The 57,671-nt window shown below is 29.7% G+C and carries 43 protein-coding genes, 1 tRNA gene and 2 pseudogenes (1 of these 46 only partly in view); 25 read left to right on the top strand and 21 right to left on the bottom strand.

Going from position 1 to position 57,671, the window contains the following annotated elements; translation table 11 throughout:
• Nucleotides 1–717: 717 nt before the first annotated feature.
• Entirely contained in the window at nucleotides 718–1,122 is a 405-nt protein-coding gene (locus ECH_RS03500; protein ID WP_226988393.1) for a protein-disulfide reductase DsbD domain-containing protein, read from the bottom strand.
• A 418-nt stretch (nucleotides 1,123–1,540) separates the two neighbouring features.
• On the opposite strand from ECH_RS03500, the gene ECH_RS03495 reads away from it, so the two are divergent.
• The 3 genes from ECH_RS03495 (at nucleotide 1,541) to recR (ending at nucleotide 3,584) form a co-directional block, all read left to right on the top strand.
• Nucleotides 1,541–2,563 (top strand): ABC transporter ATP-binding protein, encoded by a 1,023-nt coding sequence (locus ECH_RS03495; protein WP_011452848.1) that lies wholly within the window; start codon nucleotides 1,541–1,543, stop codon nucleotides 2,561–2,563.
• 25 nt (nucleotides 2,564–2,588) lie between these two features.
• The gene (tatA, locus tag ECH_RS03490; protein WP_011452847.1) at nucleotides 2,589–2,759 is read left to right on the top strand and encodes a twin-arginine translocase TatA; all 171 of its coding nucleotides are present in this window, start codon (nucleotides 2,589–2,591) and stop codon (nucleotides 2,757–2,759) included.
• Nucleotides 2,760–2,996: 237 nt separating this feature from the next.
• On the top strand, nucleotides 2,997–3,584 hold the full coding sequence (gene recR, locus ECH_RS03485; RefSeq protein ID WP_011452846.1) for a recombination mediator RecR: 588 nt from the start codon (nucleotides 2,997–2,999) through the stop codon (nucleotides 3,582–3,584).
• Nucleotides 3,585–3,837: 253 nt separating this feature from the next.
• Here recR and ECH_RS03480 read toward each other — a convergent pair whose 3' ends face one another.
• Entirely contained in the window at nucleotides 3,838–4,707 is an 870-nt protein-coding gene (locus tag ECH_RS03480; RefSeq protein ID WP_044147728.1) for a zinc ABC transporter substrate-binding protein, read from the bottom strand.
• Between ECH_RS03480 and ECH_RS03475 the strand changes: the two genes are divergently transcribed.
• The 3 genes from ECH_RS03475 (at nucleotide 4,699) to ECH_RS03465 (ending at nucleotide 8,373) form a co-directional block, all read left to right on the top strand.
• A complete protein-coding gene (locus ECH_RS03475; protein ID WP_011452844.1) occupies nucleotides 4,699–5,427 on the top strand; it encodes a metal ABC transporter ATP-binding protein in 729 nt (242 codons plus the stop codon). The two genes, ECH_RS03480 and ECH_RS03475, sit on opposite strands and share 9 nt — an antisense overlap.
• Nucleotides 5,420–6,862: a 2-polyprenylphenol 6-hydroxylase gene (ubiB, locus tag ECH_RS03470; protein ID WP_011452843.1), complete on the top strand. Its 1,443-nt coding sequence runs from the start codon at nucleotides 5,420–5,422 to the stop codon at nucleotides 6,860–6,862. The genes ECH_RS03475 and ubiB overlap by 8 nt, the downstream gene beginning before the upstream one ends.
• Before the next feature lie 293 nt (nucleotides 6,863–7,155).
• On the top strand, nucleotides 7,156–8,373 hold the full coding sequence (locus tag ECH_RS03465; protein ID WP_006009746.1) for an MFS transporter: 1,218 nt from the start codon (nucleotides 7,156–7,158) through the stop codon (nucleotides 8,371–8,373).
• 559 nt (nucleotides 8,374–8,932) lie between these two features.
• On the opposite strand, the gene miaB is transcribed toward ECH_RS03465, so the two are convergent.
• From miaB to ECH_RS03450, 3 genes are all read right to left on the bottom strand, one after another.
• Nucleotides 8,933–10,261: a tRNA (N6-isopentenyl adenosine(37)-C2)-methylthiotransferase MiaB gene (gene miaB / locus ECH_RS03460; protein ID WP_011452841.1), complete on the bottom strand. Its 1,329-nt coding sequence runs from the start codon at nucleotides 10,259–10,261 to the stop codon at nucleotides 8,933–8,935.
• A gap of 432 nt (nucleotides 10,262–10,693) precedes the next feature.
• The gene (locus ECH_RS03455; RefSeq protein WP_011452840.1) at nucleotides 10,694–14,299 is read right to left on the bottom strand and encodes a baseplate megatron protein TIM-barrel domain-containing protein; all 3,606 of its coding nucleotides are present in this window, start codon (nucleotides 14,297–14,299) and stop codon (nucleotides 10,694–10,696) included.
• A gap of 295 nt (nucleotides 14,300–14,594) precedes the next feature.
• Nucleotides 14,595–15,410: a DUF2163 domain-containing protein gene (locus tag ECH_RS03450; RefSeq protein ID WP_006009759.1), complete on the bottom strand. Its 816-nt coding sequence runs from the start codon at nucleotides 15,408–15,410 to the stop codon at nucleotides 14,595–14,597.
• Between the two features lie 470 nt (nucleotides 15,411–15,880).
• Here ECH_RS03450 and ECH_RS04965 point away from each other — a divergent pair, with 470 nt between their 5' ends.
• Both ECH_RS04965 and ECH_RS03445 read left to right on the top strand, forming a co-directional pair.
• Nucleotides 15,881–16,030: a hypothetical protein gene (locus tag ECH_RS04965; RefSeq protein ID WP_011452839.1), complete on the top strand. Its 150-nt coding sequence runs from the start codon at nucleotides 15,881–15,883 to the stop codon at nucleotides 16,028–16,030.
• A 165-nt stretch (nucleotides 16,031–16,195) separates the two neighbouring features.
• Nucleotides 16,196–18,934, top strand: coding sequence for a 2-oxoglutarate dehydrogenase E1 component (locus tag ECH_RS03445; protein ID WP_011452837.1), 2,739 nt, complete (start codon nucleotides 16,196–16,198; stop codon nucleotides 18,932–18,934).
• A 589-nt stretch (nucleotides 18,935–19,523) separates the two neighbouring features.
• On the opposite strand, the gene ECH_RS03440 is transcribed toward ECH_RS03445, so the two are convergent.
• The 4 genes from ECH_RS03440 to ECH_RS03425 all read right to left on the bottom strand — a co-directional run bounded on the left by ECH_RS03440 (nucleotide 19,524) and on the right by ECH_RS03425 (nucleotide 23,662).
• The gene (locus ECH_RS03440; protein WP_011452835.1) at nucleotides 19,524–20,675 is read right to left on the bottom strand and encodes a phage major capsid protein; all 1,152 of its coding nucleotides are present in this window, start codon (nucleotides 20,673–20,675) and stop codon (nucleotides 19,524–19,526) included.
• A 208-nt stretch (nucleotides 20,676–20,883) separates the two neighbouring features.
• A complete protein-coding gene (gene dapA / locus ECH_RS03435) occupies nucleotides 20,884–21,777 on the bottom strand; it encodes a 4-hydroxy-tetrahydrodipicolinate synthase (protein WP_011452833.1) in 894 nt (297 codons plus the stop codon).
• A 402-nt stretch (nucleotides 21,778–22,179) separates the two neighbouring features.
• Nucleotides 22,180–22,530 (bottom strand): histidine triad nucleotide-binding protein, encoded by a 351-nt coding sequence (locus tag ECH_RS03430; protein WP_006009764.1) that lies wholly within the window; start codon nucleotides 22,528–22,530, stop codon nucleotides 22,180–22,182.
• Nucleotides 22,520–23,662 (bottom strand): hypothetical protein, encoded by a 1,143-nt coding sequence (locus ECH_RS03425; RefSeq protein WP_011452831.1) that lies wholly within the window; start codon nucleotides 23,660–23,662, stop codon nucleotides 22,520–22,522. Before ECH_RS03425 ends, ECH_RS03430 begins: the two co-directional genes overlap by 11 nt.
• Nucleotides 23,663–23,845: 183 nt before the next feature.
• On the opposite strand from ECH_RS03425, the gene mutS reads away from it, so the two are divergent.
• The gene (gene mutS, locus ECH_RS03420) at nucleotides 23,846–26,260 is read left to right on the top strand and encodes a DNA mismatch repair protein MutS (protein ID WP_011452830.1); all 2,415 of its coding nucleotides are present in this window, start codon (nucleotides 23,846–23,848) and stop codon (nucleotides 26,258–26,260) included.
• A 409-nt stretch (nucleotides 26,261–26,669) separates the two neighbouring features.
• Here mutS and nadE read toward each other — a convergent pair whose 3' ends face one another.
• Together nadE and hemB are read right to left on the bottom strand one after the other, a co-directional pair.
• Nucleotides 26,670–28,187 (bottom strand): NAD(+) synthase, encoded by a 1,518-nt coding sequence (nadE, locus tag ECH_RS03415; protein ID WP_006009767.1) that lies wholly within the window; start codon nucleotides 28,185–28,187, stop codon nucleotides 26,670–26,672.
• 142 nt (nucleotides 28,188–28,329) lie between these two features.
• Complete coding sequence (gene hemB / locus ECH_RS03410; RefSeq protein WP_006009768.1) at nucleotides 28,330–29,325, bottom strand: porphobilinogen synthase; 996 nt, start codon at nucleotides 29,323–29,325, stop codon at nucleotides 28,330–28,332.
• A 201-nt stretch (nucleotides 29,326–29,526) separates the two neighbouring features.
• Here hemB and ECH_RS03405 point away from each other — a divergent pair, with 201 nt between their 5' ends.
• The 3 genes from ECH_RS03405 to ECH_RS03395 all read left to right on the top strand — a co-directional run bounded on the left by ECH_RS03405 (nucleotide 29,527) and on the right by ECH_RS03395 (nucleotide 35,762).
• Nucleotides 29,527–32,271 carry a PD-(D/E)XK nuclease family protein gene (locus ECH_RS03405; RefSeq protein WP_011452828.1) on the top strand — a complete coding sequence of 915 codons (2,745 nt, stop codon included), beginning with the start codon at nucleotides 29,527–29,529 and terminating at the stop codon, nucleotides 32,269–32,271.
• A 673-nt stretch (nucleotides 32,272–32,944) separates the two neighbouring features.
• Nucleotides 32,945–34,186, top strand: coding sequence for an MFS transporter (locus ECH_RS03400; protein ID WP_006009771.1), 1,242 nt, complete (start codon nucleotides 32,945–32,947; stop codon nucleotides 34,184–34,186).
• A gap of 340 nt (nucleotides 34,187–34,526) precedes the next feature.
• A complete protein-coding gene (locus ECH_RS03395) occupies nucleotides 34,527–35,762 on the top strand; it encodes an MFS transporter (protein ID WP_006009772.1) in 1,236 nt (411 codons plus the stop codon).
• A gap of 210 nt (nucleotides 35,763–35,972) precedes the next feature.
• On the opposite strand, the gene ssb is transcribed toward ECH_RS03395, so the two are convergent.
• Nucleotides 35,973–36,446 carry a single-stranded DNA-binding protein gene (gene ssb, locus ECH_RS03390; protein ID WP_011452824.1) on the bottom strand — a complete coding sequence of 158 codons (474 nt, stop codon included), beginning with the start codon at nucleotides 36,444–36,446 and terminating at the stop codon, nucleotides 35,973–35,975.
• Nucleotides 36,447–36,591: 145 nt separating this feature from the next.
• On the opposite strand from ssb, the gene ECH_RS03385 reads away from it, so the two are divergent.
• From ECH_RS03385 to ECH_RS03360, 6 genes and pseudogenes are all read left to right on the top strand, one after another.
• Entirely contained in the window at nucleotides 36,592–37,965 is a 1,374-nt protein-coding gene (locus ECH_RS03385; protein WP_006009777.1) for a malonyl-CoA decarboxylase, read from the top strand.
• A gap of 33 nt (nucleotides 37,966–37,998) precedes the next feature.
• Nucleotides 37,999–39,444, top strand: coding sequence for an Asp-tRNA(Asn)/Glu-tRNA(Gln) amidotransferase subunit GatB (gene gatB / locus ECH_RS03380; protein WP_006009779.1), 1,446 nt, complete (start codon nucleotides 37,999–38,001; stop codon nucleotides 39,442–39,444).
• A 482-nt stretch (nucleotides 39,445–39,926) separates the two neighbouring features.
• Nucleotides 39,927–40,000: transfer RNA gene (locus ECH_RS03375), tRNA-Asp, on the top strand.
• 101 nt (nucleotides 40,001–40,101) lie between these two features.
• Nucleotides 40,102–40,902, top strand: coding sequence for an enoyl-ACP reductase FabI (locus ECH_RS03370; RefSeq protein WP_006009781.1), 801 nt, complete (start codon nucleotides 40,102–40,104; stop codon nucleotides 40,900–40,902).
• Between the two features lie 291 nt (nucleotides 40,903–41,193).
• Entirely contained in the window at nucleotides 41,194–42,588 is a 1,395-nt protein-coding gene (gene dnaA, locus ECH_RS03365) for a chromosomal replication initiator protein DnaA (RefSeq protein ID WP_006009784.1), read from the top strand.
• 32 nt (nucleotides 42,589–42,620) lie between these two features.
• A pseudogene (locus ECH_RS03360) lies at nucleotides 42,621–42,896 on the top strand (helix-turn-helix domain-containing protein); the annotation flags it as partial.
• A gap of 263 nt (nucleotides 42,897–43,159) precedes the next feature.
• Here ECH_RS03360 and ECH_RS03355 read toward each other — a convergent pair.
• On the bottom strand, nucleotides 43,160–44,164 hold the full coding sequence (locus ECH_RS03355) for a hypothetical protein (RefSeq protein WP_011452822.1): 1,005 nt from the start codon (nucleotides 44,162–44,164) through the stop codon (nucleotides 43,160–43,162).
• A gap of 269 nt (nucleotides 44,165–44,433) precedes the next feature.
• Here ECH_RS03355 and ECH_RS03350 point away from each other — a divergent pair, with 269 nt between their 5' ends.
• Complete coding sequence (locus tag ECH_RS03350; protein ID WP_011452821.1) at nucleotides 44,434–44,997, top strand: adenylyltransferase/cytidyltransferase family protein; 564 nt, start codon at nucleotides 44,434–44,436, stop codon at nucleotides 44,995–44,997.
• 65 nt (nucleotides 44,998–45,062) lie between these two features.
• On the top strand, nucleotides 45,063–45,782 hold the full coding sequence (locus ECH_RS03345) for a pyridoxine 5'-phosphate synthase (RefSeq protein ID WP_006009796.1): 720 nt from the start codon (nucleotides 45,063–45,065) through the stop codon (nucleotides 45,780–45,782).
• On the opposite strand, the gene ECH_RS03340 is transcribed toward ECH_RS03345, so the two are convergent.
• The 3 genes from ECH_RS03340 to ECH_RS03330 all read right to left on the bottom strand — a co-directional run bounded on the left by ECH_RS03340 (nucleotide 45,779) and on the right by ECH_RS03330 (nucleotide 48,129).
• Nucleotides 45,779–46,063: an HU family DNA-binding protein gene (locus ECH_RS03340; protein WP_006009793.1), complete on the bottom strand. Its 285-nt coding sequence runs from the start codon at nucleotides 46,061–46,063 to the stop codon at nucleotides 45,779–45,781. The genes ECH_RS03345 and ECH_RS03340 overlap by 4 nt on opposite strands.
• A gap of 321 nt (nucleotides 46,064–46,384) precedes the next feature.
• A complete protein-coding gene (locus tag ECH_RS03335) occupies nucleotides 46,385–47,272 on the bottom strand; it encodes an AAA family ATPase (RefSeq protein WP_006009802.1) in 888 nt (295 codons plus the stop codon).
• 272 nt (nucleotides 47,273–47,544) lie between these two features.
• Nucleotides 47,545–48,129: an L-threonylcarbamoyladenylate synthase gene (locus ECH_RS03330; RefSeq protein ID WP_006009804.1), complete on the bottom strand. Its 585-nt coding sequence runs from the start codon at nucleotides 48,127–48,129 to the stop codon at nucleotides 47,545–47,547.
• A gap of 161 nt (nucleotides 48,130–48,290) precedes the next feature.
• Here ECH_RS03330 and coaE point away from each other — a divergent pair, with 161 nt between their 5' ends.
• Nucleotides 48,291–48,899 carry a dephospho-CoA kinase gene (coaE, locus tag ECH_RS03325; RefSeq protein ID WP_006009807.1) on the top strand — a complete coding sequence of 203 codons (609 nt, stop codon included), beginning with the start codon at nucleotides 48,291–48,293 and terminating at the stop codon, nucleotides 48,897–48,899.
• Nucleotides 48,900–49,053: 154 nt separating this feature from the next.
• Complete coding sequence (locus ECH_RS05080) at nucleotides 49,054–49,182, top strand: hypothetical protein (protein WP_011452820.1); 129 nt, start codon at nucleotides 49,054–49,056, stop codon at nucleotides 49,180–49,182.
• 147 nt (nucleotides 49,183–49,329) lie between these two features.
• Here ECH_RS05080 and ECH_RS04780 read toward each other — a convergent pair.
• The 5 genes and pseudogenes from ECH_RS04780 to ECH_RS03305 form a co-directional block, all read right to left on the bottom strand.
• Nucleotides 49,330–49,509: pseudogene (locus tag ECH_RS04780) on the bottom strand (dephospho-CoA kinase); the annotation flags it as partial.
• Nucleotides 49,510–49,517: 8 nt separating this feature from the next.
• Entirely contained in the window at nucleotides 49,518–51,182 is a 1,665-nt protein-coding gene (thiC, locus tag ECH_RS03320; protein ID WP_011452818.1) for a phosphomethylpyrimidine synthase ThiC, read from the bottom strand.
• Nucleotides 51,183–51,303: 121 nt separating this feature from the next.
• Nucleotides 51,304–51,873 (bottom strand): Smr/MutS family protein, encoded by a 570-nt coding sequence (locus tag ECH_RS03315; protein WP_011452817.1) that lies wholly within the window; start codon nucleotides 51,871–51,873, stop codon nucleotides 51,304–51,306.
• A 94-nt stretch (nucleotides 51,874–51,967) separates the two neighbouring features.
• Nucleotides 51,968–52,384 carry a DNA-directed RNA polymerase subunit omega gene (gene rpoZ, locus ECH_RS03310; RefSeq protein WP_006011279.1) on the bottom strand — a complete coding sequence of 139 codons (417 nt, stop codon included), beginning with the start codon at nucleotides 52,382–52,384 and terminating at the stop codon, nucleotides 51,968–51,970.
• 79 nt (nucleotides 52,385–52,463) lie between these two features.
• Nucleotides 52,464–52,790 (bottom strand): helix-turn-helix domain-containing protein, encoded by a 327-nt coding sequence (locus tag ECH_RS03305; RefSeq protein WP_006011281.1) that lies wholly within the window; start codon nucleotides 52,788–52,790, stop codon nucleotides 52,464–52,466.
• Nucleotides 52,791–53,288: 498 nt separating this feature from the next.
• On the opposite strand from ECH_RS03305, the gene leuS reads away from it, so the two are divergent.
• The 3 genes from leuS to pyrF form a co-directional block, all read left to right on the top strand.
• Nucleotides 53,289–55,778, top strand: a complete 2,490-nt coding sequence (gene leuS / locus ECH_RS03300; RefSeq protein ID WP_006011277.1) for a leucine--tRNA ligase — start codon at nucleotides 53,289–53,291, stop codon at nucleotides 55,776–55,778.
• 289 nt (nucleotides 55,779–56,067) lie between these two features.
• Nucleotides 56,068–56,850: a TatD family hydrolase gene (locus ECH_RS03295; protein WP_006011275.1), complete on the top strand. Its 783-nt coding sequence runs from the start codon at nucleotides 56,068–56,070 to the stop codon at nucleotides 56,848–56,850.
• 270 nt (nucleotides 56,851–57,120) lie between these two features.
• On the top strand, nucleotides 57,121–57,671 hold the 5' portion of the coding sequence (gene pyrF, locus ECH_RS03290) for an orotidine-5'-phosphate decarboxylase (RefSeq protein ID WP_011452816.1). The gene runs 145 nt beyond the window's last position; only the first 551 of its 696 coding nucleotides appear in the window; its start codon is at nucleotides 57,121–57,123; the stop codon falls past the right edge of the window.

The raw sequence follows: 57,671 nt of genomic DNA, 5'->3' as shown, positions 1-57,671 counted from the left end.
GTTCAGACAAGTAAAGACTATCAGTCTATGATCAAGTGCTTTATTTTTCAAATAGGTAGTTAAATAGTAATAGCCTAGAAACTCGAGCACGTGCGTTCTTGGTCATTAAAAACTAAATTTTATAGTTTTTATATTACATTCCTGATTAGGGTTTAGATAACTAAGGACTATCAATCTATGATCGGGTGTTTTATTTTTTTAAATAGGTAGTTAAATAGTAATAACCTGGAAACTCGAGCACGTGCGTTCTTGGTCATTAAAAACTAAATTTTATAGTTTTTATATTACATTCCTGATTAGGGTTTAGATAACTAAGGACTATCAATCTATGATCGGGTGTTTTATTTTTTTAATAGGTAGTTAAATAGTAATAACCTGGAAACTCGAGCACGTGCGTTCTTGGTCATTAAAAACTAAATTTTATAGTTTTTATATTACATTCCTGATTAGGGTTTAGATAACTAAGGACTATCAATCTATGATCGGGTGTTTTATTTTTTTAAATAGGTAGTTAAATAGTAATAACCTGGAAACTCGAGCACGTGTGTTCTTGGTCATTAAAAACTGAGTCTTTATAGTTTTTGTATTACATTTCTAATTAGAGTTTAGATAACTAAGGACTATAAACCTGTGATCGGGTGTTTTATTTTTTTAAATAGGTAGTTAAATAGTAATAACCTAGAAACTCAAGCACGTGTGTTCTTAGTAATTAAAAACTTATTTAGTTTTCCAGAAGTTAATTAACTGCATAGTTTGTTGGTTTTGATAATCCTGTAAAAGTTGGTTCAATATAATTACCTTTTCTCTAGGTATACATACGTCTTTGCATACAGCATATCTAATGCGTAAAGTGGTATTTAATTCTTTTTGTTTGTTATCTTTGAGTACTAATGATATGGGAAATATTACAATATCTTTATAGATATTACTATGAAATGTGTTGTCACCTACAGTATCTGTATGTTCTAATGGTTTGGGCCAATGTACATGTATGCTCTTAAATGTGTTGTCTTGCCATTGAAAAGCTGTTGGTAAACCAAGATCTCCAGGTGTTTTGTAATAAATATGCCAACCATTTTGTATTGTCACTTGAAGAGCTGCTTCAATTTTTTTGGTTTTCATGTCTAATGATCCTATAGATAGTTTCATGTTAACTCGATTTGAAAGATTTGCAGAGTAGCACTTTGTATTGATAAATAATGTTAGTAAAATTGTGACTATGAATCTAAACATGACGTTCCTCAAATGTTGTATGGATAATAACTAATCTTACTGTTTTTTTCAGTATACACTTATATGGTATAAAATCATTAATTTTATTGGCTAATAATTTTTTAATAGTAATTAATTATAAGTACTAAAGAGATTTTAGTAAAATATGTTGCAATATAGTACTTTTGTATTACTTGCATCGAAAGTAAAAAAAGATTAACATCTAAATGAAGTATTGACGTTTATTTTATGAAATGTACTCATATCTATGTGAGTTACAGCTGAATAATTCATTCTATATGGCATTAAGCTTGTTAAAGGTCTATTAATGGTAGGTTTACAGTTAAACAATGTCTGTTATAAATATAAAAAAGGTCAATTTTTATTGCATAATATTAGTATGAGTTGTAAACAAGGAGAAGTTATTTGTCTTCTTGGCCCTTCTGGGTGTGGTAAGTCTACAATACTAAAGTTAATTGCTGGGTTGGAGAATTTACATTGTGGTTCCATATATATAAATAATAAAATTTTAGCTAGCAGTAACTTTTGTATGCCAACTGAAGAACGTAATGTTGGCTTAATATTTCAGCATCCTTCTTTATTTCCACATCAGACTGTTATTGAAAATGTAATGTTTGCTGTTAGAAATTTGCCTAAAATACAGAAGTTTAATGTTGCACTAGATATATTAAAATCTATTAATATGGTAGCATATAAAGATATGTATCCTGATATGCTTTCTGGAGGACAACAACAGTTAATTACAATTGCTAGAGCAATTGCTCAGAAACCAGAAGTGATATTGTTAGATGAACCATTTTCTAGTCTTGATACAGCATTACGGATTAATATTAGAAGGCATGTGTTATCATTATTAAAAGCTAAGGGAATTACTGTATTACTTGTTACTCATGATCCGGAGGAAGCATTAGAAGTTGCAGATATAATATATGTTATGCGTGATGGATATATAGTTCAGCATGGTACCCCATATGAGATATATTATAGTCCCAAAGATCATATGTTAGCACAGTTTTTCGGTGAGATTAATCGTTTTGTTTGTACAGTGAAGGATTCTTGTATAGAATTACCGATAGGGAAAATACCAGCACAATCTTTTACTAATGGAGAAAAAGTAGTAGTTTGTATAAGACCTGAGGCAATAATTTCTGATTCAGATAAAGGAGTAAAAGCTGTAGTAAAACAGATAAAATTTTTTAATAATATGATCTGTGTTTGTGTAGGTGATTGTTTGTGTTGGATGAGGTTTGCTAATGTAGTTTTACCACAAGTTGGTGATACTATATTTATCTTGCTTGACTTAAATAAAATTTTATTATTTAAGGTATAGTTTTATATTTTATAGGAGTTCTATTATGACTTTAGGTCCATGGCAAATTTTTTTAATTTTAATAATAATTTTAGTATTGTTTGGTGCAGGCAGATTACCAGAGGTTATGAGTGACTTAGGCAAAGGTATTCGTAATCTAAAACAAGAATTGAAAGATAATAAGTTTGCATCAACGGAAGACGAACCAAACCGTTAGCTAGGTGTATAAAGTTTTTTTGTGATGTTGTATGTTAGGTTTTTCTAATATAGTTTGTCACATAAATTTTGATATTCTTTAACTTTTTGTATAGATGATAGCTTGTTTATTATTTTATAATAAAAAGTACATTGTTACATTGTAGGTTTTTTTGAGTTAGATAGTTGATTGTAAATACCATATGGGCATTTTGTGTTATATGATGTTGTTTAGCTTATCAATTGTTAAGGAGGTGGTGTGGATATTAATAAGTTAATTGCTATGTTTGCAAAACTTCCTAGTTTTGGGCCATCTTCTTCTAGAAGAATTGTACTTCATTTACTTCGTAACAAAGAAGAAATTATGTTGCCTTTAGCATCAGGAATTCAGGATTTAGCGTTTCAGGCTAAGGAGTGTCCTGTATGTTTTAATATAGATGTTAAGTCACCATGTAGCATTTGTTCTGATACTAAACGTGATCATCAGTTGTTATGTATAGTAGAAGAACTAGGAGATTTATGGGCATTTGAAAAAGGAAAAATATATCAAGGTGTGTACCATGTATTAGGAGGGACTTTGTCTGCAATTTATGGGATAGGACCTGATCAATTGAATTTGGATAGTATTGTAGAAAGAATAAAAAAATTTAATGTACAAGAAGTGATTATAGGGATAGGAAATACTATGGATGGACAGGTTACTACTCATTATATAACTCAAATGGTTAAGGAACTAGGGATTAAGGTAACTAGATTAGCTTGTGGTATACCTATGGGAGGAGAAATAGATTATTTAGACGAAGGGACTTTAAGTGCAGCTTTATCATCTCGATATATTATATCTTAATAATTTATTATATTATGTAATAAGATACTTATGGACTTTTTAGTCATCACTGGAAGTGTTTTATATAACTGATATTTATTTCTGGTAGATAATTGAAGGAGGACTATAAGAGTTTTACCATGGAGAGAATATGGACTTAACATAGTGGTTTGAGTCTGTAAATATACCCTTTTTATATATATTATACAATATGTTCTTATGTGTATCTTCAGTAGTCTATAGAAGCTTATTATATTAGATGCGTTATGTGGTGTTATTCCTCTGATAGACACTGTAGAAAGTTATTGGCAATATTTTGCATAATGTCAAAATATGCATTATCTTTTGCTGCTAGGGTGTTGCCTATGGGGTCAAGTATTTGAAATTTTACTTGGTATTTTAGAAATAAATTCTTGACTTTATCATTTGAAGATTCAGAAAAAATACATTTTATTTTGTGTTGAGTAATAATTTTTTTGATATGCATTAGCCTTTTTACGCTGATATTTGTATCATGGCTTGAAGAAAGAGCTGCTATAAAATTTAATCCGAAGTATTTTTCAAAATATTGATATGCATCATGTGTAACTATGTAAGGCTTTGTCTTGACAGAGCTTAGGGTACTTTTTATCTTTTCTGTTTGTTTTGTAATTTGTGTCAATGCTAAGTTTGCATTATTGGAATACTTTTCTGCATTTTCTGGATCTGCATTACATAAAACCGTTTTTATTTGATTGACTATATTTTTTGCATTTTCTGGGCTTAACCAAATGTGTAGATCATTTGATGTTGTGTGAATTTTATAAGAAAAGTTAGAATCGTATCTTGATGGTAATAATTCTATTACCTCTGAGAGTTTGACTAACGTTTTGTTTTGTATTTTGTTTATAAAAGTTTCAAGGTGATCATCTACGTAAAATATTATATCACTATCCTTTAATTTCCTTTTGTCAGATGGTTTTAACATGTAATCATGTATTGATACTGGTTCATTGATTAAAAGAACTGGCTTTGTTATACCATTAGTGACTGCATTAACTAGTGAATATATTGGGTTTATAGTTGCTATAATTCTTGGTACAGAATATCCTATAGTAGGATGTAATAATATATAAAAGAGCAAGAGAAGGATTGTATGTTTCATAAGTTATTAAATAAAAGTGAAATTCTTGCATATGATAAAAAGTACGTCAATAACTATATTATAAATGTTGAAAATCTTTCATTTTTTTATTCTAAAGAAAAAGTTATAGATGATATTAGCTTCCAAGTAAAATTTGGTGAAATTGTTACAATTTTAGGTCCAAACGGAGGAGGAAAGACAACATTAATTCGTATTCTGGTTGGGATATACAGAAATTATATAGGAGTTATAAAATATGCAAAAAATTTTATTATAGGATATTTGCCACAACATTTTAGTGTGAATTCTCTTATTCCAATGACAGTAAAATATTTTTTAAATTCTAGTTATACAAAGAGCAAAAGAAAATTGAAGTTAAGTGATGTATTAAAAGACATTAATATTGAAAAAATATTAGATCGGCAAATGTCGGAGATATCTCATGGGGAATTACAATTAGTTTTACTTGCAAGATGTTTGATGTTAAATCCTGATATAATTATTCTAGATGAACCAGTGAGTTGTATGGATGTTAATGCAAAAGATAGCTTTTACAAATTGATCAACAAATTGATTTCTATATATAATTTAAGTGTAATTATGACTTCTCATGATTTACATTTTGTAATGTCAAATTCTTATCGTGTTATATGTATTAATAGGAGTATTTATTGTGAAGGATCTCCAAGTGAGATTGTAAAAAATGAAAAGTTCTTAAAAATGTTTTCATCTTATGCTTAGTACCTTCTCTAATATAATTTCTTTACTGAATATATTAAGTGTTTTAGTAAGGTATAACATATTACCTTATACCTATCTTTTTGCTAAAAGATCAATTAGGAAAAAATCTCGAGGAGAGAAGATTGCAATGGCTATGCAAAAACTTGGCCCAATTTTTATTAAATTTGGTCAATCTATATCTTCTAGGACTGATATTATTGGGGAAGAAATTGCAAGTCATCTGCTCTGTTTATGTGATAAATTACCAGCTTTTCCTTATGTAGATGTTGTAAAAATTGTAGAGGAGGATTTTAAGTGTAAGATAAATGAAGTGTTTTGTGAATTTGAGCAGAACCCTATTGCTGCTGCATCTATTGCACAGGTACATAAGGCTAAAGATATTAATGGCAATGTAAGGGCTGTGAAGGTTTTGAGACCACGCATTGAAAAAATTTTTGAACGGGATATTAAATTAATGTTTTGGCTTGCAAGGGTAGCACAAAACTTTCAAAGTCTGCAACGATTTCAATTATTACAGCTTGTACAAACATTTCATGAGATATGTAAAATGGAAATAGATTTGCGTTTTGAAGCAGCAAATGCTGAGGAGTTGAGATCTAATATTCAGAGTGATAAGGGATGTTATGTACCAGAAGTAGATTGGACTAGGACTACAAGACGTGTATTGACATTAGAATGGATAGATGCTGTACCAATATATAATGTTTACAAGTCAGAGAATTGTAAAGCACTAGTGGAAAATTTAATCTTTTGTTTTTGTAATCAAGTGTATAGAGATAGATTTTTTCATGCAGATATGCATCCAGGAAATCTTATGGTAGATGCAAAGGGAAGAGTTGTAATTATAGATTTTGGAATTGTGGGGAGGTTAGATAAAGCTACATGTATGTATGTTACAGAGATACTTGTAGGTTTCTTAAAAAGAGATTATCAATATGTTGCTGATATCCATTATAGAGCTGGATATGTTGATGCAAAATATAGTAATTTTGTTACAGCTTGTTGTGCTATAGGTGAACCTATAGTTGGTAAAAATACGGAAAATATATCTATTTCAGCATTATTAACTCAATTATTTAAAGTTACTGCTGATTTTAATATGAAATTGCAACCCCAACTTTTTCTATTACAAAAAACTACAGTATTGATAGAAGGTGTATGTAGGCAATTGTGTCCTGAAGTTAATATGTGGAAAATAGCGGAATTATGGATGGAAAAGTATGCTATTGAAAAAAATAAATATATTCAAAAATTAAAAAGATCTTACTTGTGTCAAGCTATACATGATGTTCCTTTATTTATGAAAAAAGTTGATAAAAGTTTAGATTTAATAAATAACTATCAAGAGCTAAGTAAAGCAAAAACAAGTATTAGTAGAGATGTTATATGGGCATTAATAGTACTTGGTTTAATTATCAAGCTAATTATAGGATAGTTGTTGTTATTAGGTATAAATTAATATAGGGTTTATAGATCTAAAATGATTATAAATTGTATGTTCAATAATATAAATTGATTAAGTATTTTGTATCAGGTTAAAGTAATCTTAAAACTTATTAGATACTGAATCTTGTAAAATTGATATTAAGTAGTGAGCATTAGTTGGCGTATCGTAATTTTATAATGTGTTTAACTTGGTTAATATTATAATTACTACGCTAAAAGTTATGTTTGGATTTATAAGTAGTTCTAGAAAATTTTTGTTAATAATTTATGAAGATAATGTAAATGTGTTTTTATCCTATTTTAAATTGGATTATAGGGGTATTAGTACTTATTTGTGGGAGTAATTTTCAAATAGCTTATGCTATAGTAAATTCATATGTAGGTGAAGATTTAAATTTAAATGTTGCACAAACTGCATTAGCGGCATCAATTCATATGTGGTGTTTTTCCATTTTTCAGCTATTTACTGGTTCAATATTAGATTGTTATAATGAAAAAAAAGTACTATCAATATCTGTTATATTAACATCTATAGGAACTTTTTTATTTGCTCATGCTGATTATACTATTTGTTTTTTTGTATCGCAGATTTTTTTAGCATTAGGGGCATCTTTTGGCTTTGTAGGTGCAGGTTATATTAGTTATAAGTTTTTTTCCCCTTTAAAGTCAGGGATTATGTTTGGACTAGTTCAAACAGTGTATAGTTTATCTTCTTTATTAATGGAATATATCTATACATATTTGACTTTGTCAGGGTTATCTTGGAGAGATATCATTAGGTATATAGAATATGCTGAAATTATTATACTCATTTTTACGTTGTTTCTAAAAAATAGTACGAAGTCAACATATCTAGTAAAAAGTGGGAATACAAATATCATAAAATTATTATTACAAGTGTTTAAACATATTGTTGAAATACTACAGGTAAGAAACATATGGTTATTTACGGTAGTTGGTAGTTCTATGTTTGGAGTTTTCTTATCAATAGCTATATTGTGGGGACAAAAATTATTAATGGCTATGAATTTGAGTGGCTATTATGCTGGTGTTATACATTCTGTTATATGGATAGGTTTTGCTATAGGTTGTCCTTTAGTAAATGCAATTTCTAATATATTGGAAAATAGAAAACATGTGCTTATGGGTTTTTGTTTGTTACAATGTATTAGTCTTAGTTTGTTATTATATAGTAGTAATTTATACTTTTTGTGTTTTTTAGTATTTATATTTGGATGTGCATCTGGTGGACATATGTTGAATTTTTCTATTGGTACAGATGTTGTGGATAAAGATAAAGTAGGGACTGTTTGTTCACTTATTAATGGACTGATGTGTATTGTAGGTGGTGTCATTATGTTTTTAATTGGACTTGCTTTGGAATATCAAAATAAATATGATATAATACACATAAGCTTTTTTATGCCAGTGCTTATTTTTCTATCGTTTATTTTGTTATTTTTTTGTCGTGATACTTTCTGTAGGATTAGGGTTTTGTAATTTTTCTGAGGTATTTTTTTAGTATATAATGCGTTAGAATATTGATAAACTATTTGTATATGTTGATATAAATGCATATATAACTTTCCAGATTTGTCCTTTCTCGTTTGTTGTCCAATGTGGAAACTTTATGATATGTTGGTTAGTATAATGTATTTCAAAATTTAATAGTATGTGTTATAGGGTATGAGAAGCTACTTTGATTCTTGGTAAATTTTGTATTATGTAATGGGGAATTTTTAGTACGGTTAGTATGCAAAATCCATGTTGTCTTCACAATTAGTAAATCTAAATGTTAGATGGATATCTGTTTTTTATAATATACTGTTGTAGTTTATGTATATCTTAAGAATGTTATTGCATGTACCTGATATTATAGAATTTTGGTGTATCTTAAGGAATTTTTTTGTGTATGAAATCTATATTGGTAATGTGAATATCTCATTTATTTGTTGATGTTATTACTTAATAGATAAGCATTGTTGAGAAACTATTATGAATGTATCTTAGAAAGTTTTAGATGTTAAAATTATATTTACGGCAAAAGCATTGCATTTTATCAATTAACAACTATGCCGGTTACGCTATTTTGATAAGCGTCTATTATTTTAATAGGTAATATACTATTATAAAATTGATTGGTATTATCTGTGTTAATGTAGCAGGATTGCATATATTCAGTTTTACCTATTATTTGATTATCAAATTTTCCTTTCTTATTATTAAACAATACAGAACAAGTTTGACCAATCATGTTTCTATTAAAAGCAAGCTGCTGTTCTCTTAATAATTCTTGTAATCTAAAAATACGCTGAGATTTTATTTCTTCTGGTATTTGATTTGGGTATTCTGCACTAGGTGTCCCTGGTCTTGGACTATATTTAAAACTATATGCCTGTGAAAAGTTTACTTCTTGTACTAATTTCATTGTATGTTCAAAATCTTCTTCTGTTTCTCCTGGAAATCCAACTATGAAATCAGATGAAAAAGCAATGTCAGGGCGTTGTTTTCTTAAATTATTGATAATATCTATATATTCTTCAGCAGTATGTTTTCTATTCATTTTTTTTAGTATTCTATCTGAGCCTGATTGTATTGGTAGGTGAACGAATGGCATTAGTTTTGTCTCAGATCTATGTGCTTCATATAGAGATTGGTGCATGTCACGTGGATGTGATGTGGTATATCTTATACGTTCTATATTTGGTATTTTTGCAAGATACTGAATTAATTTTCCTAAATCCCATTCACATCCTTTATATGTTCCGTGGTATGCATTTACATTCTGTCCAATTAGGGTTATTTCCTTTACTCCAGAATCTGATAAAACAAGTGCTTCGTTAAATATTGCTTCTACAGTTCTTGAGTATTCTTCACCACGTGTATAAGGTACTACACAGAATGTACAAAACTTATTACATCCTTCTTGTACTGAAATAAAAGCAGAAACTTCTTGATTTTTTGTGTACTCTTCTACTGGTATTGCATCAAATTTTGAAATTATAGGGAAATCAATATTGATAACTTGTTTTTTCATCCTACGAGCTTTTATAATAAGTTCGGGAAGTGTATGTATACTTTGAGGACCTACCACTATATCAACAAATGGAGCTCTTGCAAATATTTGTTCTCCTTCAGCTTGTGCTACACATCCAGCAACTACTATAGTTAAGTCTTTTGTTTCTTGTATTTTTCTCATTTTACCTAGCTCTGAATATAGCTTTTCAGAAGCTTTCTCTCTAATATGACACGTATTTAATATTACAATATTTGCTTCAGATGGCTCATTCACTACAGTGAATCCAAGGGGTTTTATTATATTTTCCATGATTAGAGAGTCATAAACGTTCATTTGACAGCCATATGACTTGATGTATAAACCTTGCATTAACTCTAAATAACTGCTTTTACTCTGTTAAGAATATAATGATTAATGAACTAATACAATAATTTTTATTATGTTAAGTTATTGAATATTTATAAAAAGTGAGTACAGTTATGTATTCAATGTTTATATTGATCGCAGTTATAATTGTAAGACAGGTTATATTAAGAGTTTAATCTAATAAATAATTTCCCTTATTAATGCTTTAAGTTATTGAAAATATTAGTTTTGTATATGAGTAGATATTGTTGTAGATTAAGACTTATTACTTGAAATGTATAAAGTTTTTACGTAGTACTTAGAATCATGATATTATAATAGAATTTCAGAATGAATGTTGGTAAGTTTGATAAACTATAGGTATTTTTAGCACTTTTTATTTTGTTTAAAAACATGGGATTTGTATAAGTTATCTACACTATAATTTTTTTGCATTTACAAAGTAGTTTTATAAGCTATCCCTCTTCCTATGATGTAAGAGTTTTGGTATATTGTCACATTTATTTTCTCTTGTATTGAATTAAAATCTATTTTCTGTTGTTGGGCAGAATATACAAATGTTGTACTGTCTTTGACTGTAATTGTACGTTTTACTATATTCTGGTTGTCTGAAATCTCAATATCATAGCTTTCGAATTTTTCGTCTATAGGTGTGTCAGTATTATCGTTCCATTCTCCATTAATGCGTGCTCTTCTTACCCAGTTGACTGTTAGATTGTTGTATATATCACGATTGCCTTTGACATGTGTAACAGGTAATGGTTTTAAGTTATTTGCGTAATATGTGTATGTTGATTGTTTAGCATAAGATGTAGATTTTTTAAGTACTACCTTATATATTAAGGATTTATTTATTAGTGATTGGTTAATTTTGAGATAAGGAAGATTATCTAGTAATGTAAAAAGTTCTTTTTTGTGATGTTGATCAATGTGTCTTTCTGTACCAAATCTTCCCCTAAGCATATAACTTAGTTGGTATATATTTTCTCTGATTTGTTTAACGTTTTGAAATTGAATTATTTCATCTCCGATTAATGCTAGGTTGCTACTGTTATCCATAAATAAGGATTTGATTGAATGTAATTGTCCTGTCTTGAGGAAAATTGTTATTTTATTTGTTTGATCCGGTATAGCAATTGGACCAATGCCTAAATTACTAATAGTAATTCCAGTAGTTGCTTCTGTATCTATAGATAAAACGTTTTTGTAGTGTTCATCTTGATCTTCATATGAGTATAGAATACTTCCTTCCCAGACTGATTTAATTCTGGTGATTGCGAAGTATAGAATATTGTCTATGTTGTGAATACATGGAAAGTCAAATATATGTATTGGGTTTTCTATAATATATTTATCAGAGTAACTGTTAAAATCATTGTCAGGAATAAGATGTTGAGTAGTTAATGAACTATTGTAAAGTACTCCTTCTATACTGATTGAGATATTTTCTAAGTAGATATTTATAATTTTTATTTTGTATAAAACATGATTATATTCTACTTGAATTATATCATTAGTATTAAGCCAAACATATTTTATTGGTAATGTAAGATAAAAATTATACTTATTGTTTGATTTTTTATTTAGAATATTTTCAGCTATAGTCTTTGCTTGATTATCGCTTAAAACGATTGGTACTTGAATGTCTTGTATTGTTGAATTTTCAAAGTTAGGGATTCTGACACGTTGTGAACTTACATTATATTCATGATTTTTGTTAATATACATGAAGTTAATGCTATGAACTAAATTTGATGCTTTTGTTTTGATAATCTTCTGACTATTGTTTTTATCGTTGGATAGAATATCATTTGATGAAATATTGTATAGAAGCAGTTGATTTTCTTGAATAACAGCTAACGTATTATCTTGCTCGACTATTTCAAAGTTATATAAATCTTTTAGTACATTTAATATGGATTTTGTAGATTGTCTTTCAGTAATTATATATCCATCTATTTCATTGTGTAGGTTTTGTATTTTGATTTGATTATTTTGTAGCCCTGTGCTTTTTAGTAAATCGTAGATTATGTGAGAGATTTCGAGCAAGGATAATTTTTCTTGTATCCAATAGCCGGTTTGCCAATTTTTTGCATCTTTCCAGGTATTTTTTAGTTCTGGGAAGTGAGGATAAGGCCTTATATCCCATCCCCAAAGAAACATTTGTTCTACTATATCAGAATTGTCCCATGTTTTGATGGTACCGTTTATTGCAACTTTTTGTGCATGAAAGTTTACATGTCCTTTTGAAAAGATTGGGTTTTTATTGTATTGATAATCTATGGATACGCTAGGTTGACTTGTACAGTTGTCTATACTTTGAAATCCATATTGAGTAAACCATATTTTTTTTAATTTTGGAATCCAAGTGGTGATGGTATTGTCTGGGTTAATGTGATATTGACTCCACCATTTCTTGATATTTTTCCAGGAATATTGGTGGTTATTTTCAGTATATGGAATTTTACCTTGTTTTGTTTCTGGATTAGTATAGAAGTAATCATATCCTTCTCCTGAACACCATCCATTGATTATGTCTTGTTCTGAAAATCCATCTATAGGTTGAGGAATATCTGTTAATGGAAAATATGCGTTTATACCTACTACATCAATGTCTTTTGATGACCATAGTGTGTCCATATTGTAATATCCGTTGTAAGAGTGATATTCTCTCCAGTCTGCTGCATATGTTACAATAATGTTGTTACCCATTTGATTTTTTACATAACTTGCTAGCTTTATTAATTCATCTACTGCTGGATAATGGTTGTGATGGTTTTTTATTCTAGTTAAACCGATAAAACTTGAACCAATGACAATAGCATCTATTATGTCTTTAGTTAAATTGCAATAATGCTTAATAAATGGGTTATATTGCTCATTAAAAAATGTGCTTATATATTCTGCGTCTCCAGTAAGATTGCCTATCCATGAATCTTCTTGAATATCTGCTATGATCGTAGGATATAGTAATACTTTGTAACCTCGTGTTTTGAGTTCTTTAATATATCTAATTAAAGATTTATCATTGATAGTTCCGCCTATAATGTTGTCCTGAGAAATTTGTCTTGCTGTTTCTCTATTTATTTCTGCTACATGCCAGTTGTCAGGTGTTGTAGTAGCATCAAATTTGAACTCAACGGCTGGGTAAATATGGCAATCTTTAATATTTAAACTATCTGTGTACCAATTTACAATAACAGATATCCACTGTACATTTGGAAGGCTTTCTTGTAATTGATCTAGGGAAATTAAAGCATCTGCTTTTTGATGTCTACTGTGGTTATTAATTTGTTGTGCTTTTCCATAAGGAATGTACTGTTTACCAATTTTTTGTTGAAAAATTTTCATTTGTATTTTTGTATCGTATGCAAATTCTCCAGAGCCTGGTATAATGTGTATACTTTTGATTTTTTGTGTTATATGTTCTTGATAAGAGGCATTAGTAGATTGTGCTGTTACTTCGAATGTAAAGTTAGGAATTTTTGGATCTGTTAGTAAAAAATCTTCTATTACTATATATGATAAGCCACGATATGCTGGTGCATCCCCCATTAATTTTAATATTAGTGGATCAGGTTCTTGGTCTTCTGTACCTTGGTAAAATCTATAAGTTATTGTGTCTAGATCTAATGGTTGTGAATTGACCCATATTTTTGAGATTTTTTTAACATGTCCTGTGCATATTGCTATAGCTAGACTTGTATGATATGTATATTGTATAGAACTGTGGCTTGTAGACTTTTTATTTGGATTGTTTATAACAGTTATATCTTTGTTTGTATTGATTGTGATTTTGTCCATCCATATTATGTTACCTGCAATACGCATACTTCCATATAATATAGGAATCATTTTTCCATATGAGGATGTTTGAATTTTTAAATGATTGATTTTTGGTATATGTTTAGTTTGGATGTTTGAATCTGAAAAATTATGTTGTGTATCTTGATGAATAATATTGCTGAATTCTGTTAAAAGGAATTTTTCTATGGATTCTTTAACACTATTGACAATGGTTGATAGTATAATTAATGACATAAATATAACTCCTATAGAAAGTTCAAAATTGGCTGAAGGAAGTGTTTATGAGTGCATAGTATTCTTTAATTATTATGTGCAATGTATAGGTGAATGCTCAATTAGTGTTACATATTGATTTATTGCATTGTGAGAAAGTAAGAATTGCAATAATTTAAATTTTGTTTTGTATTCTTAATGATAATATATTAAATGTTTGATTGTAGTGTGATCATACAATTTTGTTCTAAAAATTCTTGTTGTTAGTAATTGTATTACTGTCTTTATTGTGTCTTACTTTTGTATTTTTTATTACTTAAAAATGTATTTCAGGAATATGTGGTTCTCCCCGGAAATTTTTACCATTGTTAAATCTGTTACTACATGTAGTAAAACTTTTATCACAACCAGCAACTATGGAGAATCTATCATTAATTGAGATTTTATATGGAGTAGGGGTGTAAAGTTTTATATATGATTTATTGTGGACTTGGATTTCTAGTGTTAAATTACTGTTTTTTCCTGTAATGAACACAATTGATCCGTATGTATAGTAGTTATCAATGTTTATTAAGTTGATACATTCAAATTCTTGATTACTTACTACTCTAGTAATACTGTGTATATTAGTAAATGCTTCTTTGTTTAATTTGCACTTATTATCACAGAATTGTGCTCGACATGAAGATGAAAAAAGGTCGCCTATGTTTCTAGATAGAATGTTAAATGTGCTCTTAACTTCTGCTGTAAATTTATCATTGTTTAGAATTATCTTATCAATGTTTCCATGAAATAATATTGCACTGCCTTGAGTTAGGTTTGTATAATTTACAAAAAATATTTTTACTGTAGCAAAATCATATAATCCAGATAATATTTCTTCTTCTTTTATTATGTTGCTATTTATGGTTGTTTCTATTTTTGTGCTATTACCAGAAATAGCGTCATATTTTAATATGTCTATGTTTAACCCAGGTGTTGTTTCATAGGTTATGTTATCTATGATTAAGTTTTGATCAAAGTTGGTCAACCCTATTATTTTTTTGTTTTGTAGAATAATTTGTAAGCAGTATGCAATAGTCAGAACTTCAGATGATAGATGTTGTTTTAATTCAGGATCAATGTTTTTCATATGTTGTACTTAAAATAGTAGGAGGGTGCTGTTGTAAAATTCATAGTGAAATTATTTAAATAATATTGTTAGATGTTTTTATCTTTGTGATTTGCAGATTAGAAAATCAGCGAATTTGTAATGCAAAACAGAACTCGTAAATAATAGGAAATACATTCTTGTAAGGATACAGGGACTGGCCTGCTACTGAAAAATAACTCTTACTGAAAATACTAGCAGAAGTAAATTGATCCATCAAGCATATTTTGATTATTTAGAATGTCATGTAGCTAATTTATTAGATATATATTTGTACCAGTGTTTAAATTATTTTTTATGGTGTTACATATGCTAAATATCGTTAGTGCAATAGGTATTATAATAATTTTTTTAGCTTTAAATTATTCTGTATTTGAGCGATAATAGATGCTGTGAGTAAATTTTAGTAAAAATCTCATAGTTTTAGGAAATGAGAGGTATATTTTGTTGTTATGGGTTTAATATTTAATCCTGATAAGGAAGATGATAGTTCATGTTGTTATAAGGTAGTATTCAGTAGTTTGCAATTTCGAAAAAGCATTTGTAATACTAGTAAAGAGGTTAAAATTAATGATGCGGAAACTGGTGTCTGTAATGAATAAAAGTATTATTGAGTTTTTTTGAGTTTTGTGGATATAGTACTACAAAATTGTGTTTTATAATATTATGTACAGTTAATAATTTGAATTATCAGGAATATTTTGATTTGAACAATATGAATTCTTGCAATGGCTTTAAGTTTATTGAAATTTTAAAATGGTAAAAACATGAAGGGTGTAACTTGTTTATTTACTGATAATGTAGATGTTATAGAAGATATTTATAGGTGTTATCAAAAGGATAGTAATTCTGTTTCTCTAGAGTGGCGTAATTTTTTTTCTAATAACTTGCATTTATCGGAAAATATTAATGCTATCGACCAATCAAAGAGTCTGGATCTTATTGATAACTGTAATGCTAAAATTGTAGAATTATTAAACTTTTTTAGGTCTTATGGACATACTGCTGCTGATTTAGATCCTTTAAAGTTGCATGTAGCCAGTGATTTAGATTATCATGAATATATTGATTTAGGTGATATCAAGCCTTCCACCACATTTAATTCTGTATTAGGATTACATAACCCTACTTTAGATGACATAATTAATACTTTGAAATCTATTTATTGTAATAAACTTGGCTATGAGTTTATGCATATTAGAAATCATGAAGAAAGGCTATGGTTACAAAACAAGATTGAAAGTTTTTGTAACGGAATATCAAATGATGAAAAGAAGAAAATATTGCAACATTTAATGGAAGTAGAATGTTTTGAACAGTTACTTCATACTAGATATCCCGGATACAAGAGATTTTCTGTCGAAGGAGGAGATTCTTTGATTGTTGCTATTGAACAAATGATTGACTTGTCAGCTGTGTACAATTTCCGTGAGATAGTAATTGGTATGGCGCATCGTGGAAGATTGAGCGTGTTAACAAAGGTCATGAAAAAGCCATATAGGGCTATGATATATGAATTTAAAGGAGGAACTGCATATCCAAAGGATATAGATGTTTCTGGTGATGTTAAATATCATTTAGGTTATTCTTCTGATCGTCAATTATCTTCCAATAAAACTGTACATTTGTCTTTATGTCCTAATCCTTCTCATCTAGAATCTGTCAATCCAGTTGTTATGGGGAAAATTAGAGCAAAACAAGATGTATTAGAAGAATGTGATAAATCTTCTATATTTGGAGTATTAGTACATGGAGATGCTTCTGTTATTGGTCAAGGTGTTGTTGCAGAAACATTAACTTTGAGTAATTTGGCAGGATATGAGATTCGTGGTGTGGTACATATAGTAGTTAATAATCAAATAGGTTTTACGACAGATCCTAAAGATTCTAGATCTTCTTTCTATTGTTCAGATGTCGCAAAATTAATAGATGCTCCAGTTTTTCATGTAAATGGTGATTCTCCTGAAGATGTAGTAGCAGCTGTTAAGCTAGCTATAGAGTATAGGGAGAAATTTAACAAAGATGTGGTAATCGATATAGTATGCTATCGTCGTTATGGGCATAATGAAGGTGATGAGCCTTTGTTTACTCAACCTGTCATGTATGACTGTATTATGAAGCATAAAACTCCTATGACTCTTTATAAGGAGCAGCTAATTAGTGAAAGTGTCATTACAGAGGAAGAATTCAAAATCTTGAAAGCTAAATTTAATAGTATGCTTAATGAAGAGTTTGTACAGTCAGAGAACTATGTTCCTGATCAAGCTGATTGGTTAAAGGGAAATTGGACTAATTTTAGAAGACCTGTACCTGGTAATTTTGCAGATTATTTATCTGACACAAGGGTAGATGAACAAAAGTTATTAAAATTAGCCCATGCATTAGTGGATGTTCCTAAAGAGTTTAATGGGAATAAAAAAATATTAAGGGTGTTATCTACACGTTTTGATATGGTATCTTCTGGTGAAAATATTGATTGGGCAACTGGTGAAGCGTTAGCTTTTGCATCTTTGTTATCGGAAAATATTAAGGTCAGGTTATCTGGTCAAGATTGTGGTAGAGGTACATTCTCACATAGACATGCAGTGTTAGTGGATCAGGTTACAGGAAGTACTTATATTCCTTTGAATAATTTAGGAGTGCCACAAGCAAGTTTTGAAGTTCTTAATAGCCCATTATCAGAATATGCAGTTATGGGATTTGAGTATGGATATAGTACTAATTCTCCTGCAGCTTTAGTTATATGGGAAGGGCAATTTGGAGATTTTGCTAATGGTGCACAGATTATTGTTGATCAGTTTATTTCTTCTGCAGAAACTAAGTGGTTACGCTGTAGTGGATTAGTGTTATTACTTCCTCATGGATATGAAGGTCAAGGTCCTGAACATAGTTCAGCAAGAATAGAAAGGTATTTACAATTATGTGCAGAAGATAACATGCAAGTTGTAAACTGTACAACTCCTGCAAGTTATTTTCATGTATTACGTAGACAAATATGTAGAGATTTTCGTAAACCTCTTGTTGTGTTTACTCCAAAGTCTTTGTTACGTCATAAAATGGCAGTATCAAAGTTATCAGATTTTGCTGGATCTTTTATTCCTGTAATTGGTGAAGTATACCCATTATGTAGTAATGAGAAAGTTCGTAGAGTTGTAATATGTAGTGGTAAAGTATATTTTGATATAATTGAGGCTCGAGATAAACGAAAAATAGATAATATAGCAGTAATACGTTTAGAACAGTATTATCCTTTTCCAGAAGAACAACTAGCAAATGAACTAAGAAATTATCAGAATGCAGAGGTAGTTTGGTGTCAGGAAGAGCCGATGAATATGGGAGCGTGGCTATTTGTTAATAGTTATATTGAAAAGGTTTTAATGAAAATCAATGTACAATCTAAGCGACCAATATGTGTTTCCCGTCCTGCTTCTGCTGCTACTGCAGCTGGATATGCGAGTATGCATAGTAAGGAACAGGATGATGTTTTGTTGCATGTGTTAAGTTGAGATATGTGTGATGAGTAATAGCCACGGTTATATTGCAAAAAATCTATCTATATAAAATTTGAATGTATAAAATTTCTTTGGTTGTTAATGAAAGAATTTTTTGTATGTATTGGCTTTGCTAATAAATTTTATAGTGTTATGTTGAGTTATATTTAATAAATTGTAGTGAAAAATTTGTTAAATGTATAAATGCTGAACATGTATTGATTATTACTAATAATGCATAAATATGGATAGGGTATTATGTAGTAATTTTGTATTATTGGTTTTCTAGATAGGTGATATAGTGATAAGTGTAGTATTAGAATTATTATGGTAAATTGTTGTGTAGATTTTAGTATGCACTATTTTATATAATAACTCTAATACTGTAATGTGGTAGCATTGATTGTTATTAGCAACATATATTTGAAATGAATATTCAAATGCTATGGGCATGTAGGTTTGTGTTGTTTTTCTAGTTTTTACACATAATGTTTTGCATCTTTATTTGTTAAATATAAGGATTGAAAGGTATTATGTGGTCTTTGTATTTCTTAGTAAAAAATATTTAGATAATGTTTTGATGTAGAAAAAATGCTACTGTGTTTTATTTTATTGTTAAAAATTTTATAGCATTTTTATTAATGACTGCTCCTCCTACTCGTTTTGTTGTATAAAACTTGACAAAGGGTTTGCTTGTAAAAGGATCTCTTAATGTTTTAATTGAACGGTTTTCTACTATCTTATATGCATTTTTAAAGTCTGCAAGTGCTATGGTTGGTAATGTTTTATTGTCTAATTGAGGCATATCGGATGTTTGATATACTGGTAACCCCATTAATGTGTCAGGACTTCCTGATGTTAGTCCTGGATGCCATATATATTGGCCAGATGCTAACTTTAAAGATCTAATTTCTTGTAGTACACTTCTGTGCATTATGAATGCTGCCTTTCTGGAGAAATATTCATCAAGTGAATAATAAAGTTTGATAATTATATCACTATTTAGTGTTGTAGATGTTATGGTGTTATTTTCTATGTCTGAAGCATATGTTAAGATACCATATGGCTTGTTGTTTCCATCACCAGATATAAAAGCGGTATTTTCTGCTCTGCTGAAATCATCAACTAAGTGATTAATTAACCAGCTGGCTACATCTATAGTAGAATCTTCTAGTAATTTCTTTGTTATTTTTGGTTGAGTATATAATTCATGTAAATTGATAGTAATTTTATCAATTTTTGGTGATTCTGTATCTTCTACGTTATTGCTTGTTCTCCAGTTAACAGACTTTTCATTGTTGTTTCTGATAAAGCAGTCTAAACTATCTCCAGATATTTTTTCTATAGAACATAATTGACGCATTACTGAGTTCTTAGTTAGATTTGTTTCTATATAAGATGATATGTTATGTGGTATAAAGTACGATTCATCTAAGGGCTGCACAACACTACTTTGACCTTGAAGATTAGTGCCTTTACATAGGTATTGTGTGAACGTTTTATAATTATAATCTTCATTATAGTGTTTGTTATCATGGGTAACAGGGCGCTGTGATGATATTTCTAATTGATCCAATCTTTCATTTTGTATTTCTAGCATGCTTTCTGTTTTTTCTAATTTTTCTAATATGGATGGGTATGTAGAACTTTTTTTACTTATATCTGATAATTTTTTTTCATTTAGATTTTTAAACTCTTCCCATGAAGATGTAAGATTATGTAGTGATTCTTGAATTTCTAGCATTGATGTTGTCATTTTTGCTCCGTTGATGTGAATGCTGATTATGTGGAAAGTCACAGCGTAAGAAAGATATATTACAATAGGAAAATTTGAAGGGAGCTGTGAAACTTATACTGCATTATATTCCACATCAATATACCATGTCAAGCATATTAGATAATAAAAAGCATAATATACAAACTACCAACGCTTATTACCATAACCCCAGGTTATTGAATATGTCTTAAATTAACTTTAATTCTTTTAGCGTTTTTTCAACTTTTAATTTGTTTTCTTGAGTTAATTCCACTAATGGCAACCTTACTGCTGGTGAGATATTTTTAATTAAGCTCATAGCATATTTTGTTGGTGCAGGGCTTGACTGACAAAACAATGCTTTTGCTAATTTAAATACTGATAAATTTGCATTCATAGCTTCTTTCATATTATTAGCAAGGAATGCATTGTGCATATCAGCATGTATTTTAGGTATCACATTTGAAACAACAGAAATGCATCCAGTCCTACCACCACTACCACTTTGAGCATAGAACCCTAAGCATGTAGAATCATCACCTGAGAATAAAACTACTTCTTTATTTAGTAATAATTTTAAATTAAGAGGCCTACTTACATCTCCAGTTGAATCTTTAAGCCCTATTATTCTAGGCAAAGATAAAATTCGTGCAAGTAATGCATCGCTTGCATCAATAGCAGATCTATTAGGTATATTATATGCAATAATGGGAAGGTTAGTTGCATCATGTACTGCTTTAAAATGTTGATATATTCCTTCATCACTTGGTCTATTGTAATATGGTACAACTACTAAAGCTGCATCTACATTTAGAGACTGAACATATAACGTGCGTTTAATAGCTTCTTGTGTAGAATTTGAGCTTGATCCAGCTATTATGGGGACACGTTTATTTGTGATTTTAACACATAATTCGATTACTTTGCAGTACTCTTCAAAGCTTAAAGTAGGACATTCTGCAGTAGTGCCGCATGGAACTAAACCATGAATATTATTACTGATTTGTTCTTCAATTAGATGACAAAACGCGTTTTCATCTATAGAAAAATCATCCTTAAATGGTGTAATTAATGCCGTAAAAACACCCATAAGGCTGTACATACTGTACCTCACATATTTCAAACAAGGTTAGTATATCTATTGGTATTTTGTTGTCAAATGAATATTACATTAAACACAAGATACTTTAAGTGATTATTGTTACCTTATTTTTAATAACAAATTTAGCATGTTGTATTTTGAGTAAGATATTTACTTATTGTATGATTAGTTTTTAATGAAGCATATGTGTATTAGCTATTGCAGTAAGGGTTTGAAGTAAATATATAAGGTTTATTACAAGTATGCATATTATTAAATATTTGTAATATTATGCATGTTAACTAATGAACTATGTTCATTGTTGGTAAAGCTATATAATTTTTTATGATTTTATAATAAGTGTTGCATGGGTAAGTACTTGTATGATGTACACACATTACTAGTAGTAGATTAGCTGATTTATTATGGTAGCTGTTTTCCGCCTAAAATATGCACATGGAAATGTGGAACAATTTGTCCTCCTTGTTTTCCATGATTTGTAACAATTCTATATCCAGTTTTTTCTAATTGGAATTGGTGGGTAATCTTCTTTACAATAGAAAAAAAATGTCTAATGTCTGCTGAAGAATCACTGAAATCATCAAATGATATATACTCGCCTTTGGGAATAACTAGAATGTGTATAGGAGCTTGAGGATGTATGTCATGAAATGCTAATACAAACTCATCTTCATATACTACGTTACATGGAAGTTCTTTTCTTAAAATCTTTGCAAAAACGTTGTTATTGTCATAAGAAGTATTATCTTGCATGTACTTTTCCTGGATTACTAAAATGCTTTCCTATATTGTTTGAATTACCTTGTGTTGGCCCTTCATTAAGACCTTGACATAAATCTTCTGCTATTTCATCGATTTCTTGTTGCATAACAGTAGGCATAGCCTGTGAAAATATCCTTTCAGGTTTTTGTTGCATCAATATTTGATTTTGCAACTGCTGTAGCATTTGTGAACTCTGCATAGGGGTCCTAGAATAAGGCATATTTTGAGGATTTGTAAGTGAAAAATCACTGTTTGATATACCAGTACTGTTAGTTGGTGATCCAGTTTTACTACTCTGTTCTTGAGATGATGATAGTATATCATCTCCTTGCCTTTGTACTGCTGATACTGTATCACTTCCATGTCTTTTAGCTGGTGATACTATATCATGATCTTGATTATTAGAATTGTCTTTGCTATCAGTATTAGAACTAGTTTTCTCAGTGTGAATATCTGCTGAACTCATTTTTTTATCAGTAGATGATTTATATAGTCTTTTAGTAAAAGTTTTGACTAATTCTTCATCATTTATACCTAAACCTTCTAGAACAAGTCGTACATCTTTCTCTATTGCTATTCTTGATTTGTTGGAAACATCTAATTCTATAGTTAATCCTTGTTTATATCTACCTGGAGTAGAATTTACTGTAACTTTTCCTCCTATTTCTTTCAATTGCTGATCAAGTGCTTTTAATTTTTCAAAATATTTATCAGCAGTATTACTTCTAATGAACTCTTGAGTTGCTGATACAGGATTAATAAGTGATGTTAAGGTATCTTTTTTAGTTTCTTCTACCTCTCCTTCTTTATCTTGTTCTTGCCATGCTGCGAATTTTTGTAAAGTTTGATATGGTAATTTATAAGATGGTACTTTCAGAGCTACTTCTTGCTCATGACCATCTATTCTTGTTCTTGCTGGTAATTCTACCCCCAGTTTGTGGGTACGGTTGTGCATTCTTAAGTCAAAGTGTTTCTCAGCAGGATCTTTTTGACCTGGAATAATACTTTTCAGCATGCCTCCAAGGTATTTACCTACGCTTTCTTGATGGGGTAATTTACTAGTGGTGGGTGTTATAGCTGCTTTTATAACAACATTTGCACCTTTCTTTAAGAAAGTAAGCATCTGGATACCATAATTAATGTTAGATCAAGCTACATATTTACTAATTATAAAATACAATTGGTAATATGTCATTATGTATTATTAAGATTTTTATTAAAATATTTATTATTCACTTTGTGCATTATCTTTTTATCGTTACTGCGTATAATATACTGTAAGATAAAGGTTAACAATAGGTAAAAAGTGAATCATGATAGCAAGATAACCCCTATAATGCAGCAGTACATGATGCTGAAGAGTCAATATAAGGAGTATTTATTATTTTATAGATTAGGTGATTTTTATGAGTTATTTTTTGATGATGCAATAGAGACGTCTAGAATATTAAATATTGTATTAACTAAAAAGGGGAATGTACCTATGTGTGGTGTTCCCTTTCATAGTAGTGAATCTTATTTAAATAGATTGGTAAAATTAGGTTATAAGATAGCAATTTGTGAGCAGTTAGAAACGTCAGAAGAAGCTAAGAAAAGAGGATATAAGGCTTTAGTAAAACGTGATGTTGTAAGAATAGTTACTCCAGGGACTATATTAGAGGATTCTTTACTTGAAGCAAAAGAGAATAATTATTTATCTTGTATAGTTAATGTTGACCATAATTATGCTATTGCATGGTTGGAATTGTCTACTGGGTTATTTTATTATCATACAACAGAATTGCATAAGCTTGATAGTGATTTGTTCAGAATTAATCCCAAGGAAGTTTTGATTTCTGATAAGTTAGTGGAATTGGATTCTATATATTCTATTTTAAGGAAATACAAATTTTCGGTGACACAATATTCGGGTAGTTTTTTTGATGTGAGTAGATCCTATAATACTTTGTGTAATGTTTATGGAATATCTACTTTAAAAGGATTAGGTGATTTAAAAAATGAAGAGATAGCAGTATGTGGTTCTTTGTTGGAATATGTTAAAGCTACGCAAAAAGGGAATCTACCTCAGTTGGAATTTCCAAAAGCTTATTCAAAGGGTGATTTTATGTTTATAGATGCAGCAGCATTAAGGAACCTTGAGTTATTTTGTACACAATCTGGAGATTTAGAAGGATCCTTAATTTCTTCTATAGATTATACTATTACAGCATGTGGTGGAAGATTATTAAAACGATGTTTGTCAGCTCCTTTAGCATGTTCTCATGCAATAAATCGTAGGTTAGATATTGTTGAGTTTTTTGTAAATGATAGAACATTGTGTAGGGGTGTTAGGGAAACATTACGTGGTATTGCAGATATAGAGCGTATTTTAACAAGAATTAAAGTTGGTAAATGTTCACCTAAGGATTTATATGCTCTGAAGTTAACTTTGGACAAAATTTTTGTATTATTAGATTTATTGCATAAGTTTGATTCTAGTGTTGTAGGTGATTTTTGTTCAAGGTTGGGTAAATATGATGATTTGTGTAAAACGCTTGATGATGTGTTAATACCGAATAATGTTAATAATGTTAAAGATGGGGGATTTATTAATCCTGACTATGATGCACAATTGTCAGAATATATATATATTCAAAGTTATAGTAATGATTTAATTCAAGAATTACGGGATAAGTACCGTAATATTACTAATATTCAAAGTTTAAAAATATTGTATAACAATATTTTAGGTTATTATGTTGAAGTTTCATCAAGCTATTTGATTAGTGATAAAGACTTTATTCATAGGCAAACTCTAGCAAATAGTATTAGATATACGACAAGTGAATTAAAAGCATTGGAAAGTAAAATAATTTCTGCTAGGGATGCAGCGATTAATTTGGAAGTAAAAATTTTTGGTCAATTATGTACATGTATTATTGAAGTTGCAGATAAAATCACTATGACTGCACATGCTATTGCTGAAATTGATATGCTAACTTCTTTTGCTGAGTTGGCAATACAATATTCTTATACTAAACCTATAGTTGATGATAGTTATGAATTTAACATAAAAAAAGGTAGGCATCCTGTGGTTGAACGTAATGGGAAATTTGTAGCTAATGATATTGACCTTTCATTAATGCAAAGAGTACATTTAATCACTGGACCTAATATGGCTGGTAAAAGTACTTTCTTAAGACAGAATGCATTGATAGGTATTTTAGCGCATATTGGATCATTTGTTCCTGCTCAACATGCTCATATAGGAGTTATTGATAAAGTATTTAGTAGAGTAGGGGCTTCTGATAATATTGCATCTGGGCATTCTACGTTTATGGTAGAAATGACAGAAACTGCTGCAATAATCAATCAAGCCACAGATAAATCTTTTGTAATACTTGATGAAATTGGTAGGGGTACAGGAACATATGATGGATTATCAATAGCATGGTCGGTTATTGAACAAATTCATAATGTTAACAAGAGTAGAGCAATTTTTGCAACCCATTATCATGAATTGTCAAAGTTAGATAGGTATTTAGAAAATATAAAGTGTTTTTGTATGAAAGTAGAAGAATGGAATGGAAAAGTAGTGTTCTTGCATGAAATTATACCTGGATCAACTAATAAATCTTATGGAATACATGTTGCAAAATTAGCAGGATTCCCACAATCAGTCCTAGATAGGGCAGAAGATTTAATGAGTAAATTAAAAGCAAATGAGGATTTATTAACTTAGCATATTTAATTGTTTTTTACTCAACTACTCTAAGTGATGTGTGAATATTAGAGGTTAGCTATCACTGTAGTAGTAATGAATAGTGGAATTGGCTTAGAAATTTATGACTGTGCTATAAACTAAAAATTGAGTTGTTAAGAGAAAAAACTACTTGTATAGCAACTGAGATATCTTGCTTCCTATAGTTGTCGTATTGAATTGTACAGGAGTATAGTATCATGAAAATAAGAAAATGTTGACGAATTTTGGAAGGTGGCGTGTAACTTATTACTCAATGTATCAAAAGGTTATAGGTTTTGTAATATTGATTTTTTTGTAACGGTAGGTGTTTTTAATATTGCAGATATAAGTTTAATATTAAATAAGGGATATTGAATGATTTTATAACCTTCACTGTTTTCTGCCTAAATTAATTGATGAGTGGTCCAGTAGAGGCTTGCTCCCTTTTAAATTGAGATTTTTGTATTAAGTGTATAATATAATTAACATCTTGAATATTATATCCTTTTTTTATTATATCTTCTGTAGAATGGTTTTGATCGATAAGTAATGTAAGTATTGAATCTAATATTGCATAATCAGGTAGAGTATCTTGATCTTTTTGGTTGTAACGTAGTTCAGCAGATGGATGTTTTTCTATAATCTGAGAAGGAATAACGTCAATTTTTTTACATAAACTATTTACTGGTATATTTTTATTCCTCCATTTACTGAGTTCGTATACTCTAGTTTTATATATATCTTTTATTGGAGCAAATCCTCCACACATATCTCCATATAATGTTGCATAACCAACAAATAATTCTGATTTATTACCTGTTGATAATAACATAAATTTAAACTTATTGCTTAATGCCATTAATATATTACCTCTGATTCTAGCTTGTAAATTTTCTTCAGTAATATCTTCTTGAGTGTCTATGAAAGTATTTTGTAATGCTGCTAGTGAAGTTTGGAATATTTCTTCTATCGATAATATATTGTAAGAAATACCTAATCTCATAGCGCATTCTTTAGAATCAGTAATACTCATTTGAGATGTATATTTTGTTGGTAACATGAGTGAATGTACGTTATTAGGGCCAAGCGCATCTGCTGCAATTGAAGCTACAAGTGCAGAGTCTATACCTCCAGATAATCCCATGATTACACTGGTCATAGCATTTTTATATATATAGTCTCTTAATGCTAACATAAGTGCTTGGTAATCTGATTCAATGCTGTTGGATGTTATGGTATGGTTGTCCTGTTTTGCTAAATCTGCTTTGCAAACTTTACTATCTTCTTGCCACATGTTTAAGAAATTGTATTGACCATTGAAAGTAAAAAAGGATTTTCCATGAAAAACTAAATTGTTGTATCCTCCTATTTGGTTAATATAGACTGCGTATTTATTGAATGTTAACTTTGAAATTAAATCATCTCTAGAATTTGTATTTTTTGTATATTGTGTATTATCCATAATCAGTAATAACGTGTCATTATTATGAATAGGTAATTTAGGTATTTTTGAGATAGGAAGTAGCAATACATTGATGTTATTAATTGTAAACGTTGCTGAGATATCAGAAGATTGAGAATCTGTAGGGAATTCTATTAGTTCTGTAATTTCTCCATTTTTTATCAGATAAATTGTTTCAAATATGACATTGTTTTTCTTTTTTATGCTACCAATGATTATTGCTGTGTTTTTATTATTAGTTTGTAGTGCTAGTTTATTTATTATATTAGTACATTGATTGAAAAAATTTTTATGTAAAGTTGGAATTTTTTGTATGTGTCCTGATACTGCGTATCTTGAAAATATGGCTATATCTGCTGCTTGATATACTGACTCTTGATATGATTTTGTAATGCTATCATAGTTGTAATCAATATTTTCAGGATTGTAATTTAATTGGGAAATAAAGATTGATGAATTGTACATACTTATCTGACTTATTCTATACTTACCGCATTAATTCTATAATAAGTTATGATACATTTCCATTCTATAATATTTAGAGAATTACAAGTATGAACACCTAACTTTTGTGTTTTGATGTATTAAATAGTATGTTGTAGATTTCTTACATTTTGTTTTTTATGAGTATATTTGCTGCATCTATTGCAGCGTAAGTAATTATACTTTTTGCACCTGCACGCTTAAATCCTAATAGAGATTCGTAGATAACAGAATCATAATCTAGCAAGTGATTTTGTGATGCAGCTTTAATCATTGCATATTCTCCACTTACTTGGTATGCAAATACTGGTATCTGACATCTGCTACTAATGGACTTAATTACATCTAGATATGGCATCCCTGGTTTTATCATAATAATATCTGCACTTTCATCGATATCCATTTGTGCCTCAAGTATTGCTTCATTTATGTTTGCAATATCTAATTGGTATGTACTTTTATCTATTGTTTGGGATATTGAGCGAGATCCTACAGCTTCACGAAATGGTTTATAAAAACTGGAACAGTATTTTACAGAGTAAGATAGTATGCATACATCTTGGAAATTACAGTTATCTAAAGCACTTCTGATTTTTTTGACTCTTCCATCCATCATATCTGATGGTGCTACAATGTCACAACCTGCTGCTGCTAAGACTAAAGCTTGCTTATATAAAACTTCTAAGGTTGCGTCATTATCAATTTGCTTGTTGATTACAATTCCATCATGTCCTGAAATTGTATAAGGATCTAATGCAACATCGGCTATTATGCCAATAGTTGGTATGTGTTTTTTGACTTCTTTTATTGCTCTGCATATTAGATTATTAGGGTTAAATGCTTCTTCTGCATTTTCAGATTTCAAATGGGTTTCTACTACTGGAAACAACGATATAGCATTTATGCCTAAATTTGCAGCATGTTCTACCACTTTTAATAATTCAGGGATAGAGTATCTTTTGATGTCAGGTAATTGTTTTACAGGTTCTGATACCCCATCACGATCATGTACAAACAGTGGTAATATTAGGTCGTGTATAGATAAACTAGTTTCTCTTACTAAATTACGTAACCACTCATTTGAACGTTTACGTCTTAATCTAGTATTAGGAAATTGCATATTGTTAGTTTATTGTGTTACATGTGTGTACTAATTTAATCATTTGATTGATAAGTATCAACTTATTTTTTAATTAGATAATTTGTGAGCTTTTATAGTGTTTTCAGAAAAGCTGTAACTATAAATGTTGTAAAAACTAACCTAATTTGTTAAGCATACTATTAGCATTATACTTTAATAATTTTTGGTCTAGCGTGCTTCATGGGAAAAATTTTTTCAGTTTATTGTCCAGAATCATTTTTAGCTGTAGTTGCAAAATTTGCATTTGATATCTTTAATGATAATTCTGGAAATTCTTCTAGTGTAATAATTATAGTACCAAATCAAGAAGATGTTAAGTTGCTATATGGTCAATTGAAACTTTATTTTCATGCTACTGTTCTCGCTCAAGTGAAAGTTATGTCACTATCAGATATAGACCAAGATCTACTAGCTAATGAACACAGTTTTGTCAGAATTATGACTCCAATAAGGAAGCTTTTGTTGTTAATGGAGTTTATAAAGTTGTGGAATTCTGAAAATGGTGATAATTATCCACTGTCTTTAGGTTATGAATTATCTTCATTGTTGAATGAAATGCATGTACATTGTATACCAATATCTAATTTAGAATGTTTGTTTGATTATGATTTACCAGCACATTGTCAAAAGGCAGCTAGATTCCTTTCTGAATTATCTAAAAAGTGGAAAGAAGTTTTAAATAAAGATGAAGTATTAGATATATTAGAGCATAGAAGTTTATATATAGGCAACTTAATTAAGTATTTACAAGATGAAGTATTAAATTGTACTGTGATTTTTGCTGGTATGGTGTTTGACAATTTTTTTGTTAACTTTATTCAGGAATTGTATAAATTACCTAATAGTAGAATAATATTTCCATATGTAGATATAAGTATTGATGAAAAGGATTGGCAGCTATTAGAAGAATGTCATTATCAGTATTATGTGAAGAGTTTATTAGATATTTTGAAGGTTAATAGAAATGATATTGTTTTTCTAGGAGAGCCAAATCATTCTGTATTTGTAAGCAGTGTGTTTAATTTTAATTTATTTTTAGAGAAATATCATCAACATGAGATTCAGAACTATAGTGATTATAGTCGTGTTAAATTAATTACTTGTATTTCAGATGAAGAGGAAGCTCAAGTTGTATCTATGCTTATAAAAGAAAATGTCAACAGCAGCCCTATTGTGTTTACAAATAATTTGTTGTTGACTAAAAGAATAAATTCTATTGTAAATGCAGAAAGATTGTTAGATAAACCTAATGTTGGTTATCTGATATTATCCTTTATATTACATACATTAGAAGTTGTAATGAGTAAATGGAATCCTATCCCGTTATTATCATTACTTAAACATCCTTTTGTGACTTTGGGATATGTTAAAGAAGATTATGATGCTTTAATATCAAGTTTTGAACTAAAAGTTATCAGATCTTATTCTGGTTATGATTTTTTTAGCATGGAAAATAATGTAAAGGAGAAGGTGCCAGATTTGCTACCTTTTTGGGAAAAAATAACAAGTGTTATACTTCCTTTAGTTAAAGTAAAACATGATGTTATATCTTCTATAGTGAAAGCTCATATTGTATGTATACAGAATTTATTAGAAGGTAATCTTGTAATTGATTCTAATGGTTATAGTAAAATTCAAGAATTTTTTGACGACTTACAAAACTCATGTAACGGAATAAAAGTATATGGCATGGATGTATATTATGAAATTTTAACATCAGTTTTGTATAGTAGCTTTTCTTTAGAAAATTATAAATTATCCACTGTTAACTTGTTTAAGAGAGGAATAGTAATCTTTGCTGGGTTTAATGAAATAAATTATGGTGTTAATTCATGTGGAACATTGTTAAACAGGTGGATACGTACAAAATTAGGATTGCCTTCCATTCAAAGAGAAAAGGGTTATTTTGCATATTTGTTACATAGTTTTTTTTATGCAGATAAGATTTATATTACACAATCTTTAAAAAGTTTTGGGAAAATAAATGAAGAATCTATTTGGATTAGGCGATTAGGAATTTTAGCAAAACTTTATGATATAGAAAATTTGAAATGTGAAATTTATTCAAAAATCAGTGATAGATTTTCATGTGATGATACTAAGAGTTTGGCATACTTAAGGCCTCAACCTAATCCAGATATTAATAACAGGGTTATTGCATTCAATGTTTTGTCTACAACTTCTTTAGAGACTTTGGTAAAGAATCCTTATGTCTTTTATCTAAGTAACATTTTAAATATTTTACCATGTAAGAGTATTAATGAAAAATTTTCTATGCGGGATTTTGGGATTGTTGTTCATAATGTTCTACATAAATATTTATTATGCAATAATAATCAACATAGATATGAAGATTTGGTAGAAATTGCTGCGTCAGAATTGTTGGATAAATATAAAGATTTTCCACAAGTTGAAACTATTTTATGGCCTAAGTTCCAAAAGATAGCTGAGCAATTTTTTGAAATTAATTTAGAAAGAGCTCATTATGTTGATGAAATTATTACAGAACGTTTTTTTTCTTGGGAGATCAATAGTAATATCGAAGTAATATCTAGGTGTGATAGGGTAGAATGTTTAAAAGATGGTAGTGTGATAATCATTGATTATAAGACAGGTGCAATTCCTTCACAATCAGATATTAATTATGGAGTTGCATTGCAAATGATAATACAGGCGTTAACAGTAAAGCAGAGCTTAAAAAAGGAGATCTCAGGGTTAATGTATTGGAAGATAAGTTCAGAAGACATGAGAATAGTCCCTATAGATAATTATACTGAGTTAATCAAAAAATTGGAAGTTGCTTTAAAACAGTTAATATTAGATTATGTGGAGTTTATGAAGCCATTTACTGCATCTTGTGATATGTCTAAATACGCTGATTATGATCTTATAACACGTGTAAAGGAGTGGGGATATTTTATATAGATGTCAATTTGCTATTCCTAAGATGGAATTATAGATTTTATAAAATTGTGTATAATGTAAAACTTATCAAAATTTTTGATGCGTATTATGTGTGTTTTTCTTCTACTAAACATGCATTTTTATGTTCATAAAAGCATATCTTTTAATGTTTTAAAAATTATTTTCTAGTTAGGTCTATGTATAGCATTATAAAAATACTTGAAGCTTTAAACATTTTTAAGCTGTAATTATGTGTGTCTTATTTGCAACAGATATAATTTATGCGCAAATGTGTAGTACATATGAATAATACAAACTTAAAAACAACTGAAAAAGTGCTTTATGAAGGATAATTTTTAACAACTGAACTGACCATAAGCAAAGTCATATAAGTAAAAAATGTACATTTGTATGTGTACAGCTTAAATGGTTATAATTGGTAGGGAATTTGTATATTGAATAGTAGATTATTTGATTGTTGTGCTATAGCTTATGTTGTAAATTAGACACTAAATTTGTGTTAATATGTATATTTATTTATAGTAAAAATGTTTTGTCTTAACATCAAAATCAGAATAGTATTGTTGAGCATGTAGTAAGGATATATCCTAAAATCAAGTATTGTTAATAGTGATTGACACAGAGAATAAATGAGGTTATATCCTTTTTATTCTTGTTATAATTAGTGTCTAAAATGTCACATGGTTCTAGTAAAAAAGCAATAATATCTGTATTTTTGTGTGCTTTTATAGAGTGTTATGATTTTTTAGTATATGGAAATTTTGGCCATATATTCAGTCAAATGTTTTTTTCTCAAGTCAATAGTGAGAATTTGTCATTAATATTATCGTTTGCTACATTTGCAATAGCTTTTCTTGTTAGACCTTTCGGCTCATTGTTATTTGGGTATATTGGAGATAAGTATGGGAGAAAGATTTCTTTGTTTATTTCTGCAACCTTGCTTATTTTATCGGTTGGAGGTATTGCATTTTTACCTCTTGTTAGTTCCATAGGTGTAATATCTCCTATTTTATTGGTGGTACTGCGCATTTTTCAGGGGTTATCTTTTGGAGGTGAAGTAGGTGCTATTGTGTTAATAGCAGAAAGTGTTAGGAAAGATCAAGTTGTTGCAGTATTAAGCCTACATTTTGCAATAGCAATACTTGGAGGAGCAACTGGGTCTTTTATTTTTCAGTTGTGTTATAACTTTATTCCGGAAGCTCAATTTTACTCTTGGGGGTGGAGAATACCATTTATTATTGGTTTGGTAATGTCTATGATGTTGCCTATTTTACGTAACTCTGTTGAAGAAAGTAAACAATATTTAGAGTATACATCTGGTAAAAAAGTTTCTAAAGTTCCTATTTTAGATATCATATTACGGCATAAAAAGATTTCTGTAATTACATTTAGTTTAATAGCAGCTTCTAATGCTTTATTTTATGTATTTTTTGTATTTTTAAATATACAGCAGAAAGTAAGTATACCAATTTATAGTCTTTTAATATTTACAATGTTGGTATCAGGTTTTATATCTTTTCTTTTTTTTCGGGTATACAAACCAGAAAATGTATCATTGGTAATTCAAGTTTTATTTATTGTATGTGTATCTCCTGTTGTGTATTTATTAGGGCTTAACTCTATAGTTAGTTATTTTATATTAGCAATTGTATTAGGTATGTATGCAACTCCTATCTTATCTATATTGATATTTTTATTTCCGGTTAATATTAGACAAACTGGTTTTTCAATGTGTTATAGTGTTGCAGCAGGCCTTGGTGGTGCTACTCCTGCAGTTTGTTTATGGTTAATAGAATTAACTGGATGTAGCATGTCTCCTATATTTTATTTAGATTTTTATGTGTTGTTCTCTTTACTTGGTCTTTTGTGTTTGAAACGATATAATGAAAAGCAATGTGAAGTAGCATATGCATAATCAGAGTTAGATAATGTTGTACTTTATTTTATAAATTTCACAAATGATGAGTACTTATTAGTAACATGTATGTACTTAATAAAATGCCATAACACTGGCTTTTCAAAGTTATTTGTTACCTGCTCTTAGGTATTTTATAAACTTTGTATTATGTTGAATAGACAAGTTGTTTGTTAATTCTAGTAGCTGTAAGCTTTTTTCAGTATGCATATAGTGTTTATCTTAAATAGTGTGTTGTAACCATGCTAAATCTTAATTAATTGTTTTATTTTTTTAATAATATTGACATGCATAACTACTGATTGTAGTTATTGTAGTAGTAGGTTTAATTGCTATCCATATGTTGACAACTTCCAATTTAAAGCCAATGCTATCAGTACTTCTGTGTGCATTTATAGAATGTTATGATTTTTTAGTGTATGGGAATTTTAGTAGAATATTTAGTCAGATGTTTTTTTCTCATCTAACAGAAGGTTTTGCGTTATTGTTGTCATTTATGACATTTGGAATAGCTTTTTTTGTTAGACCTTTTGGGTCATTGTTATTTGGTTATGTTGGTGATAAGTATGGTAGAAAAATTGCTTTATTTAGCTCTGCAACCTTACTTATTGTTTCAGTGGGTGGTATAGCCTTTCTTCCTCTTTTTGAATCTATAGGTGTATTATCGCCTATTTTACTGATAGTATTTCGTATTTTACAAGGATTATCCTTTGCTGGAGAAATAGGGTCTGTAGTTTTGATGGCAGAAAATGTAAGGGATCGTCGTAATATTGCATATGCAATGGGTAGTCATTTTCTAGTGTCAATATTTGGTGGCGCAATAGGATGTTTTGTCTTTAAGTTGTGTTATAATTTAATTCCAGAAGCTCAATTTTATTCTTGGGGATGGAGAATACCATTTATTATCGGATTGATAATGTCTTTATTGTTACCTTTGTTGCGTACTTCTGTTGAAGAAAGTAGAGAGTATTTGGATTATAAAAGTAAGCGTAAAATTTCTAGGATGCCTATTTTAGATGTCATATTCAATCATAAAAAACCTTTTATAGTAGCATGTATTTTTGTACCTTTTTGTAATTCTTTGTTTTACACTTTCTTTGTGTTCTTGGATGTGCAAAGCAAAGTAAGTATGTCGGTGTATGCTTTATTGATTTTAACAGTAACTTTATCGTGTTGTCTGTTTACTATGCTGTGTAGGATATATAAAACTACAACTGTTGCTCTCTGTATTCAGGTGTTTTTTATTATAGGGATATCTCCTCTTATTTGGTTTTTTGGTAAATCTATTGTAACTTATTTTCTTGTAGCATTTTCTTTAGGTATATGTGCAACACCTCTTATTGCTGTAATTATGCTTTTATTTCCAGCGAATGTTAGACAAACTGGGTATTCAGTTGCATTTAGTCTTGCAGTAGGATGTTTTAGTATGTTAACTCCTGCAGTTTTGTTATGGTTGGAAAAATTTAGTATACCTCCTGTACTTTGTATAGATTTTTATGCTTTACTTTCTTTATATGGTTTTTATTGTCTTAAGAAAGATAAGAAAGTTGCTGAATATGAAAGTGTATTTGTATAATTATACTATAGGGTTATCGATTGTTTTTAAGTACAAACTTGATTGTTGATGTGTATGCTACATTTCATTGAAGTGTATATCATTCTTATAATCCTAGCTGTTATACGTTGGTAACTTATAAAGAGTTCTGATATGAACATTAATGGTATAGTGCAATAGCGTTGTTCTAGTAAGATTAAATGTTTAATACATAGTAGATTAGAGTGTTGACTAGAATGGTATCTCATCGTCGATAATTATATCATCGCAACTACTGTTTAGCGAATTTTCTTTATTGAAACTTTCAGTAGCGTAATCTTCTGATATACCATTGTTATCCATTGTGTTGTTTTTAGCATCTAGCATATACAAAGCTGAATTAAACCCTTGTAGGATAACCTCTGTTGTGTAGCGATCTACATTATTTTGGTCTGTCCATTTTCTTGTTCTTAATGACCCTTCAATGTATATCTTGCTTCCTTTGCGTATGCAATTTTTTATAATTTTTACTAACCCTTCATTGAATACTACTACATTGTGCCATTCTGTTTTTTCTGTGCGCATGCCTGATGCCTTATCTACCCAGCTTTCCGATGTAGCTATGGAGAAGCTTGCCATCTCCTTCCCGTTTTGCATTACCCTAATATCTGGGTCTTTGCCTAGATTGCCTATTAAAATTACCTTATTTACACCAATAGTGGACATAGCTGTATCGTCATCGTAAATTAGAGTTGTTATTATCATATTTTATTAATAAATCAGTCAATAAGTTTTTATTATATTCTAAAAAAAATAGACTAATGGTATGGAATAATGTTATCTAGGGTATTTATTTTAATTGTGGTTCACAATGGATAACTCATTACCAGTGATAAGGAATAAGACAATAAATAGTGTTTTTAAAGTTATGGGGGAAATGGCTGATGCAATATTTTCTTGGGTCAGTAGTATTAATAAAGATTTGACTAGGGATCAGGATATTAGTGATCTTTATGAAAAAATGAAAGAGTGTGTTAATCCGAAGGGTGGTGAGATTAAAGCAAGATATAACACTATATCTCTAGGTAATTTATATTTGAATCTATCTGATGTTGGTAAAGTAGCTTTTCTTAAATTATTGGAAGAAAAATTTAGTGCTGATAGGGTTGAGATAGATGAGAAGGTAGGGGATTATATACGTGAAATAGATGAAGATGGGAAAAGAAAATGTGAATTTCAATTGATGACAGTTCTAGAGTCTCCTAGATTACGTATACTTAAGCAATTTATTTCATTACCTGATGGTTTAAAATTTATTGTAGATATGAGATCTGATGTAATTCGATTGAATAAAAATCAATCGTTTTTTTCACTAGAAAAAGATTTAAGAAATATATTATCTTACTGGTTTGATATTGGCCTTTTGGATTTGCATCAAATTACATGGGATTCTCCTGCTTCTTTATTAGAAAAGTTGATTTTATATGAAGCAGTGCATGCAATCTCTTCATGGGATGATTTACGAGATAGATTAGATTCAGACCGTAGGTGCTTTTCTTTCTTTCATTATAAGATGTCAAGAGAACCTTTAATTTTTGTAGAAGTAGCTCTTGTTGATGAAATAGCTACTAGTATACAAATGTTGTTAGATTCTCATATACCAGCTAAGGATCCTAAAAATGCAAAGGTAGCTATTTTTTATTCAATTTCAAATACTCAAAAGGGACTTTCTGGAATCAGTTTAGGTAATTTTTTAATAAAGCGTGTTGTGAATAAATTATCAGAAGAGTTTCAAAGTATTAAAATTTATGCAACTCTTTCTCCTATACCAGGTTTTGTGAAATGGATTATGAATACTTTGCCAAGTCATGTTGAGTTGCTGAATGAGCTTAAGATTGCTGTATCTATTGATGAGATAATCTCATATGTTAATGCTAGACAGTATGCTGATTTATCTCAAGATATCAAGAATTTATTTTTAAAGTTGTGTGCTTATTATTTGGTAAAAGCTAAAAATACTGATAGAGCATTAGATCCAGTAGCACATTTTCACTTAAGTAATGGGGCAATTATAAAACAACTAAATTGGATGGCTGATATTTCTGAAAAGGGATTAAACAATTCAATGGGTATTATGGTGAATTATCATTATGAATTATCTAAAATAGATGATAATTATGAAAACTATGTAATTAATAGAGAGATTAATTGTTCAAAAGAAGTGTTGTCACTATTAAAGCGTTGATTTAATATGTTTTATTTAAAGTGATATATTTTTATGACGATTATTAAAGGAAATAGGTGTGATTGGGAGGTAGTAATAGGGTTAGAAGTCCATGCACAAGTTATTTCCAATTCTAAATTATTTTCTGGTGCTTCAACAAAGACTTATGATGCTTTACCTAATACGCAAGTAGCGCTTTTTGATGTAGCAATGCCAGGTATGTTGCCTGTACTTAATGAGTATTGTGTTTATCAAGCAATAAAAACAGGAATTGCTCTATCATGTAAGATTAACAAGTATTCAGCTTTTGATAGAAAGAATTATTTTTATCCTGACTTACCTTCTGGTTATCAAATAACACAGTTCTATTATCCTATAGCAACAGAAGGTAAAATTGTCTTAGAAGATCATGATATGAAGGAAATTCGCATTGCTAGAATTCATCTTGAGCAAGATGCAGGAAAAAGTATTCATGAATTTGACAAAACTTATATAGATTTCAATAGGGCAGGTGTTGCATTAATGGAAATAGTGTCAGAGCCTGATTTCAGATCTATTGAAGAGGTTGCAGAATATCTGAAGAAGTTACGTATGATATTGCGTTTTATAGAAACATGTGATGGAGATATGGAAAAAGGTTCTTTACGTTGTGATGCAAATGTTTCAGTCAAACCTGTTGGAAGTAGTGAGCTTGGAATAAGGTCTGAAATAAAAAATCTTAATTCCATTCGTTATGTTATGCAAGCTATCGAGTATGAAGCAAATAGACAGGTTAATGCTTTGGAAAATGGAGAAATAGTTACTCAAAATACGTTGTTGTTTGATGTTACTTCAGGGCAAACAAGAGTAATTAGGACTAAAGAAGATGCTCATGATTATCGATATTTTCCAGATCCTGACTTATTTCCATTAAAGATTGATGATCAATATATAGATCATGTCAGGTCGTCTTTACCAGAACTACCTATGCAGAAAAGAGAGCGTTATACTAATGATTTTAGTCTAAGTAAGTATGATGCAGATATTTTATCTTCTGATAAGGATGTAGCTATATATTTTGAAAAGGTTGCAGAGAAGCATGATGGCAAACTTGCAGCATCTTGGATAACAGGTGAGCTTTTTGGTAGACTAAATAGGCTTGGAATTACTATTGGTGAATCTTCTGTGACAGCTGAAGACTTGATACAGCTGCTTGATTTGATAGTCAATAATACTATTTCTGGAAAAATAGCAAAGCAAGTGTTTGATATGATGTTTGAGTCAGGTAAATCACCTGCATTGATAGTCAGTGAACATGGGTTAAAGCAGGTAAGCGATGAGAATGCTTTATCTGTAATTGTGGAAAGGGTTTTAAAAAATAATGCAAGTAAAGTAGTAGAATATAAACAAGGTAAAGAAAAATTATTTGGGTATTTTGTTGGGCAGGTAATGAAAGAAACGCAAGGCAAAGCAAACCCTGATATGGTAAATTCTATTATCAAGCAGCAGTTAGAAAATTAATAGTTATGAGTTATTGATGAATATAAAATCATATTAACTATATTAAATAAAGTTTTATTGTTTATCTATTTCTCAATGCTAATTGTATATTGTTGAATTGGTGGGTTGTAGAGTTGTGATTTTTAAAGTGTGTTTGTCATTTCAACTATATAGATTTTGATCAGTTATGTGCTAGGTAAATAAGAATAGATTTTATATACAGTTACAAATGTAATTGCTGACGGATATTCTTTGACAGAATGGTACTTGTTTTGATGAAAATATAGTATTTGTCTGTAATAGCTAAGATATGGAATAACATTGTTGTGAACATATAAAGTAGGGAGGTATAAATTTTTTTATATTATTTAATTGCAATAAATATTAGATAATGTTATTAAACTCCTACAGGTTTGCATATAAGAATTGTGATATTGATAAAAAGTAAAACCTTATTGACAACCTTTCTTATGCTGGTTAGCATTATAGATCTTATGTTTATCGGGGGCGTAGTTTAGTTGGTTAGAACATAAGCCTGTCACGCTTAAGGTCGCGAGTTCGAGTCTCGTCGCTCCCGCATCTTGAATTTTTTTGTTTTATTTATAAGATATTAATTAATGTAGTATTGTAAGAGCATGTCTAAAAAATAAGGAGATATCAGTGCTTGCTAGTGATATGATGAAAGGAAAAAAAGGATTAGTCATTGGAATTGCTAATGATAAATCTTTAGCATGGGGGATTGCTAAAACTTTAGCTATGCATGGGGCAGATATAGCAGTGACTTATTTATCCGACGTTTTTAAGAAAAGGATAGATCCTTTAGCGGAATCTATAGGTGTAAAGTTGGTCTTGCAATGTGATGTATCTAAAGAAGAGACTGTAGATAATATGTTTGCACAGCTTAGTGATGAATGGGAAAGTATGGATTTTTTAGTACATGCTGTTGCTTTTTCTGATAAAAATGAGCTGAAAGGTAGGTATATTGATACGTCATTGAATAATTTTTTGACATCTATGCATATTTCATGTTACTCGCTTACTTACCTTGCTAAAAAAGTAGAGAAGATGATGTGTAATGGAGGTAGTATATTAACATTATCTTATTATGGTGCTCAAAAAGTGATGCCTCACTATAATGTGATGGGAGTATGTAAAGCAGCTTTAGAAGCAAGTGTAAAGTATCTGGCTGTTGATTTAGGTTCTCAGAATATTAGGGTTAATGCTATTTCTGCAGGTCCAGTAAGAACTTTAGCATCTTCTGGGATAGGAGATTTCCATTACATATTGACATGGAATAAATATAATGCACCTTTGAGGCGTAATACTACAATAGACGATGTGGGTGGAGCAGCACTTTATTTATTAAGTGATTTAGGTAAAGGTACTACAGGAGAAATTTTATATGTTGATGGTGGATATCATGCTATAGGTATGAAAGCAATAGATGCTCCTGATATTAATTATATTGAAGCCAAATAAAATGAATATTATTTATATAAAGTTGTGATATTTTAATTATAGTATTGAGTTTTTTTATTTACTTTACTCGTGATGTTTCTATTTCTTTCTTAGTTATACATATTTTTGTTTTGCTGAGTGTATTTTTGGTTGTATATTGCTATGTATTAGGGAAGATTTAGTGTCTTTATGGAAATTTGATAGATGACTTTGTTTTTCTATTGTATAATGCAGAGGATCGTAACTCTATATATAGTGATGCTATAAGATTTATGATTTTTCAAGTTATGATTGTAGTTTTGGATTGGCTATATGAATGATGGTGGTACTGGGCTTTTAGGAGATTGTGTAAAAGAAAAGCTTCAATCTGACAACCAGGTAATTTGGAAAGATATTCAAGTCAAATTACATAAGTTTTATGGTAATGCCATATATGATAGTTGGTTGAGTGTACTAGTATATATTAATAATGAAGGTGGTAAGGTTTTACTGTCTGCTCCAACTAGGTTTATCAAAGAATGGATATTAGTGCATTACTTGGATCAAATTTTAAAATATTGGCAGGATGAAGATCAAAGTGTATGTTCTGTAGACATTTGTGTTGTGAATAATCAAGATACTAATTTGCTAGTGAATATCAAAGATCAGCAAGATAAGGAAGTAAGAAATAATTATGATCATTTAAGTTCTCCTTTGGATCCTAGATTTACTTTTGATAATTTTGTAGTAGGAAAACCAAATGAGCTTGCTTTTGCTGCAGCTAGAAGAGTGGCAGAGTCTAATGAACCAATATCTGGGAGTAATCCTTTATTTCTGTATGGTGGAGTTGGACTTGGGAAAACTCATTTGATGCATGCTATTGCTTGGTATATTATAAAATCTTCTTCGAAAAGAAAAATAGCTTATCTTTCAGCAGAAAAATTTATGTATCAATATGTTACAGCATTAAGAAGCAAGGATATAATGTTGTTTAAAGAGCAATTTCGTTCTGTAGACATATTGATGGTTGATGATGTTCAGTTTATTAGTGGTAAAGACAGTACTCAGGAGGAATTCTTTCATACTTTTAATGCTTTAATAGATCAGAATAAGCAGTTAGTGATATCTGCTGATAGATCACCTAGTGATTTAGATGGAGTTGAAGAAAGGATAAAATCAAGATTAGGTTGGGGATTAGTCGCAGATATTAATGAAACAACTTTTGAGTTACGGTTAGGTATATTGCAGCTAAAAGTTGAAAAGATGGGTATTAATATTCCAAATAAAGTATTAGAGTTTTTAGCAAAGAATATCAAATCCAATATTAGAGAATTAGAGGGTGCGCTTAACAAAGTAGTTGCACATTCTTCATTAGTTGGATGTAGTATTACTTTGGATTCAGCTAGTGATATTTTATCTGATTTATTGCGTGCAAATCACAAATCAGTGACATTAGAATGTATTCAAAGGAAAGTTGCTGAATTCTTTAATATTAAGATAACTGACATGTACTCTACTAGAAGGTTAAGAACTTTAGCGCGTCCTAGGCAAGTAGCAATGTATCTATCAAAGAAATTGACTCAGAAGAGTTTACCAGAAATTGGAAAAAGTTTTGGGGGTAGAGATCATGCTACAGTAATTCATGCTGTTAAGCAGATAGAAAAATTAATAGATACAGACAGTAAACTGAGAGATGATATTAATTTATTGACTAGAATGTTGAGATAAATGATACCTGAATAAGCATACTGTATTGAGAATTAGAATGTATTCAAAGGAAAGTTGCTGAGTTCTTTAAATTAAGACAACTGACATGTACTCTACTAGAAGGTTAAGAACTTTAGTGCGTCCTAGGCAAGTAGCAATGTATTTATCAAAGAAATTGACTCAGAAGAGTTTACCAGAAATTGGAAAAAGTTTTGGGGGTAGAGCTCATGCTACAGTAATTCATGCTGTTAAGCAGATAGAAAAATTAATAAGATGCAGACAGTAAACAGAGAGATGATATTAATGTATTGATTAGAATGTTGAGATAAATAATGCCTGAATAAACATACTGTATTGAGAAGTTTATTGTTTTTACTTTGTATTTATTTAATGTAATAAAGTTTGTGTGCATTTTTTAAGTTTTTATATCTAGATTATTATGGCTAATACCATTTAGTTATTTGTGCATGTATTGTTTTTCTCATCTATTATTTGATACTGTATGATGGCTTTTCTATTTTATCACTTAAAAATATAACACAAAACGTTTCATGCTTTTTAGTTGATACGTTTTATGTACAAAGTTATATTACTATAAGTGCCTACTGGTGTGAGGTTTGCTTGTGTCTTGTTGTTTGTCTTCTTCTTGTTTATGTTGTTGTTCTAAAATTGCAGTGTAGTTTTGTGGTTTCTCAGATATTCTTGATGGCTTTAATACTCCTTCTTGAAAGGGACTATGAATAGTTCCTTCTTTTTCTTTGTCCTCTGTAAGCATGCCATGTAAGCTTTTTCCAACAGTGACTATAAGAAGTATTGGTAAAAGCGGTCCTGCAAATCCTCCTAGACCAAGTGTAAGAGTACCTAGGATAAAGTAAGTGACACTGTATGGAGATGTTATTACGTTAATTAGCTTTTCATCTAGAGATTCTAAAGGCTGTTTGATATCTTCTTTTTTTCCTCCTAATTTTTTCTTGATAGAGCTTAGTGGATTAGATATATCAATTCCTGTTGTATCGTTTATAAATTCACGTATTGATTGCAATGACAATCCTTGTTCCTCCCTATTATATGTTGCTATAGCTGCTTCTATGTTCTTTTGTTGTTGTTCTGTTAAATCCGTTTTTAAATGTGAACAAGATATGATTATGTTAACTAATGCTTCAAAGTCGTCATCAGATGCATCTTGCATTATCTGATTAAATTCCTTTAGTAATGAGGCTTTATACATTCCCTCCATTATCATATTTCTTCTTTGATGTTCTAGTGGTTCTAGACATTTTGTTAATATTCTTGTTTTGTTCCCTATATGTTTACTGTCTGATAAGTGTTTTAGAATGTGTTGGTTGGTTGTATAATTAACATAGGCTAATGCTTCTTCAGAAAAAGATGGACTTGCAATATGTAATGCGATCTCTTCTTGGCTTTTTTTTTGATCGGCTAGTTTTTTTTTGGTATTTTCTTTGTGTTTACTTAATAAATCATCTTTATAGGCTTGTAACTCTTCACTTGTACCATTCATCATTTCTAGTATATTTTCTACACATACTGTGTTGTCTTTGGAATATATGGTCTTGAGATCTCGTGTAGGGTAAAACATTTTTAAAAAATTAATATTATTGATAATGCATAATTATACTTGAAGATCTTAATTGATCAATAACGTATTACATTTATTTCTTATATTGTACTAGTCAAGTTAAGAAACTTTATAGATTGTATGATAAGTTCATTAATGGTTAATGCTAGTGTTGCAAATTTGTGTTTCTTGTGGGCATTTTAATACAGTTATTGGATTATTTCAAAGCAGTTAATATATTAGTGATGATGTGAATAGTGTGGGTTGTTTATTATATTGAAGAATTTATTATGAGAAAAAAATTAACAGTAGGTTTATTAGGTGGATCTTTTAATCCTCCACATTATGGCCATTTATATATTAGTCAAGAAGCTATTAAAAGGTTAGGTATAGATAGAGTATGGTGGTTGGTTGTACCTTGTAATCCTTTGAAATTTGATGGTGGTTATAGTATTGAAGATAGAGTGAGTTTATCGCAACAGTTAGTTTATAGTGATATAAGAGTAAATATTGTGAGAGTTAAAGAATGTTATAGTTACAATGTTGTGAGTAGGCTATGTAAGGAATTTAGCAATGTTAAGTTTGTATGGTTAATGGGAGATGATAATCTTTTTTCTTTTCATTATTGGTATAGGTGGAAAGATTTTTGTAAATTATTGCCAATTGTAGTTTTTGAGCGTGGTAAAAATGTGTGTCAGGCTTTGAATACTCCTTTTGCTACTTATATGAGGAATGTGTATTTTACGAATTGTAAGTTGTTGTTAAATTGCCGATATGGGTGGATGTTTGTTAGATTAAGACCTTGTAATATCTCGTCTTCTCAGATTAGAGGATATGCTTTAAATAAAATATAGTATTTGTGTAAAATTTTATTGATAATATATAATGTATTTTGGTAGTAGATATATGAGAGGTGCTTATGTCAGATGTTGCATTGGGAGTAAATATTGATCATGTTGCAACGTTGCGTAATGCAAGAAATGTTGATTATCCAGATATTGTGGAAGTAGCAAATATAGCAGTAAGCAATGGTGCAGATTTTATCACTGTGCATTTAAGAGAAGATCGTAGGCATATAAAGGATGATGATGTTTTTAGATTGAAAAATAGTTTAAAAGTTCCACTAAACTTAGAAATTGCCCCAACTGATGAGATGTTATCAATAGCAATAAAGGTAAGACCAAAATGTGTCTGTTTAGTTCCTGAAAAAAGACAAGAACTTACAACAGAAGGGGGACTAGATGTAAAACGTGCTTTTTCTTATTTAATATCATTTATTGAAAAACTACATACTTACAACATAGATGTTACACTATTTATTGAACCTGATGTAGACCAAATTGATCAAGCAAAAAAACTATCTGCTGATAACGTAGAGCTACATACTGGAAAATACTGTAACAATACTACACAAAGTGAACTATCTCAAGTAATAAAAGCTGCAGAATACTGCTACCAACGAAACATAGGCTGTCATGCTGGACACGGCTTAAATTATCAAAGTGCTGCTATTATAGCAAAAGTACCATACATATCAGCACTTAACATAGGGCATTTTTTAATTTGTGAATCTGTACTACATGGTATAGGTACATCCGTTCATAAAATGAAAAAGGCCATTGCTAGCGCTCCTAATTAATTATCTAAAAGGTTAATAGCATTTGATAATTTTTTGCTTGATCTAAATCTTACTCTTTTCTTAGGAGCTAGTGTTTCTAACTTCCCAGTTTTAGGGTTATGATATTTTTTTTCTGCACATTGGATAACATGTAGTGTTCCAACATTGTGTAACCTAATTAGATGAGAAGTTTCTAGTGCATTTTGTATACTTAGCATTACTAGGTCATAAGCTTGACTTGATACCTTTTTTGTTAATCCTAACTCTCCCATGAGTGTTCTAACTACCATATCCTTACTCATAATTTTAACTCCTAATTTTACATAACTGAACAAGATTTAGGATATTAGGTTAGTTCATATAGTCAACTAAATTTATTTGTTATTACTTAAAGCATTATTAATTAATCTGCAATTTTAAGTAGATAATAACATTTTTTGTAATTTTTTTTAGTAAAACTATTATGATATTATCATAAATACAAAATTTAGTAAGTATTTGGTAATAACAACACTTTAAATGTTGTGTTTAAATGTTTGTGGTAATTTTTTCCATTTATGTTTTATATAGTATTATTAATACCAATTCTAATATATTAAATTTTCAAGAAAATTAATAGTAGTTTATAGTAAATTAATTATGGTATTGATCAAATTTAGCATTACTGATTTTTTATCTAGTTGAAATTTTTTTGCATAAGATATTAATTGTTGTATTTGAGATACTTTTATTAGCAATTGATTGATGTTAATTTTATTCTTTATATTGTCTATTAGGTGTTTGTAGATACTTAAATTAGTTGTTATACCTAATATTTCTTTTGCTAGATCCAACATAATAGTAAATAGTATATGTTCTACTTTATAAAAGCTGATCTCAGTTGTTATGATGTTTTCTATAGTTATATTATTGTATTGATTGGTAAGTATTGAAATAAGAGCTTTATATAGTTCAATTTCTTGATCAATGTGTTGACCTACCATTCCTGGGGTGCCTGGATAGATATGACTTATTTTTTTATGATCTAAATGGGGAAAGTTATTTTGAATTACTTGTTGTGTTTCTTGTGGATTAAGGTCTGATAATCCTAATGTAAAACATCTTGATCTTACAACTGTTGGAACTTCATGCAAATTGTGGCTAATTAATATGATAATAGAGTTATTAGGTGTTTCTTCGAGAATCTTAAGCATTGCATTAGTGGCATTAATGGTTAGGCTATCAATGCTATCTACTATTACTATTCTATATTTGAGTCTTGCTGTACTTAAATAGAGAAAGTTTTTTATATTTCTAATTTTGTCTATTCCTATTATTTCTTCATTGTCATTAATTGTTAAAAGATCAGGGTTATAATGATTTAAATATGTTGATTGTGTTAGGTATTTAGCAAAACGATATGCAAGTGTTGCTTTCCCAATACCTCTGTTACCATATATTAACCATGATTGTATATGAGTATTATGTATTAGTGTATTTTTTGCTAATGTGTGCCCTATAATTTGATCCATATTTAAAAATTTTGATTAGGTATCTTTAATTTAAGTACAACTAGTATTATGTTGATCAGTATGGCGTAGATATTTTTTTTTGTAAACACTGATTTTATTTTGTTGAATAATAATGGTTTGATTAAAAATCAGAGCAAAAATTGCTATGATTATTGATAAGGAATTAATTTGAATAAGGTTATTTATATAAGTTTTTTAATATATATTGATCAGTATGGTATGAATATTTTTTTATGAACTTTTATGTTTTACTATAAAGTTTATGCGTTAATCTATATACTATGTATTATATCCTGGATTTTCTTTTCTGATACTGCTCCTGTTCTTAATATTTTATATGATGTTAAGTCGATTACTGTTGATTCAATACCATTTACTAAGCTGTCATCTTCTATTATTACTGAAATGTGCTGCTTAATTGTTTCTTGAACTTGATGTGAGGCAGTGACACTAGGTTGTCCAGAAATGTTAACGCTTGTTCCTACAACAGGATTATCGAAATTACTTAATATTTCTAGAGCTATAGGGTGATCTGGTATTCTGATTCCAATAGTGTCATTAAAGAATTGTCTAGGTAGTTTGTTATAATTATGAATTGGTAATACAAAAGTTACAGGTCCAGGAGAAAGTTTTTGTATTATTTTAAAAGTGTGTTCTGTTAAAGTGGAAAATTGTTTAATTTTATCAATATTGCTAAGTAGTAAAGATAAGGGTTTATTGTATGATCTACCTTTTATCTGATATATTTTTTGTACTGCTTCAATGCTGTATGCACTTCCAGCTAGTGCGTAAACAGTTTCAGTGGGAAATAATATTAAGTGTTTATTTTTTAATGCTTGTACTGCTTCTGAGATCATTTTATATATAAGTTAATTGTCAGTATATATAAATAGTACAAATATAATTTTAATGATAGAGCTATGATTAAAATTATAAAGTGATCTTTTTGGTTAACAAGTTTTTTTATTATAGAAATGAGAATAGATTGTGTTTGTATTGGTAGGGGTTATTTATAACTATGGTGATTTTTGGATTAACTGGTGGTATAGGTTCTGGTAAAAGTTTAGTTGCTAGCTATTTTAAAACATTGTTTAAGGCAGTAGTATTTGATGCTGATCAAGTTGTATGTCAGTTATATAATTGTGACAACAGTGTTATAAAGCTTGTTAAGACATATTTTCCAGATTCTGTGGATCACGGGGTTGTTAATAAGAATAGTTTAAGACAGCATTTTTTTGCTTATAGTAATTTATGGGTTGAATTTCAGTCAACATTACATTCGATAATTTTAGAAAAACAGAAAAATTTTATTATGTTTCATAATAGACAATCAACTAAGTATGTAGTACTTGATGTGCCTCTATTGATAGAATCTAATTTTTATAGTTGTTGTAATTTTATTATCCATGTTACAACTAATAGATTATTGCAGATGCAAAGGGTATTATATCGTGGTTTATCTATAAGAGAGTTTGAGTCGATTATAGCTATACAGCTGTCTGAAAATGACAGAAAAAAATTTGCAAATTTTACTATTAGAACTGGGTTAAGTAAAGGTGATGTGTTATTTCAAATTCAAAAGATAATGTTTGATATTAGTCATAGAAGTAAATATCTAAGTTGCTGATGATGTTCAATTAGTGCATGTTTTTTGCATGAACAAAATATAAAATACATAAAAGATGCCTAATCAAAATTTTTAAATATGGGTCAAATTATAGGACACAAATTAGCAAAAAATATACTAATACATAATACTCATATACAATCATGGTTAATATATGGTAACAGATGTTGTAAATTATACTTCTAATAATAATTTATATGCTGATGAGTTTTATGTAGATCAGGAATTTGTAAAATATAACGAGCATAGAAAATCGATAGGTAACGTAATAAAGATATATTGAAAGATAATGAAACTCTAGATAGTTATTGTGTTAATTAGGTTAGATGTTTGTTATAAGAGTAAGTAATGTAGAATATTTATAAGGAATGGATAAATTAATTTAATTATAATGTTGATGCACATCAAGTACTACATACTTAGTTGATTATCTATTATGAAGCATGATAAAATTTTTCTGTTTTTCTAAAGTTATCGAATGTAATATCGACTGAAATTCAACCCATAAATTACTATAAGCAAAAAAATGCTGCCTTAAACTATTCTTATTAATAACCCCATTATCCACAGAATCTGGAAAATATGTCTTAACAAGCTTTATAACATAGTTGCGGTTTGTTACTCTTCAATAGATTTTATTTGATGAGTTAATTTCATTGAGCAGAATTTTGGCCCACACATTGAACAGAAGTGAGCAGACTTTGCATTCTCAGAAGGAAGAGATTCATCGTGTAGTGATTTTGCCGTTTCTGGATCAAGAGATAAGTTAAATTGATCATACCATTTGAAATTGAACCTTGCATAACTTAATGCATAATCACGTATATAAGCAGATGGATTACCTTTTGCTAAGTCTGCTGCATGTGCTGCTATTTTATATGCAATGACTCCATCTTTTACGTCTTGAATGTTAGGTAATCCTAAGTGTTCTTTCGGTGTAACATAACACAACATAGAAGTGCCATACCATCCTATAATTGCTGCGCCGATTGCACTCGTTATGTGGTCGTAACCTGGAGCAATGTCTGTAGTTAATGGTCCTAAAGTATAGAATGGAGCTTCCTTACAGAAGTGAACCTGTTTTTCTACATTTTCTTTTATTAAATGCATAGGAACATGGCCTGGTCCTTCTATCATAACTTGGCAATCGTGCTTCCATGCAATGTCTGTAAGTTCTCCTAGTGTTTTGAGTTCTAAAAATTGTGCTGTATCGTTTGCATCTGCTATGGATCCTGGCCTTAATCCATCTCCTAGAGAGAAAGTAATGTCATAGTGTTTCATAATATCGCATATTTCTTCAAAATTTGTATAAAGAAAGTTCTCTTTATTATGTATAGTACACCAGTGTGCCATAATAGCTCCACCTCTTGATACGATGCCAGTTAGCCTGTTATCTGTGTAGTCAATGTAATTTTTTAATACTCCTGCATGTATGGTAAAATAGTCAACACCTTGTTCTGCTTGTTCTATTAATGTTTTTTTGAAGATATTGAAATCTAGGTCTCCTACTACTCCATTTACTTTGTTTAATGCTTGATATATAGGTACTGTACCTATTGGTACTGGGCTGTTTCTGATAATCCATTCTCTAATATTATGTATATTGTTCCCTGTAGATAAATCCATAACTGTATCAGCACCGTATATAATTGCGTATATCATTTTTTGAAGTTCGTCTTCAATGCTTGAACTAACTACTGAATTACCAATATTAGCATTGATTTTTACTAAGAAATTCTTGCCTATTATCATTGGTTCTGATTCAGGATGATTTACATTTGCTGGAATGATTGCTCTCCCAGATGCTATTTCTTGTCGTACGAATTCTGGAGTAATTTCTGGTGCCATGACAGTTGGTTTATAAGAAAGAATCTTTTGTCTTAGTGCGTTTTCTCGTATTGCTACATATTCCATTTCTGGAGTAATAATATTGTTTCGAGCATAATACATCTGGGTTATAGGTTTATTACTATTTGCTTTTAAGATATTATTACTTTGTAGTGGAAATGCGTATTCAGAATTTGTGTTTACTTCTTGTCTTTTATGATACTCTACGTCTTGTCTATCTACAATCCAATTAAGCCTTATCTTTTCAATACCCTGATTAATGTCAATTTTGATTTTTTGATCAGTATGTGGTCCTCCAGTATCATATGTTAGAATGGATTCACTGTTATCATTAATATGAATTCTACGCATTCCAACTTTTATATTGTTGTATATTGTGCCTGATATGTATTCTTTAGTTGAAGAAGGAAAGAGGGTATTAAAGTCTATTTTCATATTGACCAGAAGATACTATATAAATACATAGTATATTTTGTTTTAATATAATGTCTATATTTGTAAAAATTTAAACTTTAAATCAATCTAATTAGTTGTATATGTTACTAGTATTTATATATTAAATCTTTTTATTTTTGCTCTTTAATAGTACATAAAATGCTCCTTTTCCTCCATGTATGCGATTAGCTTCTCTATAGTATAATATTAAATTTGCTATTTGTACGCTTTGTAGCCACTTGCTAAAATTACTTTTTATACTGTTACTATTATACTTATCAGTACTTCCCCATCCTGTAATGATTAGTAAGAGTTTGTTTGCTGAGTTATAATTTTTAATTATGAAATTCATTAATGTGTTATAAGCAGCATCTAAGGTGTACCCGTGCAGATCAAGGATGGAGTCTATATGGTATTTTCCTTGATCGATTTTCTTCTTAGTATTGTTATTGAGATTTGAACCACTGCTAATATCATGTGTACTATTTGGTTTTGTGTATATTGGTGGTGTATAATGATTAGTATACTTGTTATTTAGTGAAGTATTAAGATTATTATTAATTTTTCTGATTTTTGTATATGGGACCTTATTAGTATAAATTGGAGTGGCCGTTAGGGTAATGGAGGCCCATAGTGATGTATCATCATGTAGAGAGCAATCTGATGTACTTTTATCTAATTTTTTAAACATATAGATAACCAGTTTTTGCGCCTATATAAAGCTAAAAGTTCATAAACAAAATGTAACAAGTATATATACTAGTAATACAAGTAGTAGTGTTCTACTAAGAATTTGTATTGTTTCTGTTTTCTGGGGTAGAAAAAAAATTATCCCTACCTAATGGGTTATCATCCCGACTATTTGAGCTATTTTCCAATCCATCAGAGTTACCAGCTACTGCACTCGCTTGAAAGATATCGACATTGTTTTTTGGTTTATGAGCAATATATGGTTCATCTGAATTGATAAATTTCTCCATATATTTTCGACATCTTTGTACTGACAAATTAAATAAAGAGGATACGTCTAATTGTTTTGCTGCTATTTCTTTTAATGCAATAACAGTATTTTTACCATTTTTGTATTTTATTACTGGACATGCTCCAGAATTTAGATCATGGGCTCTCTGACTTGCTAATATCACTAGCTTAAACTTATTATTAGTACGACCCATACATTCTTCAACTGTAAGACGTGCCATTAACAAACCAAATATGAATGAAAGCTTTATTCTAGCATATGTAGAAAATTATGCAATAGAGCAATCTAAAAATCTCTAATTAATCTTCTTTTTGTATTATTACAAGATTAATAGATTCTAGGGAACTCTCTGCCATATTGTCTTTGTTAATTAATGCAATTTCTGGGTTATTGACAGTGATTGTTATATTCACATCACATTTTAGACGTAACAAAAATATAAGTAAACGTTCTAATGAAAATCCTGCTGTTTTACCATTACTAATCTGAGATATTTTTGGTTGGTCTACGCCCAGTATCCTTGCTGTGGTTACTTGGTTCCAGTGATTCTTATATGTTATATCTTTTATTAACTTGAGTATTTTATACTTAGTGCCGTAATCATTTTGGTTACTTATTGTTGTCATAGTTATGTACCGTAATCTAGTAAGACAAGAATAATCTTTATAAATTAATTTATATATTAAAAATATTATATTATATCGTTTTATAATTTATTAATATGAAATATTTGTTATATGATTTTATTTATATTATTCAATTATATACACATATAGTTAATATTTTTATGATTCTTGCAATAAAAAGAAATAGTTTTTTTGTTATACACCTTCATCTCGCATTTTAATATTTAGCTTTATAAATCAACTTATATGTTAGATATATTATATTAAATCACTTTATAATTTATTGATAATGAAGTATATAATTTGCAAATTTTTATCTATTGATTAATTTATAAATATATAAAACTTATATTTTAATAATATTCATGCTAAAGTAAAGAAATGATTCTGGATCTTTATGGTATGTGTATATTTTGTATTGCTTGAATTATCTGATAATGTACTGTACAACAACTAAGCTGAAATAGTTTTTAATGGAATTTTTATCAACGGTGTACCATGCATTATGATTTCAAAAAAGTAGAACAAGATATACAAGGAAAATGGAATTTTTATACTGATGCAAAACAAGCTCAGTGCTACGTTTTAGAGATGTTTCCTTATCCTTCTGGTAACATACATATGGGTCACTTGAGGAATTATACTATAGGTGATGTTATTGCGAGATATAAACGTGCTTGTGGTATTAATGTCTTTCATCCGATAGGATGGGATGCTTTTGGATTACCAGCAGAAAATGCTGCTTTATCTTATAATATAAATCCACATACTTGGACTGAAAGCAATATTGATAATATGAGATGTCAGTTGAAATCTATAGGATTATCCTATGATTGGGATAAGGAATTAGCTACTTGTGATCCAAGTTATTATAAACATGAACAAGCATTTTTTCTTGATTTTCTAAAGTGTGGTTTAGCTTATCGCAAAGAGTCATTGGTAAATTGGGATCCTGTGGATCAAACTGTGCTTGCTAATGAACAAGTTATAGATGGAAGGGGATGGCGTTCTGGAGCTGTGGTAGAAAAAAGAAAATTATTTCAATGGTTTCTAAAGATTACTGATTTTGCAGAAGAGTTATTGAATGACTTACAAATCTTAGATCAGTGGCCAGAGAAAGTAAAGTTGATGCAAGAAAAATGGATTGGTAAGTCTCAGGGTGTAGTAATAGATTTTGAAATTTTAGGTATTAATAAAACGTTACAAGTTTTTACTACATGTCCCCATACATTGTTTGGAGCAGCATTTATTGCAGTATCTTTTGATCATCCGATTTTACAATATGTTAATGATTCAAAAGTAATTCAATTGATAAATGATTTTGACAGAAAAAATTTAATCAGTGATGTATCTAGTACAATAGAAAAATTTGGAATAGATTCTGGATTAGTTGTAAAACATCCTTTGTTAAATGTAAATTTACCAGTTTATATTGTAAATTTTGTCTTAATGGATTATGCAACGGGGGCAATTTTTGGTTGTCCAGCACATGATCAGCGTGATTTTGAATTTGCAAAGAAATATTCCTTGCCAGTAAAGCAAGTGGTATTTCCTGAAGTTGATGTGAACTTAGATAAAGAAGCTTATGTTGGCTCAGGTATTATGAAACACTCTGATTTTTTAGATGGTATGACTGTAGATGAAGCTAAAAAAGCTATAGTTGCAAAGCTTACATTTTTAGGGGTGTGCAAAGAAATAACATATTATAGAATGCATGATTGGGGGATATCTAGACAACGTTATTGGGGGTGTCCTATACCGATAATATATTGTAAAAAATGTGGTACGGTTCCTGTAGATAAAAAAGATTTACCAGTAACTTTACCTAAAGATGTTGATTTTACAAAATATGGTAATCCTTTAGACAATCATCCTACTTGGAAATATGTAAAATGTCCATCTTGTGGTATGGATGCTGAACGTGAGACTGATACTTTTGACACTTTTTTTGAATCTTCTTGGTATTTTGCAGCATTTTGTGGAACTAGCAATGGAATAAATAAGGATGTGTGTAACATGTTATTACCAGTCAATTATTATGTAGGTGGGGTAGAACATGCAGTATTGCATTTGTTGTATTCTAGATTCTTCTGTCGAGCATTAACTAAGTGTGGATATTTTAATATTAAGGAACCTTTTTCTAATTTGATAACGCAAGGTATGGTTTGTCATTCTACTTATTCGGATGAGCAGGGTAATTACTTATTTCCTGAAGAAGCAAAAAAAATGATGGAAAATGGTCAGCATGTTACTGTTGGTAGAGCTGAGAAGATGAGTAAGTCGAAAAAAAATGTGGTGAATCTTGAATATATTATTGATAAGTACGGAGCAGATACAGCAAGATTATTTATATTGTCAGATACTCCTCCTGAGCGTGATATAGAATGGCTAGATGATGGTATAGAGGGGGCAAGTAGGTATCTTAGTAAATTATGGAGGGTAATAATTTCTTATGATAAGTTTAATTTAAATTTTAACAAAGAAAATATAATAGGAGATGATGTTAAATATAGAAGATCTGTGCATAAAATTTTAAGTGGCATTACAAATGATTTAGATTTTTGCCGTTTAAATTGTGCTGTAGCTAAGTTTAGGGAATTAAGCAATATCATTAGTGAAATGATAAGAACTTCAGTAAATTGTTATGTAGTGAGTGAAGCAATATATATTCTAATTAGAGTAATAGAACCTTTTATTCCACATATAGCTGAAAAATTATGGGAAAATATAGGGGGTAAAGGTATGTTATGGAATCAGGTATGGCCTAAAGCAGATTCAGAGCTACTTGTTGAAAGAAATGTTACAATTGTGGTGCAGGTTAATGGTAAATTTGTGAAAGCATTAACAGTTGCTAATGATATTGATGATGATCAACTTAAATCTATGGCTTTGGAAATAGCTAAGAATAGAATAGGTGGCAATGTTGTAAAAGATATATATGTTATTCCAAAACGAGTAATAAATATCGTTGCTGTCAAACCGAGCTAAAAATTTGATAATCTGATGTATAAGTTTTTGTAGATAGCTTTTTCATTTCAAGATTATGAGTAGTAACTAATCTTTTTGGTGGGTTTGTTTAGTATAGTATTTGTTAGTGCGTATAAAAAGTTTCCTTGATCTACAGGACTTTTGTTATTACGGTATAATTTAGAAAGTTTTATGTTTTTGATAAATGTAAGTTTTGATGTATTTATAGTTGAATTTGTGTTAATGACCACAGGCATGTTTGTTAGATTGTTTTTAATTTTAGTAAAAAAAATATGATTAGTGTAAGTATATGATTGTAGATTCACATTGCCATTTAAATTATTTTGATCCAAGTGAAATAAAAGATGTAGTTTTGCGTGCAGAGGAGAATAATGTAAAATTAATGCAAACTGTATGTACTACTATAGCTGAATTTTCTGATTTAGTAAAAGTTGCAGAAAGTTATAAGCAAGTTTACCTTTCAGTAGGTGTGCATCCTACTAATAGTGCAAATGGGGAGTCTGTTTCAGTAGATGAGTTAGTAGATTTAGCTCAACATAGTAAAGTTATTGGATTAGGTGAAACTGGTTTAGATTTTTATAAATGTAGTCAAGTAGGGGAGCAAGAGAAGAATTTTTTATCTCATATTAATGCATCTAGGGAAACAGGATTGCCTGTTATAATTCACTCAAGAAATGCGGACAAAAGAATGATGGAAATTTTGGAATCAGAAATGAAAGAAAGTCCATTTTTAGGACTTATGCATTGTTTTGCATCTTCAAGGGAATTAGCAATCAAAGCGATAGAATTAGGGTTATATATATCTTTTTCGGGAATAGTGACTTTTAAAAGTGCAAAAGTTGTTCAGGAAGTAGCAGGGTTTATACCTAAAGATCGTGTGTTAGTGGAAACGGATTCTCCATTCTTATCTCCTGAACCTTATCGTGGGCAAAGGAATGAGCCAGCTAAGACGAAGTTTGTTGTAGAATATTTAGCTAACTTATGGAATGAAAGCCTTGAGGAAGTTAGTAATTTAACTACAAAGAATTTTTTTAAACTGTTTAAAAAATGTTCTGAACATTTTCATTTATAATATATTATTCTATATATTCAAATAGTATGAACTGTTGTTAATAGTAACGTTGTTATATAGTGACTTTAGGAAAGCTCAGTATTTGTTTAAATGTAGAATATATATATTCTGGTGAACTATAAAAAATGATTAGTTTTATTAGTAATGAAAGTATTAGTATTACACACAGAATAATATGACGATGAGGTAATATATAATATTTATTCAAATTAATAAAGTTGTGTTAAATAGTTAATATTAGTATAATTTGAATGTTTTTTAGGAATATTTATGTTTACTAATCCGATTATTTGTGCATTGGATACTCATGATATCAACCATGCATTACTGTTGACTAAGATGCTTTATGGAAGAGTATCGATGGTAAAGTTGGGACTAGAGTTTTTTACAGCGTATGGGTTATCTGGTGTACAAGCGATAGCTGATTGTGGTGTTCCTATATTTCTTGATTTAAAATTACATGATATTCCTAATACGGTAAGTAAAGCTATATCAGTGATAGCATCTTTAAATGTTGCTATGCTTACTATTCATGTTAGTGGTGGTAGGGAGATGATGATCAGAGCTATGGATAGCATATCTGGTAGTGTAACAAAGTTGGTAGGTGTAACTGTATTAACGAGTATGGATGATTCTGATTTAAAGGAAATTGGTGTTAATGAATCACCTGTTCAGCAAGTTATGCTTTTGTCTAAGTTAGCTAGAGAAGTTGGGTTATATGGTATAGTATGCTCTGCTTTTGAAGCAAAGGAAGTGCGTAATCGATATACAGAAAAGGATTTAAAGCTTATAGTGCCAGGTATAAGATTTGATAGTGACTG

This window comes from Ehrlichia chaffeensis str. Arkansas (genome assembly GCF_000013145.1).
GTDB classification, from domain to species: domain Bacteria; phylum Pseudomonadota; class Alphaproteobacteria; order Rickettsiales; family Anaplasmataceae; genus Ehrlichia; species Ehrlichia chaffeensis.
The sequence above is the reverse complement of the archived record's forward strand: the minus strand, read 5'-3'. Positions and strand labels throughout refer to the sequence as shown.

Bases quoted from the DNA above. Each gene is read 5' to 3' on its own strand.
- miaB (WP_011452841.1), bottom strand. From the start codon at position 10,261: ATGCAAGGTTTATACATCAAGTCATATGGCTGTCAAATGAACGTTTAT.
- gatB (WP_006009779.1), top strand. From the start codon at position 37,999: ATGACGATTATTAAAGGAAATAGGTGTGATTGGGAGGTAGTAATAGGG.
- dnaA (WP_006009784.1), top strand. From the start codon at position 41,194: ATGAATGATGGTGGTACTGGGCTTTTAGGAGATTGTGTAAAAGAAAAG.
- dapA (WP_011452833.1), bottom strand. From the start codon at position 21,777: ATGTACAGCCTTATGGGTGTTTTTACGGCATTAATTACACCATTTAAG.
- ECH_RS03350 (WP_011452821.1), top strand. From the start codon at position 44,434: ATGAGAAAAAAATTAACAGTAGGTTTATTAGGTGGATCTTTTAATCCT.
- nadE (WP_006009767.1), bottom strand. From the start codon at position 28,187: ATGTACAATTCATCAATCTTTATTTCCCAATTAAATTACAATCCTGAA.
- ssb (WP_011452824.1), bottom strand. From the start codon at position 36,446: ATGTCCACTATTGGTGTAAATAAGGTAATTTTAATAGGCAATCTAGGC.
- ECH_RS03500 (WP_226988393.1), bottom strand. From the start codon at position 1,122: ATGAAAACCAAAAAAATTGAAGCAGCTCTTCAAGTGACAATACAAAAT.
- ECH_RS03465 (WP_006009746.1), top strand. From the start codon at position 7,156: ATGTGTTTTTATCCTATTTTAAATTGGATTATAGGGGTATTAGTACTT.
- hemB (WP_006009768.1), bottom strand. From the start codon at position 29,325: ATGCAATTTCCTAATACTAGATTAAGACGTAAACGTTCAAATGAGTGG.
- ECH_RS03405 (WP_011452828.1), top strand. From the start codon at position 29,527: ATGGGAAAAATTTTTTCAGTTTATTGTCCAGAATCATTTTTAGCTGTA.
- coaE (WP_006009807.1), top strand. From the start codon at position 48,291: ATGGTGATTTTTGGATTAACTGGTGGTATAGGTTCTGGTAAAAGTTTA.
- ECH_RS03480 (WP_044147728.1), bottom strand. From the start codon at position 4,707: ATGAAACATACAATCCTTCTCTTGCTCTTTTATATATTATTACATCCT.
- ECH_RS03295 (WP_006011275.1), top strand. From the start codon at position 56,068: ATGATTGTAGATTCACATTGCCATTTAAATTATTTTGATCCAAGTGAA.
- thiC (WP_011452818.1), bottom strand. From the start codon at position 51,182: ATGAAAATAGACTTTAATACCCTCTTTCCTTCTTCAACTAAAGAATAC.
- ubiB (WP_011452843.1), top strand. From the start codon at position 5,420: ATGCTTAGTACCTTCTCTAATATAATTTCTTTACTGAATATATTAAGT.
- tatA (WP_011452847.1), top strand. From the start codon at position 2,589: ATGACTTTAGGTCCATGGCAAATTTTTTTAATTTTAATAATAATTTTA.
- ECH_RS04965 (WP_011452839.1), top strand. From the start codon at position 15,881: ATGGGTTTAATATTTAATCCTGATAAGGAAGATGATAGTTCATGTTGT.
- ECH_RS03305 (WP_006011281.1), bottom strand. From the start codon at position 52,790: ATGACAACAATAAGTAACCAAAATGATTACGGCACTAAGTATAAAATA.
- leuS (WP_006011277.1), top strand. From the start codon at position 53,289: ATGCATTATGATTTCAAAAAAGTAGAACAAGATATACAAGGAAAATGG.
- ECH_RS03335 (WP_006009802.1), bottom strand. From the start codon at position 47,272: ATGGATCAAATTATAGGGCACACATTAGCAAAAAATACACTAATACAT.
- ECH_RS03385 (WP_006009777.1), top strand. From the start codon at position 36,592: ATGGATAACTCATTACCAGTGATAAGGAATAAGACAATAAATAGTGTT.
- ECH_RS05080 (WP_011452820.1), top strand. From the start codon at position 49,054: ATGGTAACAGATGTTGTAAATTATACTTCTAATAATAATTTATATGCT.
- ECH_RS03345 (WP_006009796.1), top strand. From the start codon at position 45,063: ATGTCAGATGTTGCATTGGGAGTAAATATTGATCATGTTGCAACGTTG.
- ECH_RS03440 (WP_011452835.1), bottom strand. From the start codon at position 20,675: ATGACAACATCAATGCTAGAAATTCAAGAATCACTACATAATCTTACA.
- ECH_RS03425 (WP_011452831.1), bottom strand. From the start codon at position 23,662: ATGCTTACTTTCTTAAAGAAAGGTGCAAATGTTGTTATAAAAGCAGCT.
- ECH_RS03445 (WP_011452837.1), top strand. From the start codon at position 16,196: ATGAAGGGTGTAACTTGTTTATTTACTGATAATGTAGATGTTATAGAA.
- ECH_RS03355 (WP_011452822.1), bottom strand. From the start codon at position 44,164: ATGTTTTACCCTACACGAGATCTCAAGACCATATATTCCAAAGACAAC.
- ECH_RS03450 (WP_006009759.1), bottom strand. From the start codon at position 15,410: ATGAAAAACATTGATCCTGAATTAAAACAACATCTATCATCTGAAGTT.
- ECH_RS03340 (WP_006009793.1), bottom strand. From the start codon at position 46,063: ATGAGTAAGGATATGGTAGTTAGAACACTCATGGGAGAGTTAGGATTA.
- ECH_RS03455 (WP_011452840.1), bottom strand. From the start codon at position 14,299: ATGTCATTAATTATACTATCAACCATTGTCAATAGTGTTAAAGAATCC.
- ECH_RS03315 (WP_011452817.1), bottom strand. From the start codon at position 51,873: ATGTTTAAAAAATTAGATAAAAGTACATCAGATTGCTCTCTACATGAT.
- ECH_RS03370 (WP_006009781.1), top strand. From the start codon at position 40,102: ATGAAAGGAAAAAAAGGATTAGTCATTGGAATTGCTAATGATAAATCT.
- ECH_RS03330 (WP_006009804.1), bottom strand. From the start codon at position 48,129: ATGATCTCAGAAGCAGTACAAGCATTAAAAAATAAACACTTAATATTA.
- ECH_RS03475 (WP_011452844.1), top strand. From the start codon at position 4,699: ATGTTTCATAAGTTATTAAATAAAAGTGAAATTCTTGCATATGATAAA.
- ECH_RS03430 (WP_006009764.1), bottom strand. From the start codon at position 22,530: ATGCAAGATAATACTTCTTATGACAATAACAACGTTTTTGCAAAGATT.
- ECH_RS03400 (WP_006009771.1), top strand. From the start codon at position 32,945: ATGTCACATGGTTCTAGTAAAAAAGCAATAATATCTGTATTTTTGTGT.
- ECH_RS03395 (WP_006009772.1), top strand. From the start codon at position 34,527: ATGTTGACAACTTCCAATTTAAAGCCAATGCTATCAGTACTTCTGTGT.
- rpoZ (WP_006011279.1), bottom strand. From the start codon at position 52,384: ATGGCACGTCTTACAGTTGAAGAATGTATGGGTCGTACTAATAATAAG.
- ECH_RS03495 (WP_011452848.1), top strand. From the start codon at position 1,541: ATGGTAGGTTTACAGTTAAACAATGTCTGTTATAAATATAAAAAAGGT.